This is a genomic window from Lentzea sp. NPDC037011 (genome assembly GCF_055607425.1).
Genome location: NZ_JBVJRT010000001.1, coordinates 649679 through 691376, shown reverse-complemented (window position 1 = coordinate 691376; position 41698 = coordinate 649679). Strand labels below are relative to the sequence as shown.

Here is a 41698-nt window from a genome sequence, read left to right as displayed (position 1 = left end):
CCGAGCGCGAGCGTGAGCAGGCGCAGCAGCAGTGACCAACTGGACGTGTGGTGGCGGATCGTGGACCAGAGGTTCTCGGCGGGTCCTTCGCTTCGGCGGGAACAGGCGTGCTGGCCGGCAGGCGCGACCGACCGTTCGTCGTCCGCGTGGTTCTGGGCGGCGGACCGACTGGCTAACGTCACTTGTCGCAAGCTCCTTCGCGTGTGGGGTGGTTTCAGCCCGGCGAAGGTGATCGAACGGCTCCCTCTGGCCAGGGAGCCGTTCCTCTTCTTAGGCGTGTACCTCCGGGCGATGGCCAGCGTATGGAGCCGAAGGGTGCGCATACGGCCGTTGGTCGTTGAGCGGCACCGTCCACACGGTGGGCTGCAGGAGCGTTAACGAGCGGGTAGTCGCGTTGATCGAACTCCATGGGCCTTTGAAGGCCTTCCTGCACCGTTGAAGGGTTGTCCACAGGCAGTAGGAGCTCGCCGGGCTGCGATGAGCGGCTGGTCGACGGTGCACGTTGCCCGCGGGAGAAAATCTGTGGTGACGGAGGTAGACATCCTCGGTCCGATGTGGGTAGCATTCTCCTCGTCGAACAAGAGGTCCATAGCACGGGAGATGACGAACTGCCCGTGAGATGTGCAAGAAAGCCGTCGGCGAAAGCGAAACCGGCATGTGCATGAGGTCCGGTGCCGACAGCCACGTGAGAGTGAAAGAGCAGTAATCAGAGGAGAAGGGAAGGGTTGCACCCCATCGGATCGCCCGCCTTCGGCTGAACTCGGCCGGACGGGTACCGCAGTTCCATCAGATTGGAAGGTGGTCTTCGGTTACGCACACGCGATCCCCGCAGTGCCCGCTTCTGACAGGGGCCGTGCGGACAGAGCAAGTCGATCTCACGGTCGGCTAGGTGGAAGTGAAACCCAACAACCCTGGGGCCCCGGTGCTACGGCATCGGGGCCCCTCGTGATGCGGAGGCGCGATGACCCCTGGCACAGATGAACCAACTGCGGAGAACCCGCAGACGACAGCCGAGAAGTTCGACGACGAGCACTACCCCGCCTACACGATGGGCCGGGCCGCGGAACTGCTGAACACCTCGGCGAACTTCCTGCGCAGCCTGGACGAGGCGAAGCTCATCGAGCCCCAGCGTTCGGTCGGCGGCCACCGCCGGTACAGCCGCTACCAACTGCGCCTCGCAGCCCGCGTCCGCGCCTTGGTCGACCAGGGCACGGGCCTGGACGCCGCCTGCCGCATCGTGACGCTGGAGGACCAGCTCGCCGAAGCCCAGGCGATCAACGCCCGGCACACCGCTCCGGTGCCGCACCAGGAGGCCCGCCCGCCGCTGCGTGGCGCGTAGGCCCGCACAAAGCAGATCTGCGCTGGCGAAAACCCTGCTCCAAGTCGTCCGACCAGCGCAGATCCACTGCTCCGCCGTTCCGGGTCAGGCGGCTTCCAGGACGAAGAACAGGAAGCTCAGGAAGGCCCCGCCCGGGAACTCCGCCATCTCGTCGGGGAACAGCTCATGGGCCTCCGGCGCCGGAGGCGGCTCGCTGATGACGGCCGTGCGGAAGCCCGCCGCGGTGAAGGCGTCGGTCATGGCGTGCAGTGGCCGGTGCCAGTAGGTGAGTGTGGCCTTCTGGCCGTTGAAGTCGTACTCGTCGGTCCACTTGGTGGTCGCGAAGTAGTCGGTCTTGCGATCCAGGATCTTGAGCATGATGGGGTGGTTGACGGCCACGATCAGCCGCCCACCGGGCTTCAACACCCGCCGCAGCTCGGCCAGTGGCGCGGACCAGTCCTCCAGGTAGTGCAGGACCAGGGCGGCGACGCAGTCGTCGAACGCGCCGTCGGGGTACGGCAGCGGCTGGCTGATGTCGGCGACCCGCAGATCCGCGTCGTTGCCGAGGCGCTGCCGCGCCAGCTCCACCATCTTCGCGCTGCGGTCGAAGCCGACCACGGCGGCGCCCTTGTCGCGCAGCACCTTCGAGATGGGGCCGGAGCCGCACCCGGCGTCCAGGATCCGCCGGCCGGTCACGTCGCCAGCCAGGTTCACGATCGCGGGCCGGGTGTAGTGGGCGTTGAGGAGGCTGGTCTCGTTCACGGCCGTGTAGTTCTCGGCGAAGAGGTCGTAGTCGTTCTCCACCGGTGCGGGGGTGGGGCTGTTGGGCTCGGCAGGCATGGTTCCCATAGTGCCGAGATGTCGATCACCGTGTCGGAGCGGTAGTTCGCCCGGAAACGGATCTGCGCTGGTCGAAGACCCGGTTCGGGAGCTCCTTCCAGCGCAGATCGTGATGGTCGCGTGGGCGAGGTCAGCCGCGCAGTTCCATCGTGCAGCACTTCGGCCCGCCACCGGACTTGCGCAGCTCCGAGATGTCCACGAACACGGGCTCGAACCCGCGCAGGGCCACCTGCTCCGCCAGGTGCGTTGCCTCGACGGGCATCACGACGTGCTTGCCGTCGGACACCGCGTTCAGGCCCAGGCAGACCGCGTCGGCGTCGTTGGCGATCACCGCGTCCGGGAACAGGCGGCGCAGCACCGCCTGTGAGCCGGGCGAGAAGGCTTCCGGGTAGTAGGCGACCAGGGGGGTCGGGGACTGGTCGTCGAGCATGAACAGGGCCACGTCGAGGTGGTAGAAGCGCGGGTCGACCAGCTGCAGGGACACCACGGGGACGCCGAGGACCTCCTGGGCCTCGCCGTGGGCGTGGGGGTCGGTGCGGAAGCCCGTGCCGGCCAGCAGCAGGGTGCCGGTCCAGGTGAAGTCGCCCTCCGCCTCGTTCACGGCGGTGGGCATGACGACGGAGTTGTAGCCGGAGGCGAGGAACCAGCGGCGGAAGTGGTCGGCTTCTGCCGCGCGTTGCGGGGCGCGGAAGCGGGAGCCGAGGACGCGGCCGTCGACGACGGTGCCGCTGTTGGCGGAGAAGACCATGTCGGGGAGGCCGGGGACCGGGTCGATGACGTTCACCTCGTGGCCGAGGCGTTCGTAGGTCTCCTTGAGCGCGGTCCACTGCTCCACGGCCAGCGAGGTGCTGGTGGGCTGCGTGGGGTCCATCCACGGGTTGATCGCGTACTCCACCGTGAAGTACGTCGGCGGGCACATCAGGTACCGACGGGTGGTCGGCGTGCGCGTCGGCGCGAGGGGTGCGGCGATGTCGAGCGTGATCGGCTCGGCCGGCCCGGAGATGGATACCGTCATGGATCGAAATGTAAAGGTGAGGATGACCCTCGAACAACGCCGCGATATTGCGTGAACTAGGGCAGAATGTTGCGTGTGGACAGCATTGACCAGCGAATCATTTCGTGCCTGATGGCGAACGCACGGTCCAGCTACGCGGAGATCGGCAAGGAGGTCGGGCTCAGCGCACCCGCGGTGAAGCGGCGGGTGGACAAACTGCTGGACAACGGGGTGTTGCGCGGGTTCACGGCCGTGGTGGACCCGGAGGCGCTCGGGTGGGGCACCGAGGCGTTCGTGGAGGTGCACTGCAGGGGGAACGTGGCGCCGCACGACATCCAGCACCGGCTGGAGCCGATGGCCGAGGTCAGCGCGGCCTACACGGTGTCCGGCGCGGCGGACGCGATCGTGCACCTGCGGGCCGCGGACATCCACCACCTGGAGACGGCGCTGGAGCGGCTCAGGGCCGTCGAGATCATCGACCGGACGGTGTCCACGGTGGTGCTGTCCCGGCTGCTGGACCGGCCGCCGGCACCCTAGAGTCCGGGCCATGGCTCAGGTTCTGCTGGAGTGCGCCGACTCCGTCGCCGTGATCACGATCGACGACCCGGAGCGGCGCAACGCGTTGACGATCGACCTGTCGGAGGAGCTCGCGGACAAGGTCGCCGAGGCCGAGGAGCGCGCCAACGCGGTGGTCGTCACCGGGGCGCCGCCGGCGTTCTGCGCCGGTGCGGACCTCACGCAGCTCGGCAACTCCAAGGACGAGGGGCTGCGGCGGATCTACCGCGGGTTCCTCGCCGTGGCGAACGCGCGGATCCCCACCATCGCCGCCGTCAACGGGGCCGCTGTCGGTGCCGGGCTCAACCTCGCGCTCGCGTGCGATGTCCTGGTGGCAGGACCGAAGGCGCGGTTCGACGCGCGGTTCCTGCAGCTCGGCATCCACCCCGGTGGCGGCATGACGTGGATGTTGCAGCGCAAGGTCGGGCCGCAGGTCGCGACCGCGATGACGTTGCTCGGGCAGGTGCTCGACGCCGACGAGGCGGTCAGGACGGGGTTGGCCTTCCAGCGTGCGGAGAACCCCGTGGAGGCGGCGAGGGGACTGGCGAGGGCGGCCGCGGAGGCACCGGCTGAACTCGTCCGGACCATCAAGGCCACGATGCGGGTGACCGATGTTCTCGACGACCACGGCGAAGCGGTCGAGACGGAGCTGCGGCCACAGGTGGTTTCGATCGACACTCCAGAGTTCGCTGCCAGGCTTGCCGCGATGAAGGCTCGGATCAGCGGGCGTTAGGTGTTACCGTGGGTAACAGGTATCGAGGGTGACGTCTGCCGCATTCAGGTATCCGCTGGTAGTGCTGTGCCTACCGTCTGAGTGAGGACCCGGTGCGGCAGATGGGACGGTTCGTCTCGCCTAGTGGTACACGGCCCGTCTCGCAGGCGGTCCTGGCGACTACCCTCGCGGTGGGGCACAGCCACCCTTGGAGAGAGGTATCGGCGTAGGAATGAGCACTGAGACCCGCAAGCTGGATCGCGTCGTGATCCGCTTCGCCGGCGACTCCGGTGACGGCATGCAGCTCACCGGAGACCGGTTCACGTCGGAAGCGGCGGCATTCGGCAACGACCTCGCCACGCAGCCCAACTTCCCCGCCGAGATCCGCGCACCACAGGGCACCCTGCCCGGTGTGTCGTCGTTCCAGCTGCACTTCGCCGACTACGACATCCTGACGCCGGGTGACCGTCCCGACGTGCTCGTGGCGATGAACCCGGCCGCGCTCAAGGCGAACGTCGTCGACCTCCCCGACGGCGGCATCCTGATCGTCAACACCGACGAGTTCTCGAAGCGGAACCTGACCAAGGTCGGGTACGACTCGAACCCGCTGGAGGACGACTCGCTGGAGAAGTTCCAGGTCCACAAGATCGCGATGGCCACGCTGACCATCGGCGCTCTGGAAGAGACCGGCCTGGGCAAGAAGGACGCGGAACGCGCGAAGAACATGTTCGCGCTCGGCCTGCTCTCGTGGATGTACCACCGGCCCACCGAGGGCACGGAACGGTTCCTGCGCGAGAAGTTCGCGAAGAAGCCGGACATCGCCGAGGCCAACGTCCTGGCGTTCCGCGCGGGCTGGAACTACGGCGAGACGACCGAGGCCTTCGCCGTCACCTACGAGGTGGCACCCGCGAAGCTCAACACCGGCACCTACCGCCAGATCACCGGCAACACGGCGACGGCGTACGGGATCGTCGCGGCGGCGCAGCGCTCGAAGCTGCCCGTCGTGCTCGGCACGTACCCGATCACGCCCGCGTCGGACATCCTGCACGAGCTGTCGAAGCACAAGAACTTCGGCATCACGACCGTGCAGGCCGAGGACGAGATCGCCGGCATCGGCATCGCGCTCGGCGCGTCCTACGGCGGTGCGCTCGGCGTCACGTCGACGTCGGGTCCCGGCATCGCGCTGAAGTCCGAGACCATCGGCCTCGCGGTGATGACGGAGCTGCCGCTGCTGGTGATCGACGTGCAGCGCGGTGGCCCGTCCACCGGTCTGCCGACGAAGACCGAGCAGGCGGACCTGCTGCAGGCGATGTTCGGCCGCAACGGCGAGTCGCCGGTGCCGATCGTCGCGCCGCAGTCGCCGTCCGACTGCTTCGACGCGGTGGTGGACGCCTGCCGCATCGCGCTCAAGTACCGCACGCCGGTGCTGTTCCTGTCCGACGGCGCGGTCGCGAACGGTTCCGAGCCGTGGCTGATCCCCGACGTCGACGCGCTGCCCGACCTCACCGTCGAGTTCGCGACCGACCCGGAGAACTTCCAGCCGTACTCGCGCGACCCGGAGACGCTGGCCCGCCCGTGGGCCGTGCCCGGCACCCCCGGTCTGCAGCACCGCATCGGCGGTCTGGAGAAGCAGGACGTCACCGGCAACATCTCCTACGACCCGGAGAACCACGACCGGATGGTCCGCCTGCGCCAGGCGAAGATCGACGGCATCGAGGTCCCCGACGTCGTGGTGGACGACCCGAGCGGCGAGGCCCGCGTGCTGGTCCTCGGCTGGGGTTCGTCCTACGGCCCGATCGGCGCGGCCGCACGCCGCGTCCGCAAGCTGGGCCTGCCGGTCGCCCACGCGCACCTGCGGCACCTCAACCCGTTCCCGAAGAACCTGGGCGAGGTGCTCGGCCGGTACGACAGGGTGGTCGTGCCGGAAATGAACCTGGGCCAGCTCGCGTTGCTGTTGAGGGCCAAGTACCTCGTGGACGCGGTGTCCTACACGAAGGTGCAGGGTCTGCCGTTCAAGGCGGAAGAGCTCCAGGACGTGCTCGCTGACGTGATCAAGGGGGTGTCGGCGTGACTGCGATCGACCTCGGAATCCCGGGACTGACCGGAGTTCCCACGACGGACGAGAAGCAGACGGCCAGGGACTACAAGTCGGACCAGGAGGTCCGCTGGTGTCCCGGCTGCGGCGACTACATCGTGCTCAACACCGTGCAGTCGTTCCTGCCGTCGCTCGGTCTCAAGCGCGAGAACATCGTGTTCGTGTCGGGCATCGGGTGCTCGTCCCGGTTCCCGTACTACATGAACACCTACGGCATGCACTCCATCCACGGCCGTGCGCCGGCCATCGCCACGGGTCTCGCCGTGGCGCGGCCGGACCTGTCGGTGTGGGTGGTGACCGGTGACGGTGACGCGCTCTCGATCGGCGGCAACCACCTGATCCACACGCTGCGCCGCAACGTGAACCTCAAGATCCTGCTGTTCAACAACCGGATCTACGGCCTCACGAAGGGCCAGTACTCGCCGACGTCAGAAGAGGGCAAGGTCACCAAGTCGACCCCGATCGGCTCGCTGGACCACCCGTTCAACCCGGTGTCGCTGGCGCTGGGCGCGGAGGCGTCCTTCGTGGGCCGCGCGCTCGACTCCGACAAGGCGGGTCTCACGTCGGTGCTGCGCCAGGCCGCCGAGCACCGCGGGTCGGCGCTCGTGGAGATCTACCAGAACTGCCCGATCTTCAACGACGGCGCGTTCGACGTCCTCAAGGACGCCGACGAGGCCCAGCGGCGGATCATCAACGTCGTCGACGGCGAGCCGATCCGGTTCGGCCGCGAGGGCGAGTACTGCGTGGTCCGCGACGGCTTCGGCCTGGCGGTCGCGAAGTCCGCCGACGTGGACGCCTCGGACGTCGTGGTGCACGACGCGTCGGACCTGAACCTGTCGTTCGCGCTGTCGCGGTTGTCGACGCAGGACCTCACGCACACGGTGACCGGTGTGTTCCGGCGTGCGGACCGTCCGACGTACGACGACGGTGCGCGGGCGCAGGTGGCGGCGGCCAAGCAGGCGAAGGCCGCGGACCTGGAGAAGCTGCTGCACGGCAAGGACACGTGGACCGTGCTCAGCGACTGATCCACGGCTCGGTGACAACGCGAGAGGCCCCCACCGCGGTCGGTGGGGGCCTCTCGGCGTTCAACACCTCAGGTGCGGCGGCTCAGGGCGCCGGGCGGAAGCCCGCCTTCTCGGCGTCGGACTCGGTGCGGAACCACACGTCGGCGCGGGTCTCGCCGAAGTTCGCCGAGCCCTCCGTGTAGTAGCGGCGGCCGGTCAGGGTGGCCTTCACCGCGAAGTCCTCCGCCGGGGCGTGGCCGTCGGACCTGGGCAGGACAGAGCCGGGGCCGAACGGGGAGCGCGGGTTGAAGCCCTCCGGCTGCTGGAAGCGGGAGGAGCCGGGGGCTGCCGTGCCGTTGGGGCGACCGCCGGTGGACGGCGAGAAGCCGACCGGGCGGGGGCGCTGGGGCAGGGCCGCCGCCGGCTTCGGGGCCTCCTGCTTGGGGGCCTCGAACGCCTGGAAGGCCGGGAAGCTCTGCTGGCGCTGCTTCGTGGTCTTGCGGGCCTCGCGGATGGGCAGGCCGGCCTCGGTCACGCGCTGCGGGAGGTCGAGCTCCGGTTCCGGCTCCGGCTCCGGCGGGGCGGCGAGCAGGGGTTCGTCGGAGGGCACGAACTTCGGCACGAACGGCTGGTCGTCGCTCGTGTCCGGCAGCGAACGGGTCTGGCCGGTGGCCGGCAGCGGCTCGTCGGCGTCCAGGAGGGGCTCGAACAGCGAGCGCGGGCGTTCCGCGACCGGTTCGGGGCGGACCGCCGGGGGTGCCGCCTCCTCAGGGGTCTCCGGCGGGTGGTTGAAGGCGGCGCCCATGCCGCGGGGCTGGCGTTCCTGCGGCTCGACCGGGTCGGTGTTGTCGCCGAACGCGGAGAACGCCGTGGCCGGGGCCGCGCCGGGGCTGGTGAACGGCTGGGAGTGCGCCGCGGGCGACTGGCGGGCGGGCTCGTCCTGGGCGGGAGTGCCGTACGCGGGCTCGTCGTAGGCAGGCGTGCCGTACACGGGCTCGTCCTGGGCGGGCGTCACGTACGAAGGCTCGTCGTGAGCGTACGAAGGCTCGTCCTGGGCGTACGAGGGCTCGTCGTGAGCGTAGGAGGGCTCGGGCTCCTCGAACGCGGGCACGGCCGCGTGCACCTGCGTGTCGTACGCCGGCTCGTCGTACCCGGACTCGGGGTCCTGCGCGGGCTCGGCGTCCGGCTGCGGCTCGGTGAAGACGCCGTTGCGCACGTGCGGGGCGTCGAGGTCGATGGGCTCGCCCAGCACGCCGGTCAGCTCGGCGGCCGACTCGGGCTCGGGGTCGAGGCGGCCGGTGAGCTCGTCGCGCAGGCCGGGGTACTCGCCGGTGAGGTCGTTGGCGGGCCAGGCGCTCTCCTCGACGGCGATGTAGGTCGTCTGCTCGGAGCGGGTGCCCTGGGGCTCGTCCTCCTGCTCGTCGGCCTCGTCGAGGAACACCTCCTGCTCCTGCTCGGCCCACACCTCGCGCGGCTGGTAGATGAAGTCGTCGGCCGGACCGTCGACCTCGGGGCCCGCGGTCGGCTTCGCAACGGGTGCGCCGGGTTCCGCGGTCGGCTCGTAGGCCGGCACGAACGAGGTCTGCTCGGCGGGGAGCTCCGGCTCCTCGTCGAAGTCGGCGGCCTCCAGACCGGACCGCGGCAGCACGGTCGTCATCTCGGCCGGGGTCTCCTCCGGCACGGACTCCGGGCTGAGGCGCTCGAACAACGAACGCGGCCGGTCGTCCTCCTCCGCGGCGTCGGCGAAGGCCTTCTGCTCGGCGAGCTGCTCCTCGAACCGGCGCTGCGCCTCCTCCGGCGACATCAGCGGCGCGCGTGGCACCTCGACGACCGGCGCGGGCTCCGGCTCCGGCTGCGGTTCGGGCTGCGGCTCCGGTTCGGGCTCGGGTTCCGGCTCGGGTTCGGGTTCGGCGACGACCGGCTCCGGCACCGCGACGGGCGCCGGCACGGGCGCACCGAAGTAGGCAGGCGGCTCCGCGTAGGGGGCCGGTGCCGGGACGGATGCGAGGATGTCGTCGCGGAGCGGGCGCTGCGGGCCGCTCTCCCACTCGTCGACCACGAAGTCGTCGACGGGAGCGGAGGCGACCGGCGCGGCGGTGTTCCGCGACCTCTCCTCAAGAAGTCGATCTTCGAGTTCCGCGACCTGCTTCCGTGCGGGCCTGACCATCACGAGCCAGGTGAGCAACACCCCCGCGACGAACGCCAGCAGACTCCACAACCAGACCTGCCCGAAGACATTCACGGGTAAGCCCCTTCTAAGACCACGCGCCGACCCACTCACTCGGAAGGGTGAGCGTAGTCAAACTACAGTGCCGTTGATGATGCTGCGCCACTACGCCGTTCAGCGCAAACAAGCGCCGGAACCTGCGGCGTAGAGTGAGATTCTGTGCCTCCCCTGACGAGTCCGAACCTCACTTCGGCAGAAGTTCACACCCAGGGGCGAGGGATCACCTACGGCGCGACCGCCTACGTCCTTTGGGGACTGTTCCCCGCGTACTGGCCACTGCTCGTGCCGGCCGCACCCGTGGAGGTGCTGGCACACCGCATCGTCTGGTCTTTCGTCACGATGGGGGTGCTGCTGGCGGTGCTGCGCAAGTGGCGCCCGCTGGTCGAACTGTCCGGCAGGGGCTGGCTGATCGTCACGGCGGCCGCGGTGCTCATCACGGTGAACTGGGGCGTCTACATCTACGCCGTCAACACCCACCACGTGGTGGAGTCGGCGCTCGGCTACTTCATCACGCCGCTGGTCAGCGTGGCCCTCGGCATGGTGGTGCTGAAGGAGAGGCTGCGGGCGGCGCAGTTCGCCGCGATCGGTGTGCTCGTCGTCGCAGTGATCGTGCTCACGGTCGACTACGGCACGCCGCCGGTGATCTCGCTGGTCCTGGCCTGCTCGTTCGGCGTCTACGGGCTGCTGAAGAAGAAGGTGCCGCTCGACGCCACGTCGAGCCTGGCCGCGGAGAGCGCGGTGATCTTCCCGATCGCGCTCGGCTACCTGCTCGTGCTCGGCGGCGCGAACACCTTCACCACCGAGGGCACCGGCCACGCGCTCCTGCTGCTGAGCACCGGCATCGTCACGGTGATCCCGCTGCTGCTGTTCGGCCTGGGCGCGCGGCTGATCCCGCTGACCACCATGGGGATGCTGCAGTACCTGGCGCCGATCCTGCAGTTCGCGTGGGGCGTGTTCGTGGTGCGCGAACCGATGCCGCCCAGCCGCTGGGCCGGGTTCGTGCTGGTGTGGGTGGCCCTCGCGATCTTCACGGCCGACGCCGTGCGGAACCGGCGCAAGCAGCTGCTCGCGCCGGTCGAGCAGCCCGCTTGAAGGGAACGCGGGGCCCCCGCGTGACCCTCAGGGGAACGCGGGGCCCCCGCGTGACGAGGGATCAGCGCGTGCGGGCGACCACGTAGGTGGCGAGCTCTTCAAGGGCGTCCCGCGCGGCGCACGGCGGCAGCTTGCCCAGCTCCGTGCGGGCCCGGTCGGCGTACTCGTCGAGGGTCTCGCGCGCCCGGTCCATGCCGGAGGACTCGCGCAGCAGCGCCAGCGCCTCGTCGACGAGGGCGTCCTCGGTGATCGGCCCGGCCAGCAGCTCGGCCAGCCGCGTCTCGGCGGGGTCGGCCAGCGCGTAGAGCATCGGCAACGTCCGCACGCCCTCGCGCAGGTCGGTGCCGGGCGTCTTGCCGGACTCGACCGACGGGGAGGCGATGTCGATGACGTCGTCGGCGATCTGGAACGCCGCCCCGATGACCTCCGCGTACCGGCGCAGGGCGTCGGTCTGCTCGTCGGTCGCGTCGGAGAACATGCCGCCGAAGAGGGCCGCGGTGGCGATCAGCACACCGGTCTTCTCGCCGATCACCTGGAGGTAGTGCGCGACCGGGTCCTCGCCGGGCTTCGGGCCGACGGTCTCGCGCATCTGGCCGGTGACGAGGATCGAGAACGTCTCCGCGATGATCCGCGCCGCGTCCGTGCCCAGGTCTGCGGTCAGGCGGGAGGCGTGGGCGAACAGGAAGTCACCCGTCAGGATCGCGATGCTGTTGTCCCACTTGGCGTTCGCGGACACCGCGCCGCGCCGCGTGGTCGCCTCGTCCATCACGTCGTCGTGGTAGAGCGTCGCGAGGTGCGTGAGTTCGACCACAGCGGCCGCCTTGACGACCTTCTCGCGGTCGTAGTCGGCGCCGAACTGGGAAGCCAGCAGTGTGAAGAGCGGGCGGATCCGCTTCCCGCCCGCCTCCACAAGGTGAAGCGAGGTTTCCGTGACCGGGTGGAACTCGCTCTGCACGACGTCGTGCAGGAGCTGCTCCACCTCGGCCAGGCCGTTCTGGACTACCTCGGTGAGCACGGGGTCCACCAACGCGAACCCCGGTCCCTCATGCTCGCTACTGGTCACATCAGCAGCCTACGTACACCTAGCTGAGGAAGGTGCCGGTACCCGCCCATTCGAGCACCAACGTGGGGTACAGACCCAACACCAGGGTGACCACCGCACCCAACGTGATCGCGACCGTGGTGAACGCCCCCGGCACCGTGACGGTCGGACCGTCCGGCGCGGGCTCGCTGAAGTACATCAGCACGATCACCCGCAGGTAGAAGAACGCCGCGACGGCCGAGGCCACCAGCGCGATCACCACGAGCGGCGTCAGGCCGGCCTCGATCGCCGCGCTGAACACGACGAACTTGCCGATGAAACCGGACGTCAGCGGGATGCCGGCCAGTGCCAGCAGCAGGAACGTGAAGATGCCCGCCACCAGCGGCGACCGCTTCGCGAGGCCCGCCCACTGCGACAGGTGCGTCGCCTCGCCGTCGGAGTTGCGCACCAGCGAGACGATGCCGAACGCCGCGATCGTCGTGAAGCCGTACACCAGCAGGTAGAACATCGTGGCGCTGACGCCCGGCGACCCGCCCTCCGGCGTCAGGGCGATCGAGCCGATCAGCAGGAAGCCCGCGTGCGCCACGGAGGAGTACGCGATCATGCGCTTCACGTCGGTCTGCGTGAGGCCGAGCACCGCGCCGATCACCATCGAGACGACGGCGACGCCGTACAGCACGCCCCGCCACTCCCACTGGGTGTTCTGGAACGCCACGGTGAGCACGCGCAGGATGCCGCCGAACGCCGCGACCTTGGTGCACGCCGCCATGAACGCCGTCACCGGCGTGGGAGCGCCCTGGTACACGTCCGGGGTCCACGCGTGGAACGGGCCGACCGCGGCCTTGAACAGCAGACCCACCACCAGCAGGCCGAAGCCCGCGAACAGCAGCGTGTCCGAGCGGTCCGTGCCGGCGGCGGCGGAGGCGATGGCCGACAGCTTCACCGAGCCGGCGAAGCCGTACAGCAGCGCGATGCCGTAGAGGAAGAACGCCGACGCGAACGCGCCGAGCAGGAAGTACTTGACCGCCGCCTCCTGCGAGAGCAGGCGCCGCCGGCGGGCCAGGCCGCACAGCAGGTACAGCGGCAGCGACATGACCTCCAGCGCGATGAACATCGTCAGCAGGTCGTTCGACGCGACGAAGGTCATCATGCCGCCGAGCGCGAACAGCACGAGCGGGAAGACCTCGGTCTGCATCCCGGCCTTGGTGGCCTGGGCGCGGTCCTGGATCGTGCCCGGCCGGATCGCCGCCTGCGACACGAACACGCCGCCGGGCTCGACCGAGCGGTCCGCGATCAGCAGCAGGCTGCCAAACGCCAGCACCAGCAGCGTGGCCCACAGGAAGAGCGACGGCGAGTCGACGGCGACCGCACCCGCCAGCGTCGAGACACCGGCGGCCGGACGGTCGTCCTTCACCGCGTAGAGGATCAGCGCGCCGGTGGCCCCGACCAGGGTGACGAGCGACAGCACGAGCTGCACCGCCCACCGCTGGTGCTTGGGCAGCAACGCTTCCAGCAGCACGCTGATGCACGCCGCGCCGAGCACCACCAGCAACGGCGCGATGGCCGCGTAGTCGATCTCCGGCGCCTGGATCTGCTGCGCCTGGGCGAACAGGAGGTTCACGTCACTTGCCTTCCTGCACGGAGACCGGGTCGGTCACGCCGACCTCGGTCAGCGTCGCCCCGACAGTCGGGGTGATGACGTCGAGCACCGGCTGCGGGTAGAACCCGAGGGCCAGCACGATGACGACGAGCGGTGCCAGAACAGCGATCTCGCGCTTGTTCAGGTCGCCGATGGCCGTCTTCTTCTCCGGGTCGCCGACGGCACCCGGACCGGCAGCGGCACCCACGAGCGCGTCGCCGCGCAGCGGGCCGGTCATCATCCGCTGGTAGAGCCACAGCACGTAGAGCGCAGCGAGCACCATGCCGATCGTCGCGAGGACCGTGTAGACCGGCTGCGTCGGGAACGAGCCGATCAGCACCAGGAACTCCGAGACGAACGAGTTCGTGCCCGGCAGCGACAGCGTGGTCAGACCCGAGATCAGCAGCATGCCCGCGAGCAGCGGGGCCACCTTCGACATGCCGCCGTAGTCGGAGATCAGCGACGAACCACCGCGCGCGATGATCATGCCGACCACCAGGATCAGCATGCCCGTCGAGATCGAGTGGTTCAGCATGTACGACACCGAGCCCACGCCGGCCTGCGACGTGAACGCGAAGATGCCGAGCGCGATGAAGCCGAAGTGCGCGATCGAGACGTACGCGAGGAACCGCTTCATGTCCCGCTGGCCCGTGGCGAGCAGCGATCCGTAGAGGACGCCGGCCACCGCGAGGACCAGGATGTACGGCGCCAGGTTCTTCGACGCCTCCGGGAACATCGGCAGCAGGTAGCGCAGCATGCCGAACGTGCCGACCTTGTCCAGGATGCCGACGACGATCACCGTGACGCCGATGGGCGCCTCGGCCGCGGCGTCGGGCAGCCAGGTGTGGAACGGCACCAGCGGCGCCTTGATGGCGAACGCCAGGAAGAAGCCGAGGAACAGCCAGGTCTGCGTCGTCGCGTCCGCGTCGCGGACCACGGTCACGAGCGTCGCCCAGTCGAACGTGCCCTTGCCCAGCTCGTCCGACGCCATCGCGTAGGCGCCGATCGCGGAAGCCAGCATGATCAGGCCGCCGAGGAACGAGTACAGGAAGAACTTGACCGCCGCGTACTGCCTGCGCGCGCCGCCGTAGCCGCCGATCAGGAAGTACATCGGGATGAGCATGACCTCGAACAGCACGTAGAACAGGAAGACGTCGGTGGCGGCGAACACCGCGACCGTCACGGCCTCCTGCACCAGGATCAGCGCGAGGTACCCGCCCTGCGACCGGCCCTCCGGCAGCCGCTCGGTCCAGCCGGCACCGATCACCAGCGGGATGAGCAGCGCGATGACCGCGATCATCACCAGCGCGATGCCGTCGATGCCGAACGACAGCCGGACGCCGAACGACTCGATCCAGGTCACCCCGGACGTGAGCTGGAGGCGGTCACCGTCGGGGTCGTAGGCGAACCACAGCAGACCCGCGAGCACCAGCTCGACGAGCGAGAACGCCAGCGCGACGAACTTGGCCTTCGCGTCGTCCTTGCGCAGGAACGTCACCACCAGCGCGCCGACGAGCGGCACGACCAGCAGCGCGATCAGGACCCAGTTCACGAGAACCTCACCATCAGCAGAGCCCCGAGAACCACGATCGAGCCCAGGAGCATGGACAGTGCGTAGGAGCGGACGAAACCGGTCTGCAGCCTGCGCAGCCGGCCGGAGCTACCGCCCAGCAACGCCGCGGTGCCGTTGACCACGCCGTCGACGCCCTTGAGGTCGAGGTAGACCAGCGCGCGGGTGAGCCAGGTGCCCGGCCGCGCGAACAGGGCCTCGTTGAGGGCGTTGCCGTACAGGTCGTTGCGGGCCGCGCGGACCGGGAACGACACCCGCTCCGGCCGCTCGACCGGCTGCGTGCCGCGGCCGAAGAGCAGGAACGCGAGACCGGCGCCGGCGAGCGAGAGCACCACGGTCAGGATTCCGACCACGCCGTGCGACAGGACGCCGTGCGACTCCTGCAGCTCACCCAGCGAGGGCTCCAGCCAGCCGGCGAGCCGGCCGCCGGAGGAGAGGAACCAGCCGCCGGCGACGGACCCGACCGCGAGGACGATCATCGGGATGGTCATCGTCAGCGGGGACTCGTGCGGGTGGTAGTCCTTGCCGTTCTCGGCCTTCAGGTCCTTCCAGCGGGGCTTGCCCAGGAAGACCAGGATCAGCAGGCGGGTCATGTAGAACGCGGTGAGCGCGGCACCGAGCAGTGCGACACCGCCGAAGACGTACCCGCGCCAGCCCTCCGCGCCGAACGCCGCCGCGATGATGGCGTCCTTCGAGAAGTAGCCCGCGAACGGCGGGATGCCGATCAGCGCGAGGTAGCCGAGCGTCCAGGTGACGAACGTGATCGGCAGGAACTTGTAGAGCCCGCCCATCCGGCGGATGTTGCCCTCGTCGTTCATGCCGTGCATGACCGAGCCGGCACCGAGGAAGAGCCCGGCCTTGAAGAAGCCGTGCGTCAGCAGGTGCATGATGCCGAGCGCGTAACCGATCGGGCCGAGGCCCACGGCGAGGATCATGTAGCCGATCTGCGAGACCGTCGAGTACGCCAGGACCTTCTTGAAGTCGTCGTAGGCGCAGCCGATGATGCAGCCGATCAGCAGCGTGACGCCACCGATGATCATGACGACCAGGCGGCCGTCCTCGCTCAGGTTGTAGAGCGGGTTGGAGCGGGCGATCAGGTACACGCCCGCGGTGACCATCGTCGCCGCGTGGATCAGGGCGGACACCGGGGTCGGGCCTGCCATCGCGTCGGGCAACCAGGCCTGCAGCGGGAACTGGCCCGACTTGCCGCAGGCGCCGAGCAGCAGCAGGAGCGTGATCGCGAGGACCTCGGCACCGCTGAACTCGCCGACCCGGCTGAAGACCTCGGTGTACTGCGTGGTCCCGAGGCGGTTGAACATCAGGAAGATCGCGATGGCGAGGCCCAGGTCACCGACGCGGTTCATCAGGAAGGCCTTCTTGGCCGCCGACGCCGCTTCCGGCTTGTACTGGTACCAGCCGATCAGCAGGTACGAGGCGAGACCGACGCCCTCCCAGCCGAAGTACAGGGTCACGAAACCGTTGCCCAGCACCAGCAGGAGCATCGCCGACACGAAGAGGTTGAGGTAGGCGAAGAACTTCCGCCTGCCTTCCTCGTGCGCCATGTAGCCGATCGAGTAGATGTGGATCAGCGAGCCCACACCGGTGATCAGCAGCACGAACGTCAGCGACAGCGGGTCGAGCCGCAGTCCGAACTCGACGGTCAGCGCGTTGACGTCGATCCAGTCCCACAGCTTGAGGTTCTGGACCCGCTCCTCGGTGTTCGAGACGCCGAGGGTCGAGAAGAACAACGCGAGCGCGTAGCCGAACGACGCCAGGAGCGTGGCGCTGCCGAGCAGGTGGCCCCACTTGTCGGCGCGCTTGCCACTGACCAACAGCACCGCCGCGCCGAACGCGGGCAGCGCCAACAGAAGCCAGGCGAGAGAAGCGACCCCGCTGGCGGCAACAGGTTCCGTCACCGGTGACCCCTCAGTACTTCAGCAGGTTCGAGTCGTCGACCGAGGCCGAGCGACGCGTCCGGAAGATGGACATGATGATCGCGAGGCCGACGACGACCTCCGCCGCGGCGACGACCATCACGAAGAACGCCATCACCTGACCGTCGAGCGAGCCGTTGATCCGCGCGAACGTCACCAGGCTCAGGTTGACCGCGTTGAGCATGAGCTCGACGCACATGAACACGACGATGGCGTTGCGCCGCACCAGCACGCCGACGGCGCCGATGCTGAACAGCAGTGCCGACAGGAGCAGGTAGTACGTCGGAGTCACGACTCACTTCCCTTGAGCGCGTGCGGGTCCGGCTGGTGGCCGGAGCCTGCGACCTCGGCGACGTCGTCGGAGAGCTTGCCCCTGTCGGTGGTCTCGATGACCTCGAACAGGGACTCCTCCGCGACGCTGCCGTCGGGCAGCAGTGCGGGCGTGGCCACCGAGTTGGCGGTGGCGAAGACACCGGGACCGGGGATGGACCCGACCCGCTTGCCCTCCTGGAAGCGCTCCTCGACGAGCTCCCGCTGCGTCTTCTTGGCGGGCTTCCCGTCGCGGCCGACGAACGCGAGGATCATCGCGCCGATGGCCGCCGTGATCAGCAGCGCCGAGGTGAGCTCGAACGGGAACAGGTAGTCCGTGAAGATCTTCTGGCCGATGTTGCCGACGTTGCCGCCGTTGGTGGTGTTCGCCTCGGCGAGACCCACCGGCGTCACCGCGGTCAGGGACCGGGCGATCGAGCTGACCAGCAGGACCGCGAAGCCGATGCCGAGGAACGTGGCCGCGAGGCGCTGTCCCCTGATCACCTCGACGACCGAGTCGGAGCTGTCCCGGCCGACCATCATCAGCACGAACAGGAACAGCATCATGATCGCGCCGGTGTAGACGATGATCTGCACGAAGCCGAGGAACGGCGCCTGCTGGACCATGTACAGCACACCGAGGTTCAGCATGGTCAGCACCAGCCACAGCGCGGAGTGCACCGCGTTGCGCGAGAACAGCATGCCGAGCGCGCCGGCCAGCGCGAGCGGGCCGAGGACCCAGAACGCGACCTTCTCACCGGTGGTCATGACGTCGACCGCGCGCTGCACCGGCTCCGGCTGCTGCGCCAGGAACTGGAGGACGAGGCTCACTGCTGATCCCCCTCCTTCTGGGCCGCCTTGGCGAGCTGCGGGCCGTTCACGTAGTAGTCCTGCTCGTTGTCGCCGAGCCGCATCGGGTGCGGCGGCTGCTCCATGCCGGGCAGCAGCGGGGCGAGCAGGTCCTCCTTCGTGAAGATCAGGTCCTGCCGGTTGTCGTCGGCGAGCTCGTACTCGTTCGTCATCGTGAGCGACCGGGTCGGGCAGGCCTCGATGCACAGGCCGCAGCCGATGCACCGCAGGTAGTTGATCTGGTAGTCGGCACCGAAGCGCTCACCGGGCGAGTAGCGCGCTTCCTCGGTGTTGTCGCCACCCTCGACGAAGATCGCGTCCGCGGGACAGGCCCACGCGCACAGCTCGCAGCCGACGCACTTCTCCAGCCCGTCCGGGTGCCGGTTCAGCTGGTGGCGGCCGTGGAACCGCGGTGCGGTCACCTTCTTGACCTCGGGGTACTCCTCGGTCACCACCTTCTTGAACATGGTGCCGAAGGTGACTCCGAAGCCCTTGATGGACTCGAACATCCCTACTCCGCCTCCTTCGCGGTGGGAGCGGCGGCCAGGGCTTCCTTGTCCTGGGGAAGAGTGGCGACCTTGACCTTGCGCTTGGGCGCGGACCTGGGGACCTGGAGGTCGAGCGGCGGCACCGGGAAGCCGGAGCCCGCCAGCGGGACGCCGCCCTTGGCCTGCTGCTTCTTGTCGGGCAGCAGGAACGAGATCAGCAGCACGACGCCGACGAACACACCCAGTGCGACCAGCTTCTGACCGGTGGAGAGCTCCTTGAGCGCACCGGTGCGGATGACGGCGACGGCCATGATCCACACGAGGCTGACCGGGACCAGCACCTTCCAGCCGAGCTTCATGAACTGGTCGTAGCGCAGGCGGGGCAGCGTGCCGCGCAGCCAGATGAAGATGAACAGGAAGAACAGCGTCTTGACGATGAACCACAGCAGGCCCCACCAGCCGGTGTTCATGAACTCACCGGACCACGGAGCTCGGTAGCCGCCGAGGAAGAGCGTGGTCGCCAGCGCCGAGACGGTCACCATGTTCACGTACTCGGCGAGGAAGAACAGCGCGAACTTGAGCGAGCTGTACTCGGTGTGGAAGCCACCGACCAGCTCGGACTCGGCCTCGGGGAGGTCGAACGGCGCGCGGTTGGTCTCGCCGACCATCGACACCACGTAGATCACGAAGCTCGGGAACAGCAGGATGCCGAACCAGCCCGGGATCGGGGTGCCGAGGATCGTGCTCGCCTGCGCGTTGACGATGTCACCGGTCGACATCGAGCCGGTGAACATGATCACCGCGACGATCGACAGGCCCATCGCGATCTCGTAGGAGATCACCTGCGCGGCCGAGCGCAGCGCGCCGAGCAGCGGGTACGGCGAGCCGGAGGCCCAGCCGGACAGCACGATGCCGTAGACGCCGAGCGAGGAGCAGGCCAGGACCACCAGCACGCCGACCGGCAGGTCGACGAGCTGCAGCGCGGTCTGCTCGCCGAACATGCTGACCTCGCCCGCGAGCGGGATCACCGAGAACGCGAGGAACGCGGGGATGCACGAGATCACCGGGGCGAGGAAGAACACCCACTTGTCCGCGAGGACCGGGCGGATGTCCTCCTTGAACGCGAGCTTCAGACCGTCCGCGAGCGACTGGAGCCAGCCGTTCGGGCCGACCCGGTTGGGACCGGGGCGGTGCTGCATCCGCGCGACGACCTTGCGCTCCCAGTTGATCATGAACAGGGTCATGACCACGAGGAAGGCGAAGATCCCGACGACCTTGACCAGGACCAGCCAGATCGGGTCGTCCGCGAGGAGCTTGCCGGTGTCACCGAGCTCCGCCGCGAAGTAGTGCTGCGTCATGACTTTCCTCCGCTGACGGAGACGATCGAGCCGTGGCCCGCGCCGAGCGTGGCCCGGACGGTCACGTCACCCGAGTTGGTGGGCAGCCAGATGACGCCCTCGGGCAGGTCGTCGGTCTCGACCGGCAGCGTGATCGCGCCGCGTTCGGTGGACACCGTCACGAAGCCGCCGCTCTCCAGGCCGAACTGCCGCGCGGTGGCCTCGGCGACCTTGGCGACGACCGGGCGGGCCGTGCCGGCCAGGTGCGGCTCGTCGACCTGCAGCGAGCCGTTGCCGAGCAGGCGGTGCCAGGTGGCGAGAACGGCCTTGCCCGCACCGGCCGGCGACACCAGTGGGGCGGCGACGTTCAGCGAGGACCCGTTCGAGACGCCCTCGCCGAGCCGCGCCAGGTCGGCGGCAGCGGCGGCGGGCGTCTGCGTGAACAGGTCCGCGTCCATCTCCACCGCGAGGGTGTCGAGCACGCGGCAGTCCGGCAGCGCGCCGGTGCCCTCCAGCGTCGTGCCGAACTCGCGCAGGCGGCCCTCCCAGTTGAGGAAGGTGCCCGACTTCTCGACCGCGGGGGCGATCGGGAGCACGACGTCGGCGTACGCGGTGACCGCGCTCGGCCGCAGCTCCAGGCTCACGACGAAACCGGCTCCCGCCAGCGCCTTCTCCGCGAGCCGCGGGTCCGGCAGGTCGAACGGGTCGACGCCGCCGACCACCAGGCCGGACAGCTGACCGCTCGCGGCGGCTTCGAGGATTCCGGTGGTGTCGCGGCCGGGCGTCGCGGGCAGCGAGCCCTCCGCCACACCCCAGGTCCGCTCGACCTCGGTGCGCGCCGCGTCGTTCGCGACGTGACGGCCACCGGGCAGCAGGTTCGGCACCGCGCCGACCGCGAGCGCACCGCGCTCACCGGCCCGCCGCGGAATCCACGCGACCTTGGCGCCGGTGCGTTCGGCCAGCCGGGCGACCGCGGTGAACGCGCCGGGGATCTCGGCGGCGCGCTCGCCGACGAGGATCACCGCACCGGGCTTGCCCAGCAGCTCGACTACGTCGGAGGCGTGCTCCGGCAACGCGTTGAGGGCGTTGGCCTCGGCACCCGGCACGCACGCGAGCAGCGTTCCGAACGTCTTCTCCACGGCCGGGGACGTGTACTGGCCGAGGTGGAAGACCTTCGTGGTGCCCCTGCGCGCGGCCTTGCGCAGCCGCAGGAAGACGATCGGCGCCTCTTCCTCGGGCTCGAACGCGACCAGCAGAGCCGCCGGTGCCTTCTCGATGCCCTCGAACGTGACGCCGTTGTCCGGGTTGGTGAACACCGTCGTGCCGGACAGGAACTCCAGCTCCTCGGCGCTGTGCGGCCGGGCGCGGAAGTCGATGTCGTTGGTGCGCAACGCGATCCGGGCGAACTTCGAGTACGCGTAGGCGTCTTCGACGGTCAGCCGGCCACCGGTCAGCACGCCGACGCCGTTCGCGTCCCGGGCCGCCGTCAGACCGGCCGCCGCGACCTGCAGCGCCTCGGTCCAGGACGACTCGCGCAGCTCACCGGTCTCGGCGTCGCGGACCAGCGGCCGCGTGATGCGGTCGCCGGCCGTGGCGTAGCGGAAGGCGAACCGGCCCTTGTCGCAGATCCACTCCTCGTTGACCTGCGGGTCGTCGCCGGCGAGCTTGCGCTGCACCTTGCCGCGCCGCCAGTCGGTGCGCTCGGCGCACCCCGACGAGCAGTGCTCGCAGATGCTCGGCGTCGACACGAGGTCGAACGGCCGGGCGCGGAACCGGTAGGCGGCGCTCGTGAGGGCACCGACCGGGCAGATCTGGATGGTGTTGCCGGAGAAGTAGCTCTGGAACGGCTTCTCCTGCGCCACACCGATCTGCTGCTGCGCACCGCGCTCCAGCAGCTCGATGAACGGGTCGCCGGCGATCTGCGCGGAGAACCGGGTGCAGCGCTGGCAGAGCACGCAGCGCTCGCGGTCGAGCAGCACCTGCGTGGAGATGTTGATCGGCTTCGGGAACGTCCGCTTGTGCTCGTGGAAGCGGGAGTCGCTGCGGCCGTGGGCCATCGCCTGGTTCTGCAGCGGGCACTCACCGCCCTTGTCGCAGATCGGGCAGTCCAGCGGGTGGTTGATGAGCAGCAGCTCCATCACACCCTGCTGGGCCTTGTCCGCGACCGGCGAGGTCAGCTGGGTCTTCACGACCATGCCGTCCGCGACCGTCATCGTGCAGGAGGCCTGCGGCTTCGGCATCGGCCGGCCGCCCATCTCGACCTCGACGAGGCACTGGCGGCAGGCGCCGGCGGGCTCCAGCAGCGGGTGGTCGCAGAAGCGCGGGATGACCGTGCCGAGGCGCTCGGCCGTGCGGATCAGCAGCTCGCCCTTGGGCGCCACCACTTCGACGCCGTCGATGACGAGCTTGACGTGGCCCTCGGGCACGACGAGCTCGGTGGGCGTGCTCTTGTCAGGGGCGATGGTCATGCGTTCGCTCCAGCCAGGACCTTGGAGTTCTGGTCGCAGAGAGCCAGGAACTCGTCCTTGAAGTACTTGATGCCACTGGTGATCGGGCTGACCGCACCGTCACCCAGCGCGCAGAAGGAACGGCCGAGGATGTTGTCGCAGACGTCGAGCAACGTGTCGATGTCGCTCGCCGTGCCGTTGCCCGCCACCATCCGCTGCAGGATCTGCACGAGCCAGTACGTGCCCTCGCGGCACGGCGTGCACTTGCCGCACGACTCGTGCTTGTAGAACTCCGTCCACTTCATGACGGCCCACGGCACGGACACGGTCTCGTTGAAGACCTGGATCGCGGTCGTGCCAAGCATCGAGCCCGCCTCGGCCGCGCCCTCGAAGTCGAGCGGCACGTCCATGTGCTCCGCGGTGAACAGCGGGGTGGACGAGCCACCCGGCGTCCAGAACTTGAGCGGGACGCCGTCCTTCATGCCACCGGCCATGTCCAGCAGCTGGCGCAGCGTGGTGCCCATCGGCGCCTCGTACTGGCCGGGGTTGGTCACGTGGCCGGACAGCGAGTAGATCTTCGGGCCGGGCGACCGGTCGCGGCCCATCGCGCGGAACCAGTCTGCGCCACCGTTGACGATGAAGGGGACCGACGCGATCGTCTCGACGTTGTTCACCACGGTGGGCGACGCGTACAGGCCCGAGGTCGCGGGGAACGGCGGCTTGAGCCGCGGCTGGCCGCGGCGGCCCTCCAGCGAGTCGAGCAGCGCGGTCTCCTCACCGCAGATGTACGCGCCGGCGCCGGCGTGCACGACGACGTCCAGGTCGAACCCGCTGCCGAGGACGTCCTTGCCCAGGTAGCCCTTGGCGTACGCCTCGCGCACGGCCCCGTTGAGGCGGCGGATGCAGTGCAGGGCCTCGCCGCGGACGTAGATCGCCGCGAAGTTCGCGCGGATCGCGTACGACGTGATGATCACGCCCTCGATCAGCGAGTGCGGGTCCGCCATCATCGTGGGGATGTCCTTGCAGGTGCCCGGCTCGCCCTCGTCGGCGTTGATGACGAGGTAGTGCGGCTTGCCGTCGCCCTGCGGGATGAAGCCCCACTTCATGCCGGTGGGGAACCCCGCGCCGCCGCGGCCGCGCAGCCCGGAGTCCTTGCACTGCTGGATGAGCTGGTCCGGGTGGGCCTTGAGCGCCTTGGGCAGCGCGGTGTAGCCACCGGTGCGCTCGTAGGTCTCGATCGTCCAGGACCTGGGCTCGGTCCAGCGCTTGGTGAGAACGGGAGTCAGCGGGTCAACCATCGTGTGCCCCCTACTTCTTTTCCGGCAGGGCGGGGAACTCGGCGTTGGACGGCATCTCCGGCGCGTCCCAGCCGCGTTCCTGGGCGATCTTGGCGCCGCGCAACGTCTCCGCGGCCGCCGACGGGCCGTCGAGGTCGGCGTCGCGACCCTCGAAGAACCCGGCGAGCTGGAGCTCGGCCTGCTTGAAGTCGGTGAGCGGGGCGCCGCGGGTGGGGGCGGGCTTCTCCCCCGACTGCAGCGCCTGCACGAGTCCCAGCGCCTTCTCGGGCGTCTGGTTGTCGTAGAACTCGTAGTTGACCTGGAGAACAGGGCCGAGGTCGCACGCGGCGAGGCACTCGGCGTGCTCCAGCGTGATCGAGCCCGGCGTGCCCGGCTCGCCCGCGGTCTCCTCGTGGCCCACGCCGAGGTGGTCCTTGAGGGTCTTGTAGATGTCGTCGCCGCCCAGCGCCGCGCACAGCGTGTTGGTGCAGACGCTCACGAGGTGCTCGCCGCACGGGCGGCGCTTGTACATCGTGTAGAACGTCGCGACCGCGCTGACCTCGGCCTCGGTCAGGTCGAGCTGCCCGGCGCAGAACCGGATGCCGTCCTGGGAGACGTAGCCCTCCACCGACTGCACGAGATGGAGCATCGGGAGCAGCGCGCTGCGGGCCTGCGGGTAGCGGGCGATGATCGCCTGCGCCCTGTCCGCGGTGGACTGGTCGAACGTGGTGTTCTCTGCTGCCTGGGTCATCGGTCGCAACCACCCATCACCGGGTCGATCGAGGCGACGGACGCGATCACGTCGGCGACCATGCCGCCCTCGCACATCGCGGGCATCGACTGGAGGTTCACGAAGCTGGGCTCGCGCAGGTGCACGCGCATCGGGCGGGTGCCGCCGTCGGAGACCACGTGGTAGCCGAGCTCGCCGCGCGGCGACTCGACCGGCACGTACACCTGGCCCGCCGGCACCTTGAAGCCCTCGGTCACCAGCTTGAAGTGGTGGATGAGGGACTCCATGGACTGGCCCATGATCTTGCGGACGTGCTCGAGCGAGTTGCCCATGCCGTCGCTGCCGATCGTGAGCTGCGCCGGCCACGCGATCTTCGCGTCCTCGACCATCACCGGGCCGGTCGGCAACGTGTCGACGACCTGCTTGATGATCTTGAGGGACTGGTGCATCTCCTCCAGCCGCAGCAGGTACCGCGCGAAGCAGTCCGCCTGGTCGGAGACCGGCACCTCGAAGCTGTAGTTCTCGTAGCCGCTGTACGGGTCGACCTTGCGCAGGTCCCAGGCGAGGCCCGCGGAGCGCAGGATCGGACCGGTGATGCCGAGCGCGAGGCACGCGTCGACCGGCAGGTAGCCGACGTCCGCGAGCCGGTTGCGCCAGATCGGCTGGCCGGTGAGCAGCTTGTCGTAGTCGGGAAGGCGCTTGTTCATCAGCTTGATGAAGTCGCGGATCTTCTCGATCGCGCCGTCGGGCAGGTCCTGCGCCAGGCCGCCGGGCCGGATGAACGCGTGATTCATCCGCAGACCGGTCAGGAACTCCAGCAGGTGCAGCACCTCCTCGCGCTCGCGGAAGCCGGAGGTCATGCCGGTGAGGGCACCGAGCTCCATGCCGCCGGTGGCGAGCGCGACGAGGTGCGAGCTGATCCGGTTGAGCTCCATCAGCAGCACGCGGATGGCCTGCGCCTTGTCCGGCACGGTGACGCCGAGCAGCTTCTCGACGCTCATGCAGTAGGCGGCCTCGTGGTGCAGCGGCGCCAGGTAGTCCGTGCGCGTGATGAAGGTGACGCCCTGCACCCAGTTGCGGTACTCGAGGTTCTTCTCGATGCCGGTGTGCAGGTAGCCGATCACGCTGCGGGCGTGGGTGACGGTCTCGCCCTCGAGCTCCAGCACCAGGCGGAGCACGCCGTGCGTCGACGGGTGCTGCGGGCCGAGGTTCATGACGATGCGCTCGTCGTGCACCGCGTCCGCGAGCACCTCGTCCCAGTCGCCGCCGGTGACCGTGTAGACGGTGCCCTCGGTGGTCTTGCGGGAGTCGGCGATCTCGGGGGTGTTCGGGCTCGTGTCGACGTCGTCGGAGCTGTCGCTGCCGGTGGCGCTCGTGTTCGTGCCGGTGGTGAAGTCGGAAAGCCGCTCGGTCATGAGTAGGACCGCCTCTGGTCCGGCGGAGGGATCTCCGCGCCCTTGTACTCGACCGGGATGCCGCCCAGCGGGTAGTCCTTGCGCTGCGGGTGGCCGTCCCAGTCGTCCGGCATGAGGATTCGGGTCAGTCCGGGGTGACCGTCGTAGATGATCCCGAACATGTCCCAGGTCTCGCGCTCCTGCCAGTCCGCCGTCGGGTAGACCTCGACGAGGCTCGGCACGTGCGGGTGCTCGACGTCGACCGCGACCTCCAGCCGGATGCGGCGGCGGTACGTCATCGACGTGAGGTGCGTAACCGAGTGCAGGCGTTGCGGCACCCCGGCGCCGTAGTCCACACCGGACACCGAGCTGCAGAGCTCGAAGCGCAGCGACGGGGTGTCGCGGCAGATCCGCGCGACCTCCAGCAGCGTCTCCGGCCGCAGGTAGAAGGTGATCTCGCCGCGGTCGACGGACACCTGCTGCACCGTGTCGGCGGGCAGGCCCTTCTCGTTCGCGGCGGCGAGGATCTCGTCGGCGACCTCGTCGAACCAGCCGCCGTACGGGCGCTCGGACGGAGCGGCCACGTGGGCGGGCAGGCGCAGGCCGCCGAAGCCGGAGGTGTCACCGGAGCCGGTGACGCCGAAGAGGCCCCTGCGCTCCTTGCCGGCGAGGATCGGCGCCTTGGCCTTCGCCTCGTCGCCGTTGGTCTTCTCGAGGTCTTCTCCCGCGCGGTTGTTGACGCTGGAGTGCTCTCCCCCTGGCTCGGTCACTTCTTCCTCGCAAAGCGCTCGGACGACGGGATGAGGTCGGTGCGGTAGCCCGAGTCGGCGAGTGCCTTGGCGCGCACGGCGCCCAGCGGCTCGTCCATGATCTTGGCGTGGATCTTGAGGATCGCGTCCATCAGCATCTCCGGCCGCGGCGGGCAGCCCGGCAGGTACATGTCGACGGGCACGACGTGGTCGACGCCCTGCACCACCGCGTAGTTGTTGAACATGCCGCCACTGCTGGCGCACACGCCCATGGCCAGCACCCAGCGCGGCTCGGGCATCTGGTCGTAGATCTGCCGCAGCACCGGCGCCATCTTGTTGGTGACCCGGCCCGCGACGATCATCAGGTCGGCCTGGCGCGGTGACGCCCGGAAGACCTCCATGCCGAAGCGGGCGAGGTCGTAGCGCGGACCACCCGTCGTCATCATCTCGATGGCGCAGCAGGCCAGGCCGAAGGTGGCAGGCCAGAGCGAGGACTTGCGGGTCCAGTTGACCAGCTTCTCCACGCTGGCCAGCAGGATGCCGTTCGGGAGCTTCTCCTCGAGACCCATGACTTCCTCAGTTCCAGTCGAGGCCGCCGCGGCGCCACACGTAGATGTACGCGAAGCCGACCGTTGCGACGAACAGGACGATCTCCACCAGCCCGAACAGGCCGAGCTTGTCGGCAGCGACGGCGAACGGGTAGAGGAACACCATTTCGATGTCGAACAAGATGAAGAGCATCGCCGTCAGGTAGTAGGCGACCGGCATGCGGCCACCACCGATCACCGGCTGCGGGCTCGGCTCGATGCCGCACTCGTACGCGTCGAGCTTGGCCCGGTTGTAGCGGCGGGGTCCGATGTAGGGCGCTGCGGTCACCGAGAAGAGCGCGAACGCCCCGGCGAGCGCGAACATCAATACGAGGGGGAGGTAAGGGTCCAGCACTCTCCGTCGTCCTTTCCTCGCGTGTCGAGGCGCACCCTAAGGGTGTACTTCTGCCACTCGTTTGTTAGGCGAACCTAACAAACGCTTGTGAAACAGTTCACAAGCCTGATCACACTGTTGTGAAGTGATTCACAAGCTCGCTCGCCAGTGTAGAACGCCTGTAAATGACCTGGGTCACAGGGTCTGACCTGGCCGTTTAACCTGGTGGACACAAACGAAACGGCACCGGCTCGAAAAGAGCCGGTGCCGTCACCTATTCGGAGTAATTTACGCCGTCGGCGCGAGCTTCGTGGCGGCCACGATGAGCTTGTCCATTGCGTCGCCGTCCTTGGGGTCGTAGAGCCCCGCGAGCAGCTTGAGCACGAGTTTCATCAGGCGCTTTCGCGGCATTCCGTACTTCGTTGCGGTCCGCATGACCGCCGGGTTGCCGATGAGCTTCGAGAAGACGTTCCCGAGCCGGTAGTAGCTGCCGAGCGCCTGCTCGATCCGCACCGGGTAGCCGTACAGCGCGTGTTCACGGTTGACACCGGTGCGCGCGAGGGCCTGGACGATGCTCTCGGACGCGATCTTGGCCGACTCCATGGCGTAGCCGATGCCCTCGCCGTTGAACGGGTTGACCATGCCGCCGGCGTCCCCGACGAGCACGAGCCCCTTCGAGTAGTGCGGCTTGCGGTTGAGCCCCATCGGGAGCGCGGCGCCGCCGATGCGGCTCGTCGCGTTCTCCTCGCGGAAGCCCCACTCCTCGGGGGTGCCGTCGAGCCAGGAGCGCAGGAGCTGGCGGTAGTCCGTGGTGCCGTAGGCCTTCGACGTGCTGAGGATGCCCAGACCGACGTTCACGCTGCCGTCGCCCATGCCGAAGATCCAGCCGTAACCGGGCAGCAGCTGCCCGTCCGGCGCCCACAGCTCCAGGTGCGACTCCAGGTAGTCGTCCTTGGTGCGCGGGCTGGCGTAATACCTCCGCACCGCGACGCCCATGGGCTTGTCGTCGTCCTTCTGCAGGCCGACGCTGAGGGCCAGCCGCGCTGACACACCGTCACACCCGACGACGATCGGCGCCCGGTAGGTGACCGGGTTCTTCTCCGGCCCCTGCTTGGCCTCGACGCCGACCACGCGCCCGTTCTCGACGATCGCCTTGGTGACCGTGGTGTTCTCGTGCATGCGCGCGCCGGCCGCCTTCGCCGCGTTCGCGAGCATCTCGTCGAAGTCCATGCGCGGCCGCACGACGCCGTAGTTGGGGAACGTGGCCAGCTCCGGCCAGTCCAGCTCCATCGTGACGCCGCCGCCGACGACCCGCAGCCCCTTGTTGTGCAGCCAGCCGTTGCTCTCCCTCGTGTCGATGCCGAGGTCGATCAGCTGCTTGACACCCCGCGGCGTCAGCCCGTCACCGCAGACCTTCTCGCGCGGGAACGAGCTCTTCTCCAGCAGGAGGACGTCGAGGCCCGCGCGGGCCAGGTAGGTCGCCGCGGTCGAGCCCGCCGGTCCCGCCCCCACCACGATGACGTCGGCGTCCTCGTTGATCCCGCGCCTGCTCATCCAGACTCCCTACACGCTCGCTCGTGACTCCCTCGCGACTCTAACCGCCACTCCCTGAGACCCCACGCCTCCCGCCCGCCCCGCTTCACCGCACGCGGGGCCCTCTCGTGCACCAGAAGAGTACGAAAGCTCCCCGCGTGCACCTGAAGATCGCGAGTTGTCCACATGTCGATCAAGGGCTGGTTGCTCCTGGCCGACATGTGTTGATGATTGATCGAGTGATGAAGACCAGATCGATCGACTACGGCCTGCTCGCCGACGCCTTCGAGGACGGCGTGGCTGTTCGCAGGCACCTGCTCGCACTCGGGTTCAGCAGCAACACGCTGGCCAAGAAGTGCAGGCCAGGAGGCGGGTGGACGCGGCTGTTCCTGGGCGTCTACCTGCTCAGCGGTGGAACACCGAGCAGACGGCAGCTCGTCAGGGGCGCGTTGCTGCGGGCTGGACCGCTGACGTTCTTGACCGGCGTCGAAGCCGCCCGCAGGCACGGGGTACGTCGATTGCCGGCAGATCCACGCGTCCACGTCCTCGTCCCCCACGGCCGCCGTGTGACGAGCCAAGGCGCCATGCTCGTCGAACGGACCAACCGGCCGTGGGACGGCGTGATCATCGACGGTTTTCCCGTTGTGACGCTCGCTCGAGCCCTCATCGACGCGGCCCGCAAGGAGAGCGGTCTGGACGTGGTGCGCGCGTTCATCGCGGACGCGGTGCAGAGGCGGCTCTGTTCACCGGAAGCGATCGCCGAGGAGCTGAAAGACCAGCGACTGGGCGGCACCTGGCTGCCAAGGCGCGTGTTGGCGGAGGTCAGCGACGGTGTTCGTTCGGCGGCTGAAGCGTGGTCACGATCGTTGGTCCATCGTTCCTCGCTGCCGCCACCTCAGTGGAACGTGCTGATCAGATCCGTGTCAGGCGAGCAGCTTGCCGTCGTGGACGGCTGGTGGGACGAGGTCGGACTCGCATGGCAGATCGACTCGCTGGAGTTCCACCTGGCGCCGGATGACTACGCACGGACGATGGCGCAGCACTCCGCTCTGCTGGCCAACGGCGTGATGACCGTCCACACGGTTCCGTCGCGGCTGAAGAAGGACCCGGCGGCTGTCATCAACGAGTTGCGCGGCGCCTACCAAGCCGCGGCACAGCGCCCGAGACCTCGCGTCTCGGCGACGTTGTGGCGGCCGGTCTGAGTGCACGCGGGGAGCTTTCGTACTCCAGGAGAGAACGAAAGGGCCCCGCGTGCGACAAAAGCAGGGGGCGGGAGCGCGGGGGGCGGGGTGGGGGGTGGGGGGTGGGGCGGGCGGTCAGGTGGTCAGGTCTGCTGCTCGGGTGCGGGGTCCAGCGTGGGCTCAGGGCCCGGTTCCGGCTCGGACGCCGGCACGGACTCCGGCTTGGGCTTCGGTTTTGTGGCGCGGTGCAGGGCCACCATGCCGCCGGTCAGGTTGAACCAGGCGACGTCCTCCCACCCGGCCTTCGAGATCAGCTCCGCCAGCGACCGCTGGTCCGGCCACGCGGCCATCGACTCCGACAGGTAGGAGTAGGCCGCCGGGTTCGAGGACACGAAGCGGGCGATCAGCGGCAGCAGCTTCAGCAGGTAGCGCATGTAGACGAACCGGAACGGCTTCCACACCGGGGTGGAGACCTCGCAGATCACCATGCGGCCGCCGGGCTTGGTGACGCGGGCCATTTCCTGCAGCGCCACCACGGTGTCGTTGAAGTTGCGGATGCCGAAGGACACCGTCACGGCGTCGAAGGAGTTGTCCCTGAACGGCAGGCGCAGGGCGTCGGCGGCGACCTTCGGGACGCGGCGGTGGGCGCCGGAGGCGAGCATGCCGACGGAGAAGTCCGCGGCGACGCACCAGGCGCCGGAGGCGGCGTACTCGACCGTGGACACGGCGGTGCCCGCGGCGAGGTCGAGGACCTTCTCGCCGGAGCGGGCGTCGAGCACGCGCCGGCTCCACTCCCGCCAGCGGCGGTCGAAGCCCAGCGTCATGACCGAGTTCGTGCGGTCGTAGCCCTTGGCAACGCCGTCGAACATCTCGGCGACCTCGCGGGGGTTCTTGTCCAAACCTGCTCGCGACATGCCAAGAGCCTAGGTCAGAACCGCTGAGGACGTCCTACGGCACCCGCAGAGCGGTCAGCATGCCGTCCACCGCCGCCTGCCACGGGTACTGCTCGGCACGGGCGCGCGCGGCCTCCCGCGAGCCGGAGGCCAGCAGGCGTTCGGCGGCCGAGGCGAAGGCGTGCGCGTGGTCGTCGACGGCGGCGCCGCACGACGGCTGCACGATCTCCTTCAGCGCGCTGCTCCTGCTCACCACGACGGGCGTGCCGCTGGCGAGGGCCTCCAGTGCCGCGAGGCCGAACGTCTCGTGCGGGCCCGGCGCCAGCGACAGGTCCGCGGAGGCGAGCAGCGAGGCGACCTCCGACCGGGACTTCACGAAGCCCAGGAACGTCACCGGCAGGCCCGCCGCGCGCTTCTCCAGCGCGGCCCTGCGCGGGCCGTCGCCGGCGATCACGAGGTGTGCGGAGTGGCCCTGCTCGTGCAGTTCGGCGAGCGTGTCGACGGAGCGTTCCACGTGCTTCTCCGGCGACAACCGGCCACAGTGGATCAGCAGGTTCTCCTTGCCGCGCAACAGGTCTCGCCGCAGGTCGGCCGAGTGCCGCTCCGGGGTGAACGTCGCGAGGTCGACGCCGAGCGGCACCTGCGTCACGTTCGTGGCGCCGATCCGGTCGAACTCCTCGCGGGCGAACCCGGTCGTGCACACGACGGTGTCGTACGAGGCGGCCATGCGGGCGTTCGCCCAGTCGGCGCCCTTCACGGCGGGGCCCTCCGGCAGCACGAACTGCAGCAGCCGGTCGAGGCGTTCGTGGGAGATCACGACGTTCGGGATGCCCCGTGCGCCGGCCCACGCGCCCATGCCGCGCAACGTCAGGCGGTCGGAGACCTCCAGCCGGTCCGGTCCGACCTGCTCCATCAGCGCCTTGACCCGCCACGGGTCCACGACGCGGTAGCCGCCGGTGTACGGGATCTTCACGGCCGGCAGCGTGATGCGCCGCACACCGTTCTCGAGCACCTCGTCGGCGCGGTGGTCGCCGGGCACGACGAGGACGACCTCGTGGCCTGACTGCACGTAGCCCGCGCCGAGGTGGTGCAGCGCCGTGCGGAGTCCGCCCGACCGCGGTCCGTAGAAGTTGGCTAGCTGAACGATCCTCAAGCGGCCGCCTGGTGTGTGAGTCCGGTAACCGCAGCGTAGTGGCCCAGCAGCTCGTCGCAGACCGCGGGCCAGGTGCGGGAGAGCACCGACCTGCGTGCGGCAAGGCCGAACCGCTTGCGCAGCAGCGGGTCGCGCAGCAGGTCCACGTACTGCGCGATGTCGTCCTCGAACAGGTACCCGGTCCGGCCGTGCGCAACCAGGTCGCGCGGGCCGCCCGCGTTCGGGGCGAGGACGGGCAGCCCGGTGGCGAGCGCCTCCTGGACGGCCTGGCAGAAGGTCTCGTGCGGTCCGGTGTGCACGAACACGTCCAGCGACGCGTAGGCCTCCGCCAACGGCTCACCGGTGCGGAAACCGAGGAACTCGGCGTTCGGCAGGTCCTTCTGCAACTGGTCGCGGGAGGGTCCGTCGCCGACGACGCGCAGCTGCACGCCGGGCATGTCGTGGATCTCCTTGAGCCGGTGGACCTGCTTCTCCGGCGCGAGGCGGCCGACGTAGCCGACGGTCAGCCGGTCGTTCTGCCGCGGGCGCGGGTGGTACAGCTCGATGTCGACGCCGCGACCCCACCGGTGCACGCGCGGCACGCCGTGCTCCTCCAGCGCCTGGACCGCCGAGCTGGACGGCGCCAGGGTGCGGTCGGCGAGCGTGTGCAGGCGCTTGGTCCACCGCCACGCGGCGCGCTTGGTGAGCCCGAGGCCGTAGCTGCCGGCGAACCCGGCGACGTCGGTCTGGTAGACGGCGACGGTCGGCACGTCGAGCTTGCGCGCGGCCCTGAGCCCGTAGGCGCCGAGCACGAACGGTGATGCGAGGTGCACCACGTCCGGTTCGAAGTCGGCCAGCGCGTGCAGCACCTTGGGGCTGGGGACGCCGATCGGGAGGCTCGTCACGATCGGCACGTCGACCGCAGGCACCCTCATGACGGGCATGCCGTGGACGGAGTCCTCGCCGGCGCCGGGGGCGACCACCATGGCCTCGTGGCCTCTGCTGCGCAAGTGCTCCAGGACGCGGAGCACGGAGTTGGTCACCCCGTTCACCTGGGGCAGGAAGCTCTCGGTCACGATCGCTACGCGCACAGAACCTACCTTGTAGTGCTGGTGTGAAGTCCGCGTGACGCGAAATTTGACGCGGTCAGAACACCTCACGTCGTGGCCAGGTGATCGTCGTTTGGTCATCTGGCGGTCGTGTTCCGGTCACCCGAAGCGGTGAGACTAGGCCAGCATGACCGTCTTGTCGTCCCGTCCCGCGCATCCAGCCGACCCCGGACTGGTGTCCATCGCGATGGAAGTGGCCGGTCGTCTGGCGAACGACGCCTCGGACGTCATCATGGCCACAGCGGGCCGTGGTGCGCGTCCCGACTCCGACGAGTCACCGTTCGACTGGGTCACCGACACCGACCGCACCCTCGAACGCCACACCCGACGCGTGCTCACCGCTGAGTTCCCGTCCATTCCGGTCTTCTGTGAAAACTCCGACGACGACGTCCCGGGTGACTCGGAGTTCCGCTGGGTGGTCGACCCGGTCGACGGCACGGCCAACTACACCGCCGGCATGCCCTGGTGCGCCTACAGCCTCGCACTCGTGGACAGGTGGGGCCCGGTAGTCGGTGTGGTCGCCGATCCGTACAGGTCGCAAATCTACGCTGCCGCCCGCGGCCGTGGCATGCGTGCCAACGGCACCCCGGTGCGGCTGGCCGAACGCCAAGGCGACTCGCTGGTCGTGTGCACCGAAATGACCCGCACGGGACCGTGGCCCGGCATGGGCGAGTTCATCTCCACGGCCGCGATAGCGGGCACGGGCGTCCGCGTGCTGGGGTCGAAGTGTCTGGCCGTGGCGCAGGTCGCACTCGGCCACGTCGCCGCCGCCGTGCTGCACGGCTACCACGAGTGGGACGTCGCCGGTGCCGTGTCGCTGGCCCTGGAGTCCGGCGCGGTCGTGCTGGACCGTCGCGGCGAGGGCGCTCAACTGCCCGCGGACGGCCTGCTGGTGGCAGCACCGGACGCCGCGGACGAGGTCCTCGGCTGGTGGCAGTCGGCGCTGAACGGTCAACTGAGCTGAGGCAACTGCCGCTCGAGGACCTCGAGATGCGTGCGCGCCTCGTCGAGCTCCGGGTGGTCGAACATCTGCAGCGCGACCCGGCCCACCTCGTTCTCGAACTGGTGGAAGTCGTGCGCCGCCCTGAGCAGCCGCTGGTAGACCGGGTGCTGCCGGTCGACCGCGCCGAGCGCCCTGCCGAGCTGCGCGATGCCGCGGACGTCGTCGAGCTCCCCCGCGAGCTGCCCGCTGATCCGCTGCAGCCACTCCTTGGCCGGTGAGTTCGGCACCGTCTGCACCGCCGCCGTGACCCTGCGCGTGCTCTCGGCGCAACGTTCGACCAGCTCGGACCACATGTCGTAGGGCTGCTGCGCGATCGGCGGGTGCATCGGGCGCAGTGGCACGGCCGGCCCGCGCTGCGCCGAACGGCGGAGGGCGCCGACGCCGGTGCCGATCAGAGCGCCCGGCAACGCGCCGAAGACCACGGCGAAGAAGAGGATCGCCAGGAACCGGACGAACAGCGAGGTCGAGGACTGCGACGGCGACGGGATCGACAGGTCGATGATCGTGACGAAGGCGCCCACGACCGCGGCGCCGATTGCGGCACCGCCGAGCGTTGAGCGGATCACGACCCCCATGACCGTCGATCGTGCCATGTTCGGCGCTCGTGCGTCGGCAAGCTGGAGTTACTGGTCGCGCACTATCAGTGCTACAGTTCTTCTTGTCGGTTCCAGTAGGAACCGGAAGTGGACCCGGTTCACCCGCCGGACGACGGGTTGCCGGGTTTCGCGCTGTCTAGGGGACGTTCACCGCGCAGACGCCGTCGACGAGGTCCGCGACTCGCCGCCGCCAGTCGCCGCCGGCTCCGTAGGACCACGCGACAGCGTCGCTGATCCAGAGCAATGGGTCTTCCGCGGGCCTCAGGTGCTCGTACGTGAACGAAGCTCCGAACTTGCGCGCCCCGGCAGCGAGCACTTTGCGATCGGCTGCGTCTTGGTGCTGACAGCTCTCCAGCACCAACCGCGAGACGTCGAGGTCGACCAGCCGCGGGACCATGTCGAAGAGACAGGCGGAGCGGGCCTTCGAGTCGTTGTTGTGCTTGCAGGCCCAGAGGTGAGCGCGCACACCGAGCGCGCTGATCTTCGTGAGCACGTCCTTCCGCCTGCGATCGCCCTCGATGTTGAAGTGCACCCGTCGCTGTCCCTGCTTCACGAGCCCGCGCATGACCGAGCGCATCGAGTCGAGATCACGGGAACGCACGAGCGTCACCGCAACCAGGTAGGTCGTGCCTCGACGAGACTCGTCGAAAAATCCATGCCACATGGAACATATGGTCTCAAAGGAGTAATGCACTGATCCATTCAGGCGTCGAAGTCGACCGTCACGCGCTCACTCGTCGGCAACGCCTGACACGTCAGCACGAACCCGGCCGCCACCTCGGACTCGTCGAGCGCGTAGTTGCGGCGCATCTCGACCGTGCCGTCCGTCACGAGCGCGCGGCAGGTGCCGCAGACGCCGCCCTTGCACGCGAACGGCAGGTCGGCGCGGACGCGTTGTGCGGCGTCGAGGATCGGTTCGTCGGCGGGGAGCGGGAGGGTGGTGGACTTGCCGTCCAGCACCACGGTCACGGCGGAGGCGGACTCCACCACGGCTTCCGCCCGGCGCGGTGGGGGTGGGGGTTCGTCCACGTAGAACAGTTCGTGGTGCACGCGGTCGGGGGGCACGCCGCGGGAGCGCAGCACGGAGGTCGCGTCCTGGACCATCTCGTACGGGCCGCAGAGCCACCACTCGTCGATGCCGTCGAACGGGACGACCGTGGAGAACAGCGCGGAGAGCTTCGCCGCGTCCAGGCGGCCGGAGAACAGCTCCACGTCGCGGGGTTCGCGGGACAGGACGTGGACGAGCTGGAGGGTGGCCGGGTAGCGGTCCTTCAGGTCGGCCAGCTCGTCGGCGAACATCACGGTGTCGGTGCGGCGGTTGCCGTACAGCAGCGTCACGCGGGCGCCCGTGGCGAGCACGGTCGCGGCGATCGACAGGGCCGGGGTGATGCCCGAGCCGGCGACCACGAAGCCGTGGTGCACGCCCGAGCCCGACGGCGTGAACTTGCCCAGGGGTGGCAGGACCTCGACGACGTCACCGACGGCCAGCCGGTCGACGAGCCACGAGGAGAAGGTGCCGCCGTCGACGCGGCGGACGCCGATGCGCGGAGGAGACCCCGCCGGCGCGCAGATCGAGTACGAACGGCGTTCGTCGCCCTGGCGCAGGGTCAGGTACTGGCCGGCCGAGAAGGCGAACTCGTCGGCGAGGTCGGCGGGCACGTCGAACGTCACGGCTGCGGCGTCGTCGCAGAGGCGGTCGACGCGGGCGACCGTCAGCTTGTGGAAGGCAGCGCGGCGGACCACTCAGATCTCCTTGACGTGCTCGAAGGGCTCGGAGCAGGCGTTGCAGCGGCGCAGCGCCTTGCACGCGGTCGAACCGAAGCGGGAGATCTCCGCCGTGTTCGGGGAACCGCACTGCGGGCACGGCACCTGGCGCGACGGCGGCACCAGGTTCAGCGGTACCGGGCCGGCCAGGGCGGGGCCGATCCGCGACGGCGGCGCGATCCCCGCGGCGGCCAGCTTCGACCGGCCCTCCGAGCTGATCCAGTCCGTCGTCCACGCCGGGGACAGCGACAGCCGCACCTCGACCTCCTCGAACCCCGCCGACAGCAGCGAACGGCGCAGGTCCGCGCCCATCTCGTCGATCGCGGGGCAGCCGGAGTAGGTCGGGGTGATGGTGACGACGACGCGTCCGTCCTCTTCGGACACGTCGCGCAGCACGCCGAGGTCCGCCAGCGTGAGGACCGGCAGCTCCGGGTCCCGCACGGCCGACGCGATCTCCAGTGCCGTGCTCACCACACGGCTCCCGGCAGCGAGCGGTGCAGGTGCTGCATCTCGGCCAGCAGGTAGCCCATGGCCTCGGTGTGCACGCCGTCGCGACCGGCCATGCCCGCGACCCGCGCGGCCCGCCGGTCCTCGGGGCGCACCAGCCCGGCGGCGGAGAACACGGCCTCGAACACACCGTCCACTTCGGACCGCAGCGACGCCGGGTCGACCGCGACGCCCTCCAGGCGCGCTTCGACGGCGTGCGTGGCGAACAGCTCGTCCACGAACGGCCACACGCGGTCCAGGCCCGCCTGCATGCGGCGGTGCGACTCGTCGGTGCCGTCGCCGAGGCGGACGGTCCACTGGGCGGCGTGGTCGCGGTGGTACGCCAGCTCCTTCAGGCCCTTCTCGGCCACGGCGGCCAGCACCGGGTCAGCGGAGCCGCGCAGGCGGGAGAACAGCGCGAGGCGCCACGACGAGAACACCAGCAGCCGCGCGATCGTGGTGCCGAAGTCGCCGCCGGGGCCGGGACCGCAGTCGATCTCGGCCAGGTGCACGTTGCGGAACTCGCGCTCGTCGCGCAGGTAGGCGAGGTCGTCCTCGGACCTGCCGAGCACCTCGCCGGCGCGCGTGAGCAGCATCCTGGCCTGGCCGAGCAGGTCCAGTGCGATGTTGGCGAGCGCGATGTCCTCTTCCAGCTCGGGTGCGCGCGAGCACCACTCCGCGAGCCGCTGGGACATGATCAGCGCGTCGTCGCCGAGCATCAGGCAGTACGCGGCGAGCGCCTCGCGGTCGACACCGGCGGCGAACTCGCGGTTCACGCCGACCAGCGCGTCGGAGAAGCCCGTCCCGAACGCCCAGTGCGCGTCCTCGTGGCCCAGCAGCGACTCGTACGCGTTGTCGAAGCTCATAGGTGCGGCACGTCCTCTGGGATCGCGTAGAACGTCGGGTGCCGGTAGACCTTGTCGCCCGACGGCGCGAAGAACGGGTCCTTCTCGTCCGGCGAGGAGGCCGTGATGGACGCCGCGGGCACCACCCAGATCGACACGCCCTCGTTGCGGCGCGTGTAGACGTCACGGGCGTTGCGCAGCGCCATCTCCGCGTCCGGCGCGTGCAGCGAACCGACGTGCACGTGGTTCAGGCCGCGCTTGCCCCGCACGAACACTTCCCACAGCGGCCAAGACGTGCTCACGCGGCACCTTCCTTCGCAACGGCGTGCTTCGCGGCGTGCGCGGCAGCGGCCTCGCGGACCCACGAGCCGTCCTCGTGCGCCTTGCGCCGGTGGGCGATGCGCTGCTCGTTGCAGACACCGCCGCCCTTCACGACCTGCCAGAACTCGTCCCAGTCGGGCGCACCGAAGTCGTACTGCCCGCGCTCGGGGTTCCACCTGAGCTCGGGGTCGGGGAACGTGACGCCGAGCGCCTCGGCCTGCGGCACGCTCATGTTCACGAACTTCTGCCGCAGCTCGTCGTTGGTGTCGCGCTTGATCCGCCACGCCATCGACTGCTCGGTGTTCGTGGACTCCGCGTCCGGCGGGCCGAACATCATCAGCGCCGGCCACCACCAGCGGTTCACGGAGTCCTGCACCATGTCCCGCTGCTGCTGCGTACCGCGCATCATCGTCATGAGCAGCTCGTAGCCCTGGCGCTGGTGGAACGACTCCTCCTTGCAGATGCGGATCATCGCGCGCGCATACGGCCCGTAGGACGTGCGGCACAACGGCACCTGGTTGCAGATCGCGGCGCCGTCGACCAGCCAGCCGATGACGCCGACGTCCGCGAAGGTGAGCGTCGGGTAGTTGAAGATCGAGGAGTACTTCTGGCGGCCCTCGACGAGCTTGGTCGTCAGGTCCTCGCGGTCGGCGCCCAGCGTCTCGGTCGCCGAGTACAGGTACAGGCCGTGGCCTGCCTCGTCCTGCACCTTGGCCAGCAGGATCGCCTTGCGCCGCAGCGAGGGCGCGCGGGAGATCCAGTTGCCCTCCGGCTGCATCCCGATGATCTCGGAGTGCGCGTGCTGGGCGATCTGCCTGATCAACGTCTTGCGGTAGCCGTCGGGCATCCAGTCACGCGGCTCGATGCGCGCGTCGGCCTGCACGGTGCGCTCGAAGCGCAGCTCCAGGTCATCCGCCATGCACCGATGTTACACCTGAGTGCCGAATCTGCGTAGAACTGTCACAACGGCCGCGATGACGATCCAGACGGCCGCGAGGAACGTGCCGACGGGCAGCAGGGACAGCACCGCCGTCCGGCCGGCCACGCGCACGAGCTCCGGGTTCGCCCTGTCGTACTGGACCCGCACGTTGTCGCCCACGTTCAGGCCGTCCGGGTAGAGCACCCCCTGCGCCGGGATGATCACCCGCCCGTCCGGTGTGGCGTAGCGCACAACGGTTCTGTTGAATGCCACCGAATCCACCTGTGCGACCGCTTCACCCGTGCGCTTCTCGATGGCAACATCGTCGCGCCAACACGCGAGAGGGAGCAGCACGCAGATCAGCGTGACCACACCACCGACGATGAACAAAGCACGGCTGACCGCACGGCGGACGCGTACGCCGAGCGGCGGCTTGGTCACTGCGTCCTCCACCACAACTGAGAAGTCTAGAGCCGGGTGAGTGCCACGCTTTCAGGTTCAGGTCCATACAGTCGAGGCGTGACATCAGCACCCACATCACGAGCACGGCAGCGGATCCGCGTCCGGTCGAGGCGGGACAGGGCCGGTGACCTGCTCGGACTGCTGCCGAACCCGGAGCAGGCCCTCGCGTGGGTGCGCGACGGCTCCGGACTGGTCGGGTGGGGCGAGGCCGCGCGCCTGGAGGTGAGCGGTCCGGACCGGTTCGCCCGCGCCGACGCGTGGTGGCGCGAGTTCGTCAGCCACCTCGACGTGGACGACGAGCTGGGCGTTCCCGGCAGCGGCCCCGTCGCGTTCATCTCGATGGCGTTCGCCGACGAGCCCGGCGACTCGGTGCTGATCGTCCCCGAGGTCGTCGTCGGCAGGCGCAACGGTGTGGAGTGGGTCACCACCATCGGCACCGCCGACTCGATCCCCCGCAAAACCCCTCTCTCGCGCCCTTCGGCGGTCCGTTACGCCAACGGCCAGCTGCCCGTCACGCAGTACCGCGAGGCCGTACGCGAGGCCGTCGCCCGCATGCGCGACGGCGAGCTCGGCAAGGTCGTGCTCGCCCACGACCTCCTGGCCGTGACCGACAAACGGCTCGACCAGCGCTTCGTGCTCCAAGGCCTCGCACGGCGCTACCCCGAGTGCTGGGCCTACGCGGTCGACGGTCTCGTGGGCGCCACACCCGAACTGCTGCTGCGGCGCACCGGCTCCGTGGTCGACTCACGCGTGCTGGCGGGTACGACGTGGCCGCACGACGGCATCAGCGACGAAGAGCTCGCGGCGGCGTTGATGTCGTCCGAGAAGAACCTCGAAGAGCACGAGTACGCGATCACCTCTCTCGCGGAGACGTTGCGCCCCTTCTGCTCGACCATGTCCGTCGACGGCCCGTCGGTCCTGCGCCTGCCGAACGTCTCGCACCTGTCCAGCGACGTCATCGGCACGCTGTCGTCGTCCGCGTCCCTGCTGCACCTCGGTGAGGCCGTGCACCCCACGGCGGCCGTCGGCGGAACACCGCGGCTGGACGCGACCCGGCTGATCGCGCAGCTGGAGGGCATGGACCGCGGGCGCTACGCCGGACCGGTCGGGTGGATCGACGGCAACGGCGACGGCGAGCTCGGCATCGCCCTGCGGTGCGCGCAGATCAACGGGTCGACGGCACGCCTGTTCGCCGGCTGCGGGCTCGTCGCGGACTCCGACCCCGACAGCGAGGTGCAGGAGGCGCACGCCAAGATGCGCCCCATGCGGGAGGCGCTGGAAGGGCTTTAGAGCTCTTCCAGGAACGCGTGCCAGGCAGAGGTGCTGAAGGTCAGCACCTCACCGGCCGTGTTCTTGGTGTCGCGGACGAGCACGTCCCGGGTCAGCGACACCTCGACGCAATCACCCTCCGGCGTCCCGTTGCTGTAGCTGCTCTTACGCCAGGCGCGGTCCTGCATCGTGGAGGTCCTCTCGCGGTGAGCCGACGTACTCCGCCAGCTTGCTCCGCGATTGTTCCTCATCCAAGGCGACCTCGGCCAAGCGGTTGAAGATCAACCTGGTGCGCGCGATCGCCCCGGGGTCCTGCACGAACACGTGCGTGAGGTCGGATTCGCTGTAGACGACCGGCAACGCCTTCTCGTACTCCCACAGCCGGACACCCGCCGAGTTGATGAGCACGTTCGCGGGGACTATTCGCACAATGCGCGCGTTGAACAGCAGCTGGAGGTACTGGTCCTCCATGATCTCGGCGTTGCCGACCTGCTGCCGCAGCGCCAGCTCATGGATGTAGAACAAGCAATCCGGCCGATTGTGTCGACGCAGCACCGCCTGGCGATCTATTCGGGCCTGCACCAGCGCCGGGATTCGTTCTTCGGTGGCGACACCATGGGCTCGGTAGAGGGCATCGGCGTACCGCTCCGTCTGCAGTAGCC

At 69.3% G+C, this 41698-nt stretch carries 42 protein-coding genes; 9 read left to right on the top strand and 33 right to left on the bottom strand.

What is annotated here, in order from left to right:
* A partial coding sequence (locus ACZ7CH_RS03535) for a hypothetical protein (protein WP_470373079.1) occupies nucleotides 1–182 on the bottom strand: 182 nt, incomplete at its 3' end.
* A gap of 779 nt (nucleotides 183–961) precedes the next feature.
* Between ACZ7CH_RS03535 and ACZ7CH_RS03530 the strand changes: the two genes are divergently transcribed.
* Entirely contained in the window at nucleotides 962–1339 is a 378-nt protein-coding gene (locus ACZ7CH_RS03530; RefSeq protein ID WP_470373078.1) for a helix-turn-helix domain-containing protein, read from the top strand.
* An 84-nt stretch (nucleotides 1340–1423) separates the two neighbouring features.
* Here ACZ7CH_RS03530 and ACZ7CH_RS03525 read toward each other — a convergent pair whose 3' ends face one another.
* Both ACZ7CH_RS03525 and ddaH read right to left on the bottom strand, forming a co-directional pair.
* Nucleotides 1424–2158: a class I SAM-dependent methyltransferase gene (locus ACZ7CH_RS03525; protein WP_470373077.1), complete on the bottom strand. Its 735-nt coding sequence runs from the start codon at nucleotides 2156–2158 to the stop codon at nucleotides 1424–1426.
* A gap of 130 nt (nucleotides 2159–2288) precedes the next feature.
* A complete protein-coding gene (gene ddaH / locus ACZ7CH_RS03520; RefSeq protein ID WP_360399627.1) occupies nucleotides 2289–3173 on the bottom strand; it encodes a dimethylargininase in 885 nt (294 codons plus the stop codon).
* A 75-nt stretch (nucleotides 3174–3248) separates the two neighbouring features.
* Here ddaH and ACZ7CH_RS03515 point away from each other — a divergent pair, with 75 nt between their 5' ends.
* The 4 genes from ACZ7CH_RS03515 to ACZ7CH_RS03500 all read left to right on the top strand — a co-directional run bounded on the left by ACZ7CH_RS03515 (nucleotide 3249) and on the right by ACZ7CH_RS03500 (nucleotide 7539).
* Nucleotides 3249–3689, top strand: coding sequence for an Lrp/AsnC family transcriptional regulator (locus ACZ7CH_RS03515; RefSeq protein ID WP_360399630.1), 441 nt, complete (start codon nucleotides 3249–3251; stop codon nucleotides 3687–3689).
* 10 nt (nucleotides 3690–3699) lie between these two features.
* Nucleotides 3700–4440 (top strand): enoyl-CoA hydratase, encoded by a 741-nt coding sequence (locus ACZ7CH_RS03510; RefSeq protein ID WP_360399633.1) that lies wholly within the window; start codon nucleotides 3700–3702, stop codon nucleotides 4438–4440.
* Between the two features lie 211 nt (nucleotides 4441–4651).
* A complete protein-coding gene (locus tag ACZ7CH_RS03505) occupies nucleotides 4652–6490 on the top strand; it encodes a 2-oxoacid:acceptor oxidoreductase subunit alpha (protein ID WP_360399636.1) in 1839 nt (612 codons plus the stop codon).
* Nucleotides 6487–7539 carry a 2-oxoacid:ferredoxin oxidoreductase subunit beta gene (locus ACZ7CH_RS03500; protein WP_360399639.1) on the top strand — a complete coding sequence of 351 codons (1053 nt, stop codon included), beginning with the start codon at nucleotides 6487–6489 and terminating at the stop codon, nucleotides 7537–7539. Before ACZ7CH_RS03505 ends, ACZ7CH_RS03500 begins: the two co-directional genes overlap by 4 nt.
* Before the next feature lie 82 nt (nucleotides 7540–7621).
* Here the strand turns inward: ACZ7CH_RS03500 and ACZ7CH_RS03495 are convergent, their stop codons facing one another.
* Nucleotides 7622–9760 carry a sunset domain-containing protein gene (locus ACZ7CH_RS03495; RefSeq protein ID WP_470373076.1) on the bottom strand — a complete coding sequence of 713 codons (2139 nt, stop codon included), beginning with the start codon at nucleotides 9758–9760 and terminating at the stop codon, nucleotides 7622–7624.
* 144 nt (nucleotides 9761–9904) lie between these two features.
* On the opposite strand from ACZ7CH_RS03495, the gene rarD reads away from it, so the two are divergent.
* Complete coding sequence (gene rarD / locus ACZ7CH_RS03490) at nucleotides 9905–10837, top strand: EamA family transporter RarD (protein WP_470373075.1); 933 nt, start codon at nucleotides 9905–9907, stop codon at nucleotides 10835–10837.
* A gap of 61 nt (nucleotides 10838–10898) precedes the next feature.
* On the opposite strand, the gene ACZ7CH_RS03485 is transcribed toward rarD, so the two are convergent.
* The 16 genes from ACZ7CH_RS03485 to ACZ7CH_RS03410 form a co-directional block, all read right to left on the bottom strand.
* Nucleotides 10899–11864, bottom strand: a complete 966-nt coding sequence (locus tag ACZ7CH_RS03485; protein ID WP_360399902.1) for a polyprenyl synthetase family protein — start codon at nucleotides 11862–11864, stop codon at nucleotides 10899–10901.
* Nucleotides 11865–11919: 55 nt separating this feature from the next.
* Complete coding sequence (nuoN, locus tag ACZ7CH_RS03480; protein WP_360399648.1) at nucleotides 11920–13500, bottom strand: NADH-quinone oxidoreductase subunit NuoN; 1581 nt, start codon at nucleotides 13498–13500, stop codon at nucleotides 11920–11922.
* A gap of 1 nt (nucleotide 13501) precedes the next feature.
* Nucleotides 13502–15070: an NADH-quinone oxidoreductase subunit M gene (locus tag ACZ7CH_RS03475; RefSeq protein ID WP_360399651.1), complete on the bottom strand. Its 1569-nt coding sequence runs from the start codon at nucleotides 15068–15070 to the stop codon at nucleotides 13502–13504.
* Complete coding sequence (nuoL, locus tag ACZ7CH_RS03470) at nucleotides 15067–17004, bottom strand: NADH-quinone oxidoreductase subunit L (RefSeq protein ID WP_470369946.1); 1938 nt, start codon at nucleotides 17002–17004, stop codon at nucleotides 15067–15069. Before nuoL ends, ACZ7CH_RS03475 begins: the two co-directional genes overlap by 4 nt.
* A gap of 10 nt (nucleotides 17005–17014) precedes the next feature.
* Entirely contained in the window at nucleotides 17015–17314 is a 300-nt protein-coding gene (nuoK, locus tag ACZ7CH_RS03465; RefSeq protein WP_030473209.1) for an NADH-quinone oxidoreductase subunit NuoK, read from the bottom strand.
* The gene (locus ACZ7CH_RS03460; RefSeq protein ID WP_458434296.1) at nucleotides 17311–18099 is read right to left on the bottom strand and encodes an NADH-quinone oxidoreductase subunit J; all 789 of its coding nucleotides are present in this window, start codon (nucleotides 18097–18099) and stop codon (nucleotides 17311–17313) included. The genes nuoK and ACZ7CH_RS03460 overlap by 4 nt, the downstream gene beginning before the upstream one ends.
* A gap of 59 nt (nucleotides 18100–18158) precedes the next feature.
* A complete protein-coding gene (gene nuoI / locus ACZ7CH_RS03455; protein WP_360399657.1) occupies nucleotides 18159–18689 on the bottom strand; it encodes an NADH-quinone oxidoreductase subunit NuoI in 531 nt (176 codons plus the stop codon).
* A 2-nt stretch (nucleotides 18690–18691) separates the two neighbouring features.
* Nucleotides 18692–20026: an NADH-quinone oxidoreductase subunit NuoH gene (nuoH, locus tag ACZ7CH_RS03450; RefSeq protein WP_360399660.1), complete on the bottom strand. Its 1335-nt coding sequence runs from the start codon at nucleotides 20024–20026 to the stop codon at nucleotides 18692–18694.
* Complete coding sequence (locus ACZ7CH_RS03445; RefSeq protein WP_470373074.1) at nucleotides 20023–22473, bottom strand: NADH-quinone oxidoreductase subunit G; 2451 nt, start codon at nucleotides 22471–22473, stop codon at nucleotides 20023–20025. Before ACZ7CH_RS03445 ends, nuoH begins: the two co-directional genes overlap by 4 nt.
* Nucleotides 22470–23750 (bottom strand): NADH-quinone oxidoreductase subunit NuoF, encoded by a 1281-nt coding sequence (gene nuoF / locus ACZ7CH_RS03440; RefSeq protein WP_360399666.1) that lies wholly within the window; start codon nucleotides 23748–23750, stop codon nucleotides 22470–22472. Before nuoF ends, ACZ7CH_RS03445 begins: the two co-directional genes overlap by 4 nt.
* A 10-nt stretch (nucleotides 23751–23760) precedes the next feature.
* Nucleotides 23761–24480: an NADH-quinone oxidoreductase subunit NuoE gene (nuoE, locus tag ACZ7CH_RS03435; protein ID WP_360399669.1), complete on the bottom strand. Its 720-nt coding sequence runs from the start codon at nucleotides 24478–24480 to the stop codon at nucleotides 23761–23763.
* Nucleotides 24477–25874: an NADH-quinone oxidoreductase subunit D gene (locus ACZ7CH_RS03430; RefSeq protein WP_360399672.1), complete on the bottom strand. Its 1398-nt coding sequence runs from the start codon at nucleotides 25872–25874 to the stop codon at nucleotides 24477–24479. Before ACZ7CH_RS03430 ends, nuoE begins: the two co-directional genes overlap by 4 nt.
* Complete coding sequence (locus ACZ7CH_RS03425; protein WP_458430153.1) at nucleotides 25871–26623, bottom strand: NADH-quinone oxidoreductase subunit C; 753 nt, start codon at nucleotides 26621–26623, stop codon at nucleotides 25871–25873. The genes ACZ7CH_RS03430 and ACZ7CH_RS03425 overlap by 4 nt, the downstream gene beginning before the upstream one ends.
* Entirely contained in the window at nucleotides 26620–27171 is a 552-nt protein-coding gene (locus ACZ7CH_RS03420) for a NuoB/complex I 20 kDa subunit family protein (protein WP_089948943.1), read from the bottom strand. Before ACZ7CH_RS03420 ends, ACZ7CH_RS03425 begins: the two co-directional genes overlap by 4 nt.
* Nucleotides 27172–27178: 7 nt before the next feature.
* Nucleotides 27179–27544 (bottom strand): NADH-quinone oxidoreductase subunit A, encoded by a 366-nt coding sequence (locus ACZ7CH_RS03415; protein WP_065915906.1) that lies wholly within the window; start codon nucleotides 27542–27544, stop codon nucleotides 27179–27181.
* Nucleotides 27545–27811: 267 nt separating this feature from the next.
* A complete protein-coding gene (locus ACZ7CH_RS03410) occupies nucleotides 27812–29077 on the bottom strand; it encodes a geranylgeranyl reductase family protein (protein WP_360399676.1) in 1266 nt (421 codons plus the stop codon).
* Nucleotides 29078–29214: 137 nt separating this feature from the next.
* Between ACZ7CH_RS03410 and ACZ7CH_RS03405 the strand changes: the two genes are divergently transcribed.
* On the top strand, nucleotides 29215–30258 hold the full coding sequence (locus tag ACZ7CH_RS03405; protein WP_470373073.1) for a hypothetical protein: 1044 nt from the start codon (nucleotides 29215–29217) through the stop codon (nucleotides 30256–30258).
* Between the two features lie 122 nt (nucleotides 30259–30380).
* On the opposite strand, the gene ACZ7CH_RS03400 is transcribed toward ACZ7CH_RS03405, so the two are convergent.
* From ACZ7CH_RS03400 to ACZ7CH_RS03390, 3 genes are read right to left on the bottom strand one after another with little or no spacing between them, the layout of a single operon-like run.
* Entirely contained in the window at nucleotides 30381–31151 is a 771-nt protein-coding gene (locus ACZ7CH_RS03400) for a demethylmenaquinone methyltransferase (protein ID WP_470373072.1), read from the bottom strand.
* Between the two features lie 34 nt (nucleotides 31152–31185).
* Nucleotides 31186–32283, bottom strand: a complete 1098-nt coding sequence (locus ACZ7CH_RS03395) for a glycosyltransferase family 4 protein (protein WP_470369941.1) — start codon at nucleotides 32281–32283, stop codon at nucleotides 31186–31188.
* Nucleotides 32280–33353 (bottom strand): glycosyltransferase family 4 protein, encoded by a 1074-nt coding sequence (locus ACZ7CH_RS03390; protein WP_458430149.1) that lies wholly within the window; start codon nucleotides 33351–33353, stop codon nucleotides 32280–32282. Before ACZ7CH_RS03390 ends, ACZ7CH_RS03395 begins: the two co-directional genes overlap by 4 nt.
* Before the next feature lie 145 nt (nucleotides 33354–33498).
* Between ACZ7CH_RS03390 and ACZ7CH_RS03385 the strand changes: the two genes are divergently transcribed.
* Nucleotides 33499–34335 (top strand): inositol monophosphatase family protein, encoded by an 837-nt coding sequence (locus tag ACZ7CH_RS03385; protein WP_360399691.1) that lies wholly within the window; start codon nucleotides 33499–33501, stop codon nucleotides 34333–34335.
* Here the strand turns inward: ACZ7CH_RS03385 and ACZ7CH_RS03380 are convergent.
* The 8 genes from ACZ7CH_RS03380 to ACZ7CH_RS03345 all read right to left on the bottom strand — a co-directional run bounded on the left by ACZ7CH_RS03380 (nucleotide 34323) and on the right by ACZ7CH_RS03345 (nucleotide 39746).
* Nucleotides 34323–34949 (bottom strand): hypothetical protein, encoded by a 627-nt coding sequence (locus tag ACZ7CH_RS03380; RefSeq protein ID WP_360399694.1) that lies wholly within the window; start codon nucleotides 34947–34949, stop codon nucleotides 34323–34325. The two genes, ACZ7CH_RS03385 and ACZ7CH_RS03380, sit on opposite strands and share 13 nt — an antisense overlap.
* 157 nt (nucleotides 34950–35106) lie before the next feature.
* Entirely contained in the window at nucleotides 35107–35571 is a 465-nt protein-coding gene (locus tag ACZ7CH_RS03375; protein ID WP_470373071.1) for a hypothetical protein, read from the bottom strand.
* A 101-nt stretch (nucleotides 35572–35672) separates the two neighbouring features.
* Nucleotides 35673–36713: a 1,2-phenylacetyl-CoA epoxidase subunit PaaE gene (gene paaE, locus ACZ7CH_RS03370; protein ID WP_360399700.1), complete on the bottom strand. Its 1041-nt coding sequence runs from the start codon at nucleotides 36711–36713 to the stop codon at nucleotides 35673–35675.
* The gene (paaD, locus tag ACZ7CH_RS03365; RefSeq protein WP_360399703.1) at nucleotides 36714–37205 is read right to left on the bottom strand and encodes a 1,2-phenylacetyl-CoA epoxidase subunit PaaD; all 492 of its coding nucleotides are present in this window, start codon (nucleotides 37203–37205) and stop codon (nucleotides 36714–36716) included.
* Complete coding sequence (gene paaC / locus ACZ7CH_RS03360; RefSeq protein ID WP_458430144.1) at nucleotides 37202–38086, bottom strand: 1,2-phenylacetyl-CoA epoxidase subunit PaaC; 885 nt, start codon at nucleotides 38084–38086, stop codon at nucleotides 37202–37204. Before paaC ends, paaD begins: the two co-directional genes overlap by 4 nt.
* Nucleotides 38083–38367: a 1,2-phenylacetyl-CoA epoxidase subunit PaaB gene (paaB, locus tag ACZ7CH_RS03355; protein WP_089948924.1), complete on the bottom strand. Its 285-nt coding sequence runs from the start codon at nucleotides 38365–38367 to the stop codon at nucleotides 38083–38085. The genes paaC and paaB overlap by 4 nt, the downstream gene beginning before the upstream one ends.
* Nucleotides 38364–39305: a 1,2-phenylacetyl-CoA epoxidase subunit PaaA gene (paaA, locus tag ACZ7CH_RS03350; protein ID WP_360399711.1), complete on the bottom strand. Its 942-nt coding sequence runs from the start codon at nucleotides 39303–39305 to the stop codon at nucleotides 38364–38366. Before paaA ends, paaB begins: the two co-directional genes overlap by 4 nt.
* Before the next feature lie 9 nt (nucleotides 39306–39314).
* Nucleotides 39315–39746, bottom strand: a complete 432-nt coding sequence (locus ACZ7CH_RS03345; protein WP_360399714.1) for a DUF3592 domain-containing protein — start codon at nucleotides 39744–39746, stop codon at nucleotides 39315–39317.
* Between the two features lie 78 nt (nucleotides 39747–39824).
* Here ACZ7CH_RS03345 and ACZ7CH_RS03340 point away from each other — a divergent pair, with 78 nt between their 5' ends.
* Entirely contained in the window at nucleotides 39825–41057 is a 1233-nt protein-coding gene (locus ACZ7CH_RS03340) for an isochorismate synthase (RefSeq protein WP_360399717.1), read from the top strand.
* Here the strand turns inward: ACZ7CH_RS03340 and ACZ7CH_RS03335 are convergent.
* Together ACZ7CH_RS03335 and ACZ7CH_RS03330 are read right to left on the bottom strand one after the other, a co-directional pair.
* Nucleotides 41054–41224 carry a DUF397 domain-containing protein gene (locus ACZ7CH_RS03335; protein WP_360399720.1) on the bottom strand — a complete coding sequence of 57 codons (171 nt, stop codon included), beginning with the start codon at nucleotides 41222–41224 and terminating at the stop codon, nucleotides 41054–41056. The two genes, ACZ7CH_RS03340 and ACZ7CH_RS03335, sit on opposite strands and share 4 nt — an antisense overlap.
* Nucleotides 41202–41698, bottom strand: a 497-nt coding sequence (locus tag ACZ7CH_RS03330; protein WP_470373070.1) for a DUF5753 domain-containing protein, incomplete at its 5' end; no start/stop codon positions are given. The genes ACZ7CH_RS03330 and ACZ7CH_RS03335, both read right to left, overlap by 23 nt.

Excerpts from the sequence above, each read along its gene's own strand:
- ACZ7CH_RS03530 (WP_470373078.1), top strand. The coding sequence starts at position 962 with ATGACCCCTGGCACAGATGAACCAACTGCGGAGAACCCGCAGACGACA.
- ACZ7CH_RS03525 (WP_470373077.1), bottom strand. The coding sequence starts at position 2,158 with ATGCCTGCCGAGCCCAACAGCCCCACCCCCGCACCGGTGGAGAACGAC.
- ddaH (WP_360399627.1), bottom strand. The coding sequence starts at position 3,173 with ATGACGGTATCCATCTCCGGGCCGGCCGAGCCGATCACGCTCGACATC.
- ACZ7CH_RS03510 (WP_360399633.1), top strand. The coding sequence starts at position 3,700 with ATGGCTCAGGTTCTGCTGGAGTGCGCCGACTCCGTCGCCGTGATCACG.
- ACZ7CH_RS03505 (WP_360399636.1), top strand. The coding sequence starts at position 4,652 with ATGAGCACTGAGACCCGCAAGCTGGATCGCGTCGTGATCCGCTTCGCC.
- ACZ7CH_RS03460 (WP_458434296.1), bottom strand. The coding sequence starts at position 18,099 with ATGACCACCGGTGAGAAGGTCGCGTTCTGGGTCCTCGGCCCGCTCGCG.
- nuoI (WP_360399657.1), bottom strand. The coding sequence starts at position 18,689 with ATGTTCGAGTCCATCAAGGGCTTCGGAGTCACCTTCGGCACCATGTTC.
- nuoH (WP_360399660.1), bottom strand. The coding sequence starts at position 20,026 with ATGACGCAGCACTACTTCGCGGCGGAGCTCGGTGACACCGGCAAGCTC.
- ACZ7CH_RS03445 (WP_470373074.1), bottom strand. The coding sequence starts at position 22,473 with ATGACCATCGCCCCTGACAAGAGCACGCCCACCGAGCTCGTCGTGCCC.
- nuoF (WP_360399666.1), bottom strand. The coding sequence starts at position 23,750 with ATGGTTGACCCGCTGACTCCCGTTCTCACCAAGCGCTGGACCGAGCCC.
- nuoE (WP_360399669.1), bottom strand. The coding sequence starts at position 24,480 with ATGACCCAGGCAGCAGAGAACACCACGTTCGACCAGTCCACCGCGGAC.
- ACZ7CH_RS03430 (WP_360399672.1), bottom strand. The coding sequence starts at position 25,874 with ATGACCGAGCGGCTTTCCGACTTCACCACCGGCACGAACACGAGCGCC.
- ACZ7CH_RS03420 (WP_089948943.1), bottom strand. The coding sequence starts at position 27,171 with ATGGGTCTCGAGGAGAAGCTCCCGAACGGCATCCTGCTGGCCAGCGTG.
- ACZ7CH_RS03410 (WP_360399676.1), bottom strand. The coding sequence starts at position 29,077 with ATGAGCAGGCGCGGGATCAACGAGGACGCCGACGTCATCGTGGTGGGG.
- ACZ7CH_RS03400 (WP_470373072.1), bottom strand. The coding sequence starts at position 31,151 with ATGTCGCGAGCAGGTTTGGACAAGAACCCCCGCGAGGTCGCCGAGATG.
- ACZ7CH_RS03385 (WP_360399691.1), top strand. The coding sequence starts at position 33,499 with ATGACCGTCTTGTCGTCCCGTCCCGCGCATCCAGCCGACCCCGGACTG.
- ACZ7CH_RS03380 (WP_360399694.1), bottom strand. The coding sequence starts at position 34,949 with ATGGGGGTCGTGATCCGCTCAACGCTCGGCGGTGCCGCAATCGGCGCC.
- paaC (WP_458430144.1), bottom strand. The coding sequence starts at position 38,086 with ATGAGCTTCGACAACGCGTACGAGTCGCTGCTGGGCCACGAGGACGCG.
- paaA (WP_360399711.1), bottom strand. The coding sequence starts at position 39,305 with ATGGCGGATGACCTGGAGCTGCGCTTCGAGCGCACCGTGCAGGCCGAC.
- ACZ7CH_RS03335 (WP_360399720.1), bottom strand. The coding sequence starts at position 41,224 with ATGCAGGACCGCGCCTGGCGTAAGAGCAGCTACAGCAACGGGACGCCG.